We start from the raw sequence: 56,978 nt of genomic DNA on the forward strand, positions 1-56,978 counted from the left end.
GGGCCAGCCCCGCAAACTCTGCCTTCTTGCTCGCGTTGCTGGGGTAGTGCTCGATGGCTTCCAGGAAGCTCCGCACATCATCGGCTTTGTAGTCTTCAACAGGCTTGTCACCGACCAACGCGACGAACAGCCCCAAGCTGTATTCGGTGTCAAAGATGTTGGTCGCACTTCGGCCGACCCGTTTCATCTCACGAACATGGATGGCTGCGCGTTCAGAAAACAACGACCCGGCCTTCTTCCTCACTTCGGTGGAAGAGGGCAGCGGGAGATTTTTCAACGCTTCGAGCAGCCGAGTATGGTCTTCGGCTCCGTCAGCAGACAGTTCCATCCCACCCACCTTGATGGTGTAGGGCTGAGCTTCGTTGCCTTGCAATGCGGCCAAAGCCTGGCTCAGCAAATCGTCCTTCATGCTGCTTGCCCCCCGCCGCATCCGATCGAATGCTTCCGAGAGTGCCACAGCAGTTCGAGCTACGGCCAGTCGGGCAGCATCACCCAGGGACAAGCGAACGGGACGGACAAGGTAGCGCGAGCCAATGATGGCTTGCAGGTCGGTCGGGACGAAGAAGCGCACGTAGAGCCCAGCAGGGCGGCGCAGAAAATAAGGCCTCGGCACGGGGTGTGATACCTCGTTTGATACCTAACGCAGGCTCAAACTGAACATCAAACCCCGGGCCGAACCTTCGCAGAATCAAGCACTTACTGCTCTCTTCCGCGTTCAGATGGTGGAGGTGGGCGGAATCGAACCGCCGTCCGGAAGCACTCCATCCCCAGCACTACATGCTTATCCCTCCGTTAGATCTCGTTCCCAGGCAGCACGGCGGGCAAAGCGCACCTGAAAACCAGCCTGCTTGATCTAACCGATAGCTGACAGGCAGCCACTACCGGCGGTTCCGTGATAATGACCCTACATCTACGAGCACGGGCACAAGTAGTTTCGGGGGTTCGCCTTAGGCGGCTGTAGAACTACAACTAAAGCCAATTAAGCGGCGATAGCGAAGTCCGAACCGTAGTTGTCGTCGTTGGCAACTAAAAGTTTGCTGCTGGATTAACGAGGAAAGCTGCCCCCTCGGCATGCGCCAAGCGACTTCGCGACCCCCGTCGAAACCAGTGCACCCCCGGGGAAAGCATCAAAACGCTGACGTGACCAGTGTAGGGATCGGCGCGCCCGGTCACAAGTAGTGAGATAGGCAGCGCTTACAGTGGCTTCAGTTGCACAGGCCGGAACTATCCGGAACTGAAGGAGCTACTGGATGAGCACAGGCAAGCGCCCCACCGGCCCGCGCACGACGCGCGCCGCAACCAAGAAGGCCGCCAAGACCGCCCCGCCGGCCAAGCGCCGTTCGGGGCGTCAGGCCGCCGCCAAGGCGGAAACGCAAGAGGAAAACGGCCATCGCACGCGGGTGCAGGGCAAGGCCCGCACCGTCATCTACATCCATGGCATCGGCAACAAGCCACCGGCCGAGGTGTTGCGCTGCCAGTGGGACAAGGCCTTGTTCGGCCGCCCGATGGGTGAGCGCACGCGGCTGGCGTACTGGGTCAACCGCGAGCGCTACCCGGTGCCGGAGCCCGGCAGTTGCGATGGCCGCGATGTGGGGCCGGCGTTGAACCAGAGCGTGCAGCGGGCGTTGAGCACGCTGGGGTTGGTGCCGGGCGAGCAGGACCTGCATGCGCTGGCCGATGCGCTGGCACAGAGCGAGCAGGAGCGTGCTGATCTGCACCAGATGCTGGACGAGCTGCAGGCCGCGCCGCTTGCCGGCGGCGTGCAGGCGAAGGGGCCGATCGATGCGATCAACCGCGTGCTGCTGCGGCTGATTTCTGCGGCGCTGCTGCAGGATGTGCACGATCTGTTCTTTGTCCCGGAGCGGGCCGCGCAGATGCGCGAAAGCCTGGCGCAACGGTTGCGCGCCGGTGGCGGGCCGTTCGTGGTGGTGGCGCACAGCCAGGGCTCGATGATTGCCTACGACGTGCTGCGGCAGTTGCAGGCCGATGGCTGCGAGGTGGCGCTGTTTCTGACCCTGGGCTCGCCGCTGGGCCTGCCGCAGGTGCGCAGCATGTTCAAGCGCTGGACCGGGACGCGCAAACTGCCGTTCCCCGACTGCGTACGGCGCTGGGTCAACGTGGCCGAAACGCGCGATCCGATCGCGCTGGATCCAGACCTGACTGACGACATCGCCAATGCCAAGGGGCGGTTCGAAAACATCGCCGCCGCGCGGCTCAACCCGGACTGGGAGCACAACCCGCATTCGGGCTCGGGATATTTGGCAATTCCGCAGGTGCGTGCAGCGGTGCGGCAGGCGGTGGGTGTGGGCTTCGATCAACCGGTCTCCAATGCGGTGCTGATCAAGGACCTCAGTGAGCAGCTCGAAGCGCACGGCGCAGACTACCGGCATGAGGTGTTGATCGAACTGGACCGTCGCGTCCTGGGTGCGGACCCGGCCGGCGTGCGTGCGCACTTGCTCACCCACATGCGCCAGATTGCCGGGCATAGCACCGGCCTGGACGGCGATGCATTGGATGAGGCGATCGAACTCGAAGACAGCCTGCAGCGCTTCATTTCGGCGCGGCTGACGCGGTTCGAGATCGAAACGCTGCAAAGCCGCTACCGCGCACTGGGTTTCCGGCGCGTCTGGCGCGATGCCGGCAAGCGGGCGCTGATCCACGTCTCGGGCAACGTGCTGCATGTGAATGCAGCACGCACGGCGTATCGCGCACGTGGGCAGCAGATCGGCTGGGCGGTCCTGGATACCGGCATTGCGGCCGGGCATTCGCATTTCTTCGTGCCGGGCGAGCGCGACAATGTGGTGGCGCAGTGGGATTGCACGCGGCGCGGCGCGCCCAAGCGGCTGACGCGGGCCGATGGCAAACGGTTCACCGCACTCGACGGGCACGGCCATGGCACGCACATCGCCGGCATCATCGCCGGCTGTTGCCGGGCGACGGTGCCCGATGCCAGTGGCAAGCCGGGCGAACTGCTGGAATTTGCCGGCATGGCGCCAGAGACGCAGCTCTATGGCTTCAAGGTGCTGGACGACGCCGGCAACGGGCGCGATTCGTGGATGATCAAGGCGGTGCAGCACGTGGCCGACCTCAACGAGCGTGCCGGCGAGCTGGTGATCCACGGGGTCAATCTCAGCCTGGGCGGGTGCTTTGACCCGGAAAGCTACGGCTGTGGCTTCACGCCGTTATGCAACGAGTTGCGGCGGTTGTGGCGGCAGGGCGTGCTGGTAGTGGTGGCGGCCGGCAACGAAGGCCTGGCCTGGCTGATGCAGAACGACGGCGGCACCTATCCGGCGAACATGGATCTGTCGATCAGCGATCCGGGCAATCTGGAGGACGCGATCGTGGTGGGATCGGTGCACAAGAGCAGCCCACACAACTACGGCGTGTCGTATTTTTCATCCCGCGGGCCGACCGCCGATGGCCGCTCCAAACCCGATGTGGTCGCCCCCGGCGAAAAGATCCTGTCCGCGTACTACGGCTTCGACCCGCGCGACCCGTCCAGCCTGATGGTCGAGATGAGCGGCACCAGCATGGCCGCACCGCATGTGTCCGGCGTGCTGGCCGGGTTTTTATCCGCACGCCGCGAGTTCATCGGCTTTCCGGACCGGGTCAAGCAACTGCTGCTGGACACCTGCACCGACCTGCAGCGCGATCGCTACGTGCAGGGCAGGGGGGTGCCGAATTTGATGCGGATGCTTGGAGAGACGTGATGGCGCGGGAGTTGGGAGTAGGGAATCGGGAATCGCAAAAGCGAAGGTTGGTCGATGAGAGCCGGTACCACGCAGCGTGATGAGCTCGAGTTCGGCTAGCGACGCGTTGCGCCGCGAGAACGGGCAGGAGTCCTCGTCAGCGCACTGCCCGGATGTCCGCCACCTAGCTGGCGATGCCAGCCATCATCAAGCTCAGGCGATGCCGCCTTTACGATTCCCGATTCCCCAATCCCGATTCCCGGCTTACTCACGCATCCCGATTATGCCGCCGCATCACGCGCTGCTTGTCGCGCTGCCAGTCGCGTTCCTTGGCGGCATCGCGCTTGTCGTGCGACTGCTTGCCCTTGGCCAATGCGATCTCCAGCTTGACCTTGTTGCTGCTCCAGTACAGCGCGGTGGGCACCAATGTGTAGCCTTCGCGCTCCACGCGGGTCAGCACCTTGTCGATCTCGGCCCGGTGCAGCAGCAGCTTGCGGTCGCGGCGTTCCACCGGGATCACGTGGGTGGAAGCCTGGATCAACGGGGTGATCTGCGCGCCGATCAGGTAAATCTCGCCCGACCGCACGTAGGCGTAGCCGTCGACGATGTTCGCGCGCCCGGCGCGGATGGCCTTGACCTCCCAGCCCTGCAGGGCCAGACCGGCTTCATAGCGCTCCTCGAGGTGGTACTCGTGGCGTGCACGTTTGTTCAGGGCGATGGTTTTCGTGGCCGTCGCGCTCTTTGCTTTATCCTTGGCAGGTTTCTTGCTCATGCCGCTATTGTCGCCGATTCGGCGTCGCCAAACGATCGCCCGTCTTTCACAAGTCAGAGAATGCCTACCATCCGTCGCAGCGCCCTTGTCGAACACAGCGCCACCCGCATGTTCGATCTGGTCAATGATGTCGCCGCCTATCCGCGCCGCTTCGGCTGGTGCGACGCTGCGCATGTGCTTGAAGAGGACGACGCCCACATCGTGGCGCGGCTGGACCTGGGGCTGGGGTCGTTCCGCACCTGGTTCACCACCGAAAACATCCTGGAGCGGCCCGAACGCATCGTGATGCATCTGCGCGACGGGCCGTTCAAGCGCCTGGAAGGCCTGTGGGAATTTCAATCGCTGGGTGACAACGCGTGCAAGGTGAGCCTGACCCTTGAAGTGGAAACCAGCTCGCGGCTGCTGGGCCCGGCGCTGGCGCTGGGCTTCCAGGGCCTGGCCGACCGCATGGTCAACGATTTCGTGCGGGTCGCCGATCGCGGCGACGTCTAGTCATGCGGGTGGAGGTGATCGTCGCCTGGCCGGACCGCTACTGCGCGGTCCAGCTGGAACTTGCCGAGGGCGCCACCGTGGCCGAGGCCGTTGCCGCCTCCGGGTTTGCCGGTCACCAGGCGCTGGTCGCCCAGGCGGTGCATGGCGTGATTGCCACGCCGGCCCAGGTGTTGCACGACGGCGACCGCGTCGAATTGCTCAGGCCGCTGCTACTGGACCCGAAGGAGGCGCGCCGGCGTCGTGCCGCGCCCGCCAAACAGGCGCCGGGCACGCGAAAGAAGCGCAATGCTTCGCCGTAAGATGCGTTTGATGCGCGTGGAGAGATGAGTTGCCATCGGCCCCAGGCACGGGGCGGGCTTCAAAAGAGCAGGGCGCTAAGAGGCAGCGCCTCGGAGCACGTGCATGGCAGCAACAGGCGCAGCATCCTGTGGGGGCATCGAGACAAGCAGGGCTGGCCGTTGACCAGCGATACCCCGATCAAGCAGCAGCGAGCGGTGATCCACTCGCCGCGCTAGCGTCCTCAGCGGCCGCGCTGCTTCTTCTTGTCGCGGGCCAGGTTGCGGCCGAACTGCTTGGGCGCCGACTTGGCCAGCTGCTCGTCCTGGGCCGGGAAATAATCGCCTTCCCAACGCACGACCTGCTCATTTTCGAAGAATACGGTGAAGTTCTTGACGTCGGTCCGCGCCAGACGATCGACACGCTGCGTGGACGTGTAGTCCCAACGCTGGGCATGGAACGGATCGGGGATGGACGGTGTTCCCAGCAACGCGCTGACCTGCTGCTTGCTCTGGCCTACCTGCAGTTGCTCCACGGCGGTCTGTTTGATCAGATTGCCCTGGTAGATCGGCTGCTTGTAGATGATGCCGCAGCCAGCGGTGGAGAGTGCAACGGCGGCGACCAGCAGGAGATTGCGCATCGGGGATTAAGTGCTGAGGAAATCACGCCGATGATACACTCCCGGCGGTCGCCGCGACCCGTCTCAGGCAGCTGGCGCTAAATCGCCAATGAACGGAGAACGTATGGAAACCCACGACCTGCGCAAAGTCGGGCTCAAGGTGACCCATCCGCGTATGCGGATCCTGGAACTGCTCGAACAGAAGAGCAACCAGCACCACCTCAGCGCAGAAGACATCTATCGCCAGCTGCTGGACCATGGCGACGAAATCGGCCTGGCCACGGTTTACCGCGTGCTGACCCAATTCGAGGCTGCTGGCCTGGTGTTGAAGCACAATTTCGAAGGCGGCCAGGCCGTGTACGAGCTGGACCGCGGCGGCCATCACGACCACATGGTCGATGTGGACACCGGCCACGTGATCGAGTTCGAGAGCGAAGAAATCGAAGCGCTGCAGCGCCAGATCGCGGCGCAGCATGGCTACGAGCTCGAAGAACATTCGCTGGTGCTGTACGTGCGCAAGAAGCGCCCGCGCTGACGCCACGTTGCTGTAGGCAACACTGACAAGGCGGCTTCGGCCGCCTTGTGCATGTTTGGGAGAAGCGCATTGCTATCTGCTGCGCGCGACGTGCTATCCGTTTTGGCGTTAGATGAAACAGCGGTCAGCGTTCTGGCGCGTAAGTGCGTTTTGGTGCGCCGCACAGCGCGTGCCCGCCGCTGCGCCTGCACGCGACGATTGAGTACTGCCATCCCACTACTCAACTGCCGATGCAGGAGGTCTGCAGTGATGCGTGGATTGCGCATGTCACGTGTGGCTAGGGCGTTGTGCAGTGCGCGTGCGCAGCAATTGCAGCGCGCGCCGCAATCGAGACGTCCGTGGTCAAGCGCGATGTACGCCTGCCGTTCGGCGGGAGCAAGCGCCCCAGCTTCAGTCTGGAATTGGTCTCAGGTAAGACACTGGCGCCGCATTGTCGCGATGCGCCGTAAATACTGCATCGGGTGCCGGCTTACCGAATCACCAGGCCTGCGCTATCGAACAGGCCAATCGCACTGAGAGTCGGAGCTCAACAGGCATGCCGATCTACCGATCGCAGCAATATCCAGCCCCGCAAGCGCGGAGGGAAAGTCAGTGCGAACTCGGGCGGGCACATCGCGCTGCGAGCCCGCAGCACGATGTGCCCGCCCTGCAACTCAGGCGCTCTGCAGCAGCTTGCGCGCCGCCGCGCGGGCTTCCTTGCTGACTTCCACGCCGCCGAGCATGCGCGCCAGTTCTTCCTGGCGTGCCTGCGGGCCGAGCAGTTCCACCGCGCTCTGGGTCATGCCATCCACCGGCGCCTTGCTCACGCGGTAATGCGCGTGGCCCTTGGCGGCGACCTGTGGCAAGTGGGTGACGCACAGCACCTGGCGTTCTTCGCCCAGGGCACGCAGCTTCTGGCCGACGATGTCGGCCACCGCGCCGCCGATGCCGGAATCGACCTCGTCGAACACCATGGTCGGCACGCTGTCCAGGCCGAGCGCCGCCACTTCGATCGCCAGCGAGATACGCGACAGTTCGCCGCCGGAGGCCACCTTGCGCAGGGCCCGCGGCGGCTGCCCGGCGTTGGCGGCAACCAGGAATTCCACCCGCTCGGCGCCATTGGGATCCGGGCGCAGGGTCTCTTGCGGCTGCAACTGGATCAAAAATTGCCCGCCGCCCATGCCCAGTTCACCGATCAGCGTGGTGGTGGCAGCGGACAACGCTTGCGCAGCGCTCTGGCGGCTGGCGCTGAGGACGCTGGCGGCGCCTTGCCAGACGCTGATGGCCGCCTCGATGTGCTTGTCCAGCTGCTGCAGGCGTTCGTCGGCGCCGCGCAGGTTCTCAACCTCTGCGGTGAGATGGTCACGATGCGCGGCCAGCTCGTCAGGCGAAACGCGGTGCTTGCGGGCCAGGTCATGCAGGCGGCCGAGACGGCGCTCCATGGCTTCGAACTGGGTGGGGTCGGCATCCAGGTCGTCGCGCACGCGGTCGAGCAGGGCGAGCGCTTCTTCGATCTGGATCGCGGCGCTGTCCAGCAGCGCATCCACTTCGCCCAGCCGCGGCTCGTGCTCGGCCACCCGGGCCAGGTCGTGCCGGCTGTCCTGCAGCAGGCCCAGCGCCGAAGGGCCCTCGTCGCCATTGAGCTGCTGGACCACGCTCTCGCAGGCGCCGATCAAGGCAGTGGCGTGTGCCTGGCGGCGATGGTTGGTGTCCAGCGCGGCGATGGCCGCCGGGTCCAGGTCCTCGCGCTCCAATTCGGCCAGTTGGTGCTCCAGAAAGCCGATGCGGTCGGAGACATCGCCTTGCGCAGACAGGGCATCGCGCTCGTCCAGCAGCGCCTGCCAGCGCTGGCTGGCCTGGCGCACCTGCTCACGCTGGGCGCTGTTGCGGGCGTAGGCATCGAGCAGGGCCAGCTGGCTGTTGCGGGCCATCAGCGCCTGGTGCTCGTGCTGGCCGTGGATTTCCACCAGCCGCGCGGCCAGGTCGGACAGCTGCGAGGAGGTCACCGGGCGGCCATTGATCCAGGCGCGGGAGCCGCCGTCGGCGCGAATGATCCGGCGCAGCTGGCATTGGGCATCGTCATCGAGCTCGTTGTCGGCCAGCCAGGTCAGGCCGGGGTGCTCGGCCGGCAGCTGGAATTCGGCCGACAGCTCGGCGCGGTCGGCCCCGTGGCGGACCACGCCGCTGTCGGCGCGCAGGCCGGACAAAAAGCCCAGCGCATCCACCATCAGCGACTTGCCGGCGCCGGTTTCGCCCGAGACCACGGTCATGCCCGGCCCGAATTCAAGTTCGGTGGCGCGGACAACGGCGAAATCCTTGATTGAGAGGTGTCTGAGCATGGGATCGAGTGTGAACGCTTTGGGGAAGCTTAGGGCCGATGGGGACGCTGGGGGAATGGGATGCTTGCCAACCCCGGAGCCAGACATTATCTATGCCCAGTCTCACCGGATGATCCCATGCGCGCGTCCCAGTCCCCAATGCTCGACCCCCGCGCACGCCACCTGCTGCGCACGCTGATCGCACGTTACATCCGCGATGGCGAACCGGTGGGCTCCAAGACGCTGGCCCAGCATGCCGGCCTGGATGTCAGCCCGGCGACGATCCGGAATATTTTGGCCGACCTGGAAGACATCGGGCTGCTCAGTTCTCCGCACACCTCGGCCGGGCGGGTGCCCACCGCGCACGGCTACCGGGTGTTCGTCGACAGCCTGGTGCAGATGCAGCCGCCCGGCGAAGAGGAGGTGCGCCGGCTGCGCGCCGAGTTGGCCAGCAGCAACGGGACGCAGTCGCTGCTGGGTAGCGCTTCGCAGATGCTGTCGGCGATGAGCCACTTCGTGGGCGTGGTGAGCGCGCCGCGCCGCGAGCAGTTTGCGTTCCGGCATATCGATTTCGTGCCGCTGGACGCGCGCCGGGTGCTGGCGATCCTGGTATTTGCCGACAACGAGGTGCAGAACCGGGTGATCGAGCCGCGCCGCGCCTACGAGCCGGCCGAGCTGGAACGGGTGGCCAACTACCTCAACGCGCAGTTCGCCGGGCGCGCGCTGTCGGACATCCGCGCCTCGCTGCTGCGCGAACTGCGGCTGGCCAAGAATGAGATGGAGCAGTTGCTGGCGCACAGCGTGGACCTGGCCAGCGAAGCGCTGGTGCCGGCCGACGCCGACGACATGGTGATGGCCGGGCAGACCCGCCTGATGGGCGTGCAGGACCTGTCGGACCTGGACCGGCTGCGCGAGCTGTTCGAGGCCTTCGCCAGCAAGCGCGAGATCCTGCAGCTGCTCGAACGCACCATCCAGGCGCCGGGCGTGCGCATCTTCATCGGCGAGGAAACCGGCATGGTGTCGCTGGACGACGTCTCGCTGGTCACCGCTCCGTATACCGCCGGCGGCCAGGTGCTGGGCGTGTTGGGGGTGATCGGGCCCAAACGCATGGCCTACGACCGGGTGATTCCGCTGGTGCAGACCGCCGCGCAGATGCTGGGCGCGGCCATGGAGCCGCCCGGCACGCGATAACCGCGCTCGATCGGAGCGATGGAATTTGCTTGAAACGCGCGCGAGCGCCCACATACGGGGTGACGTTGGGGCGGGCGTTCCGCTTGCCCGGGAACTGCACATGAACCAAGACCACCCCGAATTCGACTCCGAAGACCTGTCCCAGAACCCGCCCGAGACCGATCCGCTCAAGGCCGAGATCGAGTCCTTGCGCAGCGAGATCGCCCTGGTCAAGGCCGACGCCCTGCGCGAGCGCGCCGACCTGGAGAACCAGCGCAAGCGCATCGCCCGCGATGTGGAGAACGCGCGCAAGTTCGCCAACGAGAAGCTGCTCGGCGAACTGCTGCCGGTGTTCGACAGCCTGGACGCGGGCCTCGCCGCCGCCGGCACCGAACCCAGCCCGCTGCGCGATGGCCTGGATCTGACCTACAAGCAGCTGCTCAAGGTCGCTGCAGACAACGGCCTGACCCTGCTCGACCCGGTCGGCCAGCCGTTCAATCCCGACCAGCACCAGGCGATCAGCCAGGGCGAGGCCGAGGGCATCGCGCCGGGCCATGTCGTGCAGGTGTTCCAGAAGGGTTACCTGCTCAACGAGCGCCTGCTGCGCCCGGCCCTGGTGGTCGTGGCCAAGCACGACTGAGCACTGCTGCCGGCTGAACCGGCCGGCGCAGACGCGGAACGCAGATTCGTACAGGTGGCTTGAACACCTGCGCACCACCCCCACATCTCAGCCAGACCCGGCGTCGCCGGACACAGCTAAAGACTCATCAGGAGCGTATCCATGGGCAAGATCATTGGTATTGACCTCGGCACCACGAACTCGTGCGTGGCGATCATGGACGGCGGCAAGGCCCGCGTCATCGAAAATTCCGAGGGCGATCGCACCACGCCCTCGATCGTCGCCTACACCAAGGACGGCGAAGTGCTGGTCGGTGCCTCGGCCAAGCGCCAGGCGGTGACCAACCCGAAGAACACCTTCTACGCGGTGAAGCGCCTGATCGGCCGCAAGTTCACTGACGGCGAAGTGCAGAAGGACATCTCCCACGTGCCGTACGGCATTCTGGCGCACGACAACGGCGATGCCTGGGTGCAGACCAGCGATTCCAAGCGCATGGCGCCGCAGGAAATTTCCGCACGCGTGCTGGAAAAGATGAAGAAGACCGCCGAGGACTTCCTGGGCGAAAAGGTCACCGAAGCGGTGATCACGGTGCCGGCGTACTTCAACGACAGCCAGCGCCAGGCCACCAAGGACGCGGGCCGCATCGCCGGTCTGGACGTCAAGCGCATCATCAACGAGCCGACGGCTGCTGCCCTGGCCTATGGCCTGGACAAGAACGGCGGTGACCGCAAGATTGCCGTGTACGACCTGGGCGGCGGCACCTTCGACGTGTCGATCATCGAAATCGCCGAAGTCGATGGCGAGAAGCAGTTCGAAGTGCTGGCCACCAACGGTGACACCTTCCTGGGCGGCGAAGACTTCGACAACCGCGTCATCGAGTATCTGGTCGACGAATTCAACAAGGATCAGGGCATCGATCTGCGCAAGGATCCGTTGGCGCTGCAGCGCCTCAAGGACGCCGCAGAGCGCGCCAAGATCGAGCTGTCGACCTCGCAGCAGACCGAAGTGAACCTGCCGTACGTCACCGCCGATGCCTCGGGCCCGAAGCACCTCAACATCAAGTTGACCCGTGCCAAGCTCGAAGCGCTGGTGGAAGACCTGGTCAAGAAGTCGATCGAGCCGTGCCGCACCGCGTTGAACGACGCCGGCCTGCGCGCCAGCGACATCAACGAAGTGATCCTGGTCGGCGGTCAGACCCGCATGCCGAAGGTGCAGCAGGCGGTTGCCGATTTCTTCGGCAAGGAACCGCGCAAGGACGTCAACCCGGACGAAGCCGTGGCCGTGGGCGCCGCGATCCAGGGCGGCGTGCTGGCCGGCGACGTCAAGGACGTGCTGCTGCTGGACGTGACCCCGCTGTCGCTGGGTATCGAAACCATGGGCGGCGTGTTCACCAAGATCATCGAAAAGAACACCACCATCCCGACCAAGGCCTCGCAGACCTTCTCCACTGCCGAAGACAACCAGTCGGCCGTGACCGTGCACGTGCTGCAGGGTGAGCGCGAGCAGGCCCGCTTCAACAAGTCGCTGGCCAAGTTCGACCTCTCCGGCATCGAGCCGGCGCCGCGTGGCATGCCGCAGGTGGAAGTGTCCTTCGACATCGACGCCAACGGCATCCTGCACGTGTCGGCCAAGGACAAGAAGACCAACAAGGAACAGAAGGTCGAGATCAAGGCCGGTTCGGGCCTGTCGGATGAAGAGATCCAGCGCATGGTCGCCGACGCGGAAGCCAACCGCGAAGAAGACAAGAAGTTCCAGGAGCTGGTGCAGACCCGCAACCAGGCCGATGGCTTGATCCACGCCACCCGCACCGCGATCACCGAGCATGGCAGCAAGGTGGGTGGCGATGTGATCGGCAAGGTGGAAGCGGCCCTGGCCGACCTGGAAACCGCCATGAAGGGCGACGACAAGGCGCAGATCGAAGCGCGCAGCAAGACCCTGGAAGAAGCCGGCCAGTCGCTGTACGCCGCGGCCGCCGCGGCAGAGCAGGGCGGCAACGCCGATGCGGCCAGCGGCAATGCGCAGGCTTCCAAGGCCGCCGATGACGTGGTGGACGCCGAGTTCACCGAGGTCAAGGACGACAAGAAGGCGTGAGTCGGGAATAGGGAATAGAGAATCGGAGGAGCGGTGCTACGGCATCGCTCCTTCGCTGTTCTGACCCTTCCGGATGCCTACTGATGTGAGGATGTACGCTTTGAACGATTCCCTTCTCCCGATTCCCGATTCCCTGTCATGAGCAAACGCGATTACTACGAAGTTCTGGGCGTGGCCCGTGGCGCCAGCGACGAGGAGCTGAAGAAGGCTTATCGGCGTTGTGCCATGAAGTACCACCCGGACCGCAATCCTGGCGACGCTGCTGCAGAGGCAACGTTCAAGGAATGCAAGGAAGCCTATGAAGTGCTGTCGGACGGCAACAAGCGCCGTGCCTACGACGCACACGGCCATGCGGCGTTCGAGCACGGCATGGGCGGCGGCGGTGGTGGGCCTGGTGGTCCGGACATGGGAGATATCTTTGGCGATATCTTCGGCAATATTTTTGGCGGTGGCGCCGCCGGTCCGCGCGCTGCGCGACGTGGTGCCGACGTTGGCTACGTGTTGGAACTGGATCTGGAAGAAGCCGTCGCCGGTATCGAGCGGCGCATCGAGATCCCCACGCTGATCGAGTGCGACCCCTGCCACGGCAGCGGCTCGGAAGACGGCAAGGTGGAAGTCTGCGCAACTTGCCATGGGCGCGGTCAGGTCCGCATCCAGCGCGGCATCTTCGCCATGCAGCAGAGCTGCCCGCATTGCGACGGCCGCGGCACGCTGATCCAGAACCCGTGCAAGACCTGCCACGGCGCTGGTCGCGTGGAAGAGGACAAAGTGCTGTCGATCAAGGTGCCGGCAGGCGTGGACACCGGCGACCGTATCCGCTTGGCAGGCGAGGGCGAAGCCGGCCCGGCCGGTACGCCACCGGGCGATCTGTATGTGGAAGTGCGCGTGCGCGAGCATGCGATCTTCCAGCGCGATGGCGACGACCTGCATTGCGAGGTGCCGATCCGCATTTCGCAGGCCGCGCTCGGCGACACCGTGCGGGTGGCCACGCTGGGCGGCGAGGCGGAAATCCGCATCCCGGCCGAAACGCAGACCGGCAAGCTGTTCCGGCTGCGCGGCAAGGGCGTGCGCTCGGTGCGCAGCCGCAGCGAGGGCGATCTGTACTGCCGCGTGGTGGTGGAAACGCCGGTCAATCTCACCGCCGATCAGCGCGAATTGCTCAAGCAGTTCGAGGCCACGTTCACCGGTGAGGACGCGCGCAAGCATTCGCCCAAGTCGGCGACCTTCATCGATGGGGTGAAGGGTTTCTGGGATCGGATGACGTCCTGATCCAGGGACGCCGATCCAGGTGATGTGATCCAGCAACGTCCGGCGTGCAGCGATGCACGCCGGATTTTTTTATGGAATCGCCTGCGCGGATTGCCTGCCCAACTCGGCATAACCAAGCAGTCACCAGGCGCAGCGTTGTCTGCGCGGGTGTGCCATCCCTGCTGTTTCGACAGCACGCTTGCTGGCTTGCGCGGATAATGGGACATCTCTTTCGAAGATGGTGCCTGCATGAGCGACGCAACCGACAGCCACCTCGTCCACGGCCGCCGTCAGCGCCCGGATGGTCCTGTACCGGTCGATGTGATCTCGGTGCAATCGCAATTGGTCTACGGGCATGCCGGCAACAGCGCGGCGGTGCCGCCGTTGCGCGCGCTGGGCTTGCGCGTGGTGGAAGTGCCCACCACCTTGCTGAGCAATGCGCCGTTCTATGCCACCTTGCGCGGGCGCATCCTGCCGGCCGACTGGCTGGCGGATCTGTTGCTGGGCGCGACCGAGCGCAGCCTGCCGCAGCGTGCACGCATGCTGGTCTCCGGTTACTTCGGCAGTCTGGCCAATGGCGAGGCCTTTGCGGACTGGCTGGAGCAGACCCTGCCGCAGGCGCCACAGTTGCGCTATTGCCTGGACCCGGTGATTGGCGACACCCACACCGGCCCTTACGTGGAGCCCGGGTTGGAGCGCGTGTTTGCCGAGCGGCTGTTGCCGCATGCCTGGTTGGTGACGCCCAATGCCTTCGAGCTTGGTCGCCTGACCGGGCTGCCGAGTCTGGAACAGGACGATGCCATCGTCGCCGCGCGCGCCTTGCTTGCGCGTGGCCCGCAATGGGTGCTTGCACATAGCGTGGCCGGCGGCACCGGCGAGCTGGTGACCCTGGCCGTGAGCGCTGAGGTAGTCTATCGCTGGGCCAGCCCGCACCTGCCGGTGGACGTGGCCGGCACCGGTGATGTGCTGATGGCGTTGCTGATCGGCCTGCTGCTGCGCGATGTGCCATTCGAGCAAGCGGTGGGACATGCACTGACCGGCGTGCATGCGGCGCTGGAGGCCACCCTGGCTGCCGGCTTTGAGGAATTCGATGTGCTGGCTGCCGCGCCGGCCGCGCTTGGCACCGCGCCGCGCTTTGCGGTTGAGCGACTGGCGTGATCGCGCATCCGGTCGTTGGCATCGTCGGGATCGCCGGCGCCTACGGGCGCTGGCTGGCGCAGTTCCTGCGCACACGCATGGGGCTGGAGGTGATCGGCGTGGATCCGGCGTTACCGGACGGGCTGGACGACGCCACGCTGGTGGCGCGCGCCGATGTGCTGATTTTTTCGGCACCAATCCGCCACACCGCTGCGCTGATCGAACGTTATGCCGCTCTTGCCGGCGCGCGTGCGGCGGAGCAACTGTGGCTGGATGTCACCTCGATCAAGCAGGCGCCAGTCGCGGCGATGCTGGCGTCGCAGGCCGAGGTGGTGGGCCTGCACCCGATGACCGCACCGCCCAAGTCGCCCACCTTGAAGGGGCGGGTGATGGTGGTCTGCCGCGCACGTGTGCAGCGCTGGTCCGGCTGGGTGGATGCGCTGTGCAGCGCGTTGCAGGCCGAGTGCGTCTACGCCACGCCCGAACACCACGACCGCGTGATGGCGCTCGTGCAGGCCATGGTGCATGCCACCCATCTGGCGCAGGCCGGCACCTTGCGCGACTACGCCCCCTTGCTCGGCGAGTTGCGCACCTTGATGCCATACCGCTCGGCCTCGTTCGAACTGGATACCGCGGTGATCGCGCGCATTCTCTCGCTCAACCCGTCGATCTACGAAGACATCCAGTTCGGCAATCCTTACGTTGCCGAAATGCTCGACCGCTTGCTCGCGCAGCTGCAAGAACTGCGCAGCCTGGTGGTGCAGGGCGATGATGCGGCGCGCCTGCGATTTCGGCAGGCCTTTCTCGACGCCAACGCGCAGGCCCTGCAAGGCGACTCATTGGCGGCCGGCAACTACACGTATGAACGGGTGGGCTACCTGCTGGCCGACCTCACCGAGCCGCTGACCTTGAGCGTGTATTTGCCCGAAGACCAGCCGGGCTCGTTACGCGTGTTGCTGCATGTATTCGAGCAGCACGGCGTCAACCTGTCCTCGATCCACTCCTCGCGCACGCCCGGCGGTGAGCTGCACTTCCGGATGGGGTTCGAGCCGGAGAGCGATCGCGCTGCACTGGGCCGCGCCGCAGCGCAGATCGATGCCGACCGGATCGGGCGGGTGCTGGAGCGCGTTGATCGGGAGCGTTGAGTTTTTCGAGTCATCGTCATGCACCGGAGTATGCAAGACCTGACTCATCAGCGGCAGCGATGTAGTCGTGTATCTGACGCGTGCCCACGCCTGTTCCGCATCGCGAGTAGGCAGGCTTTAAGGCGCTTTGCTTCTGTCAATCGAGTGGCCTTTGGACGCAACACATCTGCGACAGCAACGCAGTGGCAAGTCGAAGCGGACTCGCCCGCTGCGCGCAATTCGAACTACGGGTGAAAGCGGCCCCGAGCACTGGCGCTGACGCATGGCAGATTCATCCACACAGGGTGTGGATGAATCCTGGACAAGCATGTGGATAACTCGCATCAGCCCTTGCCGCGCAGCGGCCGGGTTTGCCATGGTCAAAAAATGACCAGCTGGCGTTATGCCGCTTGCAGGCTCAGTTCGCCGCCGCTGGTGACGAAGCGTTGGCCCTGCCGCAGCAGATGGCGACCGTCGGGGAGCTCATAGCGTGGTGTCGCGTGTGTCTGCGCGTGCCCCTGCGGCTGGTCGTCGCGGAACTCGATGATCACGTAGGGCTCGCCGTCTGCACCGACGGCCGGAAATTGCCGAAAAGACATCTCGCACCTCCTCAGTTTCAAGGTTGCAATGCGACCGTCAACGATCGCGCGACCGGTCTCGTGGCCGTTGTCGCGAGCATGCGCAGCGCCGTGTTACCGATGCGTCGTCAAGCGATGAAGCGCGAAATGACGGCGCCGGTTGTGGCTGCTTTTTAGCTTCTCGCGCTACGAGCGCGACACTTCGAGGGCTAGGCAGTGTTGCATTGCACACTGCCCAGCGGCGGGCTTGTTGTGCTGGATGCACGAACAAATCCGGCCAGCGCCAGCGTGCGCTACTGGCGCAGCATCAAAGCATCACGGTCCGCAGTGGCCGCAGCCAGCTCGGCACGTGCGGAGGCGATCCGCGCCTGTGCATCGATCAGCCGTACGCGGGCATCGTTGGCAGTTTCTTCGCGTTGATTGACGAGAAAAAAGTCGCCCGAGCCCAGTTCAAAACGGCGCCGCTCCGCCGCAGCGAGCCGGTCTGCCAGGCTGCGCTCCTCATCTGCGATGCCGGCCAGTCGCTGGGCGGCATTGAGCGAGATGACGATGGATTCCACTTCCACCGAAATCTGGTCGCGCAGGAAGCGACTGCGTTGATCCAGCGCCTCGATCTCCGCGCGTGCCTCGGCCACGCGGCCCTTGGCGGAACGATTTTCCAGCGGCACGCTGAAACGGAAGCCGATGATCGCATCGGTCGGCGAACGGTTTGGGCCACCCACGCCGGGCGCGCCCAGATCCTTGCTGACCTCGAAACTTACGTCCAGGCGCGGCTTCAGATCGTTCTGCGCCAGCATCAGACGGGCGGTGGCCTGATCGATGCGGGTCAGCACGGCGCGGTAATCGGGGCGTTCCACCGGCGCGGTGATCTTGCTGGCGCCGGCCAGACCTTCGAGCGCGGAGGTGTCGGCGGGCAGCCGCTCGGCGGACACGATCAGCGGCATGCCGGCGTCGTCGCGCAGATACAAGGACAACGCATTGGCCGCATTGGCGAAGTCCTGTTCCGAGCGCACCACAAGCGCACGGCGGCGCACCAGGTTCTGGTCGTTTTCGGTCAACAGAATGGTTGGCCGTGCGCCGAGCGTCACCTGCCGGGAAATGGCGTTGCGGCGGCGTTCGGCCAGCTCCAGCAGGTCCTTGTAGGCCCGCAGCTTCAGCCCGGCCGCGACCCAGCTCTGGTAGGCATCCACCGCGCGGCGCTGCACGCCAATCGCCACCATCTCCGCTTCGTACTGCGCCACGTCGATGTCGCCGCTGGCCACGCTGCGACGGGTGCGGCGCTCATCCACCACGCGGTCGCGCAGCAGCGCATACAGCGCACCGACTTTCACTTCGCCGCCGCGGTCGGTGTAGGACTTCTCTTCGTAGACCGGAAACGACCCGCGCGAGGACCGGTACCCGCCGTAGTAGTAGCCGCCGTTTTCCTCGAAGGGCCGCTTGACCGTGCTCTCGATCGAACTGCCGTCGTAATAGCCGGCCTCGCGCGAGCGGCCATCGATATCGAACACCGTATCGAACGCGCCATTGGCCGATAGCCCCTTGCCTTCGGCCTGGCGCACCTTGGCCAGCGATTCGACGATTTGCGGCGCCGAGCGGGCAGAGGACTGCAACACCTCGTCCAGGGTCAGGGCAGCGGTCTGGGCGAATGCCGCTCCGGGGCAGAGTGCGATCAACAGGGCAACAAAACGGTGCATTATTTCTTGCCCGTCGCGTCGTCTTCGGCCTTGTACGCCGCCGGCTTGGCCTTGCCGTCATCCTGCTGCGTGGCCGTCGGGCGGCGGTCGAATTCCAGCGGGAAGTTGTTGAGTTGGCGCCACAGTTCGTAGCCGACCCGCACGGTTTCGCCCTGCACCCAGCCGCGCACCTTGCCGCCCTGGCGCGCGAATTCCTGCGCCGGCCACGCCGGCTTGCCCGGCATGGGTTCGACCAGGATGCGGAACAGTCCGTCGGGCGCGGCGTTGGGGTCGATGGCACGCACGCGGCCATCGAACATGCCGTGCGCCACTGACGGCCAGCCGCTGAACTGGATTGCCGGCCAGCCTTCGAACTCCAGCCGCACCGGCCGTCCGGGGCGGATCAATGGCACGTCGCGGCCGTCGATATACAGCTCGACCGCACGCTCCACGCGTTCGGGCGCGATCACCGCGAGCACCGTGCCCGGCGACACCATCGCGCTGCCGCTGGCGGCGTTGAGCTGTTGCACGCGGCCGTCGCGCGGCGCACGCACCAACTGCGCAGACTGGCGATTCAACTGGATGTCGATCCGGGTCAACTTGGCGCGCGACTCGGCCAGCTTGGCATCTGCTTCGGCCACCTTGATCTGGGTCAGCTCGTAGTCACGGCGCCCGGCCAGGCCTTCGGCCAGCAATTGCCGGCTGCGCTCCACATCGATGCCGGCCACCGCGCGTGATTGCTGGATGGCGGCGATCTCGGCCTGCACCTGCGCCCGTTCGCTGGCCAGGCGGGTCAGCAGGTCCGGGTCCAGATCGCCGACGCGCGCGATCGGGTCGCCACGCGAGACATGCTGGCCGTCGTGCACGTACCACGTCTCGACACGGCCGGGAACGAAGGCGGTGACCTGCTGCTGGCGATCGCCCGGGTCCAGCGAGACCACCTGTCCCTTGCCGCTGGCGGTCTGCACCCACGGTGCCAGCGCCAGGATCGCCGCGGCAATGGCCACGCCGATCAGCAGCATCCAGGCCAGTGCCTTGGCGATGCTGGGCGGCCGCATCGCCGCCAGGGTGGGGAAGTGCGCGTTGCGATCAGCGGCCTGGCGCATCGTCTGCCTCCTGCATGGATGCGATCAGGGCATCGCGCGTGGCGTAGCGCTGCTGCTGTTCGGGTTGCAGGCGGAACCAGCCGTCCAGGGTGATGTCCTCCGGCCGGCCGGTGCACAACAAGGCGGTGGTGCCGGTGGCTTTCAAACGACGCAGGATCTTGGTCAGGCGTTCGGCCGGAATCAGGTCGTACAGCTGCGACAGCATCAGCACACGCGGTTGCACCAGCAGCGCGTTGGCCAGCTTCAGCGCCATCACCTCGCCGATCCACAACGGGTAGCCGGAGGCAGCCAGGCGCGTGTCCAGCCCCTTGGGAAGCGAGGCAATGCGGCTGCGCAAGCCCACCGCGTCGATGGCTTCCAGCATCGCTTCGGAGCTCACATTACTGGAGGCCAACGCCAGGTATTCGCGAATGGTGACCTCCACGATGGTGGGGCGGTCGAGCACGGTGACTTCCGAACGCAGCAGGTACATGTCGAAGGTGGCCATGTCGGCACCGCCCACCATCACCAGCCCGCGGTCGGGCACCACGTGCCGTTTCAACACCATGGCCAGCAGCCGCTCGGCACCGCCATCGGCCAGCGTCACCAGCTGTTCGCCGGCGGCCAGCGAAAAGTCGAACCGCGCGCCATCGATCACCACCCCATCCAGGCGGACCGCGCTGTTGCCCGGGGTCTTGCCCGGCGCCACCACGGCGCGTTCCTGCGGAATCGCGAACAGCAACGAAAGTTCCTCGGAGCTGGCGACCAGGTCGTAGAGCGCATCCAGGTAGGTGCCTAGCTGGGAGATACCGTAGAACACCGCGCTCAGGATCAGCTCGGCCGCCACCAGCTGGCCGATCGACAACTCACCGCGCAGGATCAGGTTGCCGCCCAGTGCCAGCAACGCGGCGCTGGCCACCGCGTAGACCAGCAGGAAGGAGGCGGTTTGGGTGAAGCTGTAGCTGAAGTGGCGCCGATGCCGATCGATATACGCGGCCGTAACCGCCTCGGAGCGATCCATCGCGAAATCGAGATGGCGGCTGGACTTGTAGAACCCGTTGGAGCCGCCGACGCTTTCCAGCCAGCGTGCGGCCTCGTGCTTGGCATGGCTCAGATCCACCGCGGTGCGGATCGACCCGCGCGACCAGAGCATCCAGATGCTGAAGATCACCAGCAGCAGCAAGGCGTTGAAGCCAAGGAAAAACGGGTGGTAGAAGCTGGTGACGATCAGCCCCACTGCCGACTGCAGCACGATGGTGAACGCACCGATGGACAGACTCGGCACGGCCTTCTGCACCACCACCAGATCGAAGTAGCGGTTGAACATGTCGCCGCGGTTCTGGTCGGCGAAGAACGGGTTTTGCGCATGCACGGCGCGCACCGTGATCTCGGCCACCACGCGTGCGAACAGGCGGCGTTCGAACAGCGCCATGACCCACACCCGCATCGCGCTCAGGCCGGCGACCAGCAGCAACAGGCCGAGCAACAATCCCGACAGGGTCCATAGCGGCGTGGGCAGCGCGGTGTTGGCCACGCTGTTGATCAGCAACTGCACCGAGATTGGCGTGGCCAGCGACAACAGACTGATCGCCACGCCGTAGACGATGGCCAGACGCACATAGGGCATGTCCGGCCCGACGATCTCCGCCAGCCAGCTTGCCGCTTCCCGCCATCCGATCTGTTTGCCCGCCGCCATTGCACTTCCGCTGATGAGTTCAGTGCAGCATTGACGAGTTCGTGCTTACGAACAAGGCCGGCGAGCTTATTTGCCGCATAGGATTTTCCTATGCGGCGGCGGCACGCAGCAATTCGGCGATAAGCCCGAACGCCGGCGCACGGCCGGCACCTTGTCGCCAGAGCAGGCCGATGTCGCGGTAATAGCGCCCACCCTTGACCGGCCGTACCACCACATCGTCGCCCTCGCGGATCTCCTGGCGCACGTACAGATCCGGCAGCAGCGCCAGGCCCATGCCCATGCCGGCCATCTGCCGGATCGCATCCAGACTGGTCCCTTCGTAATCGCGCAGCACGTTGGCGCCGACTTCCGCCGCAATCGCGGCCACCTGCTCGGCCAGGCGATATTCCGGCATCAGCGTCAGCAAGCTGGTGCCGCGCAAATCGGCGGGGGTGATGCAGGCCTTGGTCCGCAGCGGATGGTCGGCGGCCATGGTCACGTGCAACGGTTCGCGGAACAGGCGTTCGCTGTGCAGGCCGCGCCCGGCCACCGGCAACTGCGCCAGGATCACGTCGTGCACGCCAGTGGCCAGGTCGCTGGCCAGCACTGTTGGCAATCCTTCGCGCACATGCACGCGCAGCGCCGGATGCTCCCGGTGCAGCCGCGCCACCAGGCTGGGCATCAGGTACGCGCCCAGCGTGGGCGACACGCCGAGCCGGATGGTGCCGATCAGCGAATCTGCCGAGGTGGCGCGCACGTCTTCCAGGTCGGCCAGATCGAGCAGGATGCTGCGTGCACGCGCCAGCAGTTCGCGCCCCAATGGGGTAAGGATCGCCGGCCCGCCGCGTTCGAACAACGGCGCGCCGATGATGGTTTCCAGTCCCCGGATCTGCTGCGACAGCGAGGGTTGCGAAACACCCATCTGCTCGGCGGCACGGGTGAAGCTGCCGGTGTCTGCCAGCGCGACGAAATAACTGAGTTGGCGGATGGTGGTCCTGGGGCGGGGCATGGGTCAGCTCCTGGCCTCAGCGCGCTTAGGCGTGCATGCCGAGGTGGCCGTACGCGCGTGCCGCGTGATTGCAGCGATCAGCGAGCATGTGGCGGTCACTGATCGATGAACTGCAGCTTCGCCAACTCCGCGTACAGCCCGCCTTCGGCCAGCAGTTGCGCATGCGTGCCCTGCGCCACGATGCGGCCGGCGTCCATCACCACGATACGGTCGGCCTTGAGCACGGTTGCCAGGCGATGTGCGATGACCAGCGTGGTGCGGCCCTGCATCAAGCGGTCCAGCGCCTGCTGCACCGCGCGCTCGCTTTGTGCATCCAGCGCGCTGGTGGCCTCGTCCAGCAACAGGATCGGGGCGTCCTTGAGCAGCGCCCGTGCAATCGCCACGCGCTGCTGCTGGCCACCGGACAGGCGCGTGCCGCGCTCGCCCAGTTCGCTGGCATAGCCCTGCGGCAATGCGCGCAAGAAGATGTCGGCCTCGGCAGCCGTGGCGGCGGCTTCCACCTGCGCGTCGCTGGCATCCAGGCGGCCATACCGGATGTTGTCGGCGGCACTGGCGGCGAACAAGGTCGGCTGCTGCGGCACCAGTGCGATCTGCTCGCGCAGCAGCACTGGATCGGTCTGGCGCAGATCTACGTCATCGATCCGCACACTGCCGCTCAGCGGGTCGTGGAAACGCAACAGCATCGCCAGCACCGTGCTCTTGCCGGCGCCGGAGGGGCCGACCAGCGCCACGGTTTCGCCCGGCTGCACATGCAGGTCGAAGCCATCCAGCGCCGGCATGTCCGGGCGCTGCGGGTAGTGGAAGACCACCTGGTCGAAATGGATCGCGCCACGCACCGGCACGGGCAACGGCTGCGGGGTCGCGGGCGCGACAATTGCCGACTGCTCGTCGAGCAACTCGCCGATCCGCCCCATGCCACCGGCAGCGCGTTGCAGCTCGTTCCACACTTCGGCCAGCGCGCCCACCGAGCCACCGCCAATCAGTGCATACAGCACGAACTGGCCCAGCGTGCCCGGCGTCATCTGCCCGGCGATGACATCGTGCGCGCCCAACCACAGCACCGCGACGATGGCCCCGAAGATCAGCATGATCGCCACTGCGGTGACGGTGGCCTGGGTGCGGATGCGTACGCGCGCGGTCCCGATGGCTGCCTGCAAGGCCTGGCTGAAGCGGTTGCTCTCGTAGCCCTCGCGCGCATGTGCCTGCACCGTGCGCACCGCCCCTAGCGTTTCGGCGGCAAGCGTGTTGGCGTCGGCCACGCGGTCCTGGCTGGCCCGCGAGATCTTCTGCAGGCGTCGCGCGCCGAGCACGATCGGCAGCACCGCCAGCGGAATGCCGATCAAGGTGAAGCCGGCCAGCCGCGGGCTGGTGACGAACAGCATCACCAGGCTGCCGATCACCGTGACCGAACTGCGCAAGGCCACCGACATGGTGGTGCCGACCACGCCGCGCAGCAGTTCGCTGTCGGCCGATAGGCGCGACACCAGCTCGCCACTGCGGCTGCGATCGTGGAAGCCGGCATCCAGGCCAATCAGATGGGCATACAGGCGGCCGCGCAGATCGGCGACCACTTTTTCGCCCAGCAGCGCCACGAAATAAAAGCGCGCCGCCGTGGCCAGCGCCAGCACCACCGCCACCGCGAATAGAAGCGCGAAGGCCTGGTTGATCTGCGTTCCGCCGGAGAAGCCGTGGTCGATCATGCGCTTGACCGCAGCCGGCAGGCTCAGCGTGGCCGCCGAGGAGACCGCCAATGCGACCAGCCAGGCCGCGAACAGGCCGCGCTGGCGCTGCACGAAGGGCCACAGGGTGCGCAGGTTGCCAAGCTTGCGGAGTGGGGCAGGCTTGGCGGGGGGCTGGCTCATGCGGCTTCCGGTGTTGAGAGATGGACCCTGTTGCGAGTGGCGTCGCACAGGCGGGTTTTCAAGCCGGCGAGCTGATCCGCGGCCACTTGCACGCGCAATGCGGCGCCCTCGGTGTCGAATTGCTCGTCCAGCTTGTCGGCGTGGAAGGTCGATAGCGCGGCATGGACCACGCCCAGGTCGTCGAACGGGCAGCGCAGGGCCAGCAGCGACATCGCCACCAGTGGCCGGCGCATGGCCAGCCGCAGGCATTCGGCGGCCGTACCGCCATAGGCGCGCACCAGGCCGCCGGCGCCGAGCTTGATGCCGCCATACCAGCGCGTCACCACCACCACGACGCGGTCGTAGCCCTGGCCATCGATCGCAGCCAGGATCGGCCGGCCAGCGGTGCCGCTGGGTTCGCCGTCGTCGCTAGAGCGGTATTCCTGCCCATAGCGGTAGGCCCAGCAATTGTGCGTGGCATCCACGACCGCAAAGCGCCGCACCTGCTCCAGTGCCTGCTCGGGCGATGCCAGCGCGCAGGCCTGTGCGACGAAGCGACTGTGCTTGATCTCCAGGCTGTGGTGCGCGTCGGCGGCGAGGGTGTCTGGCATCGCGTGCATTCTATGCGAGCTGGTCGCGCGCGGCCGGGCGTGCGTCTCTGTGCGGACAGACGGGGGGCGTGGATAGATTGTGGCTCGGATGTGCGGCGCGCTATCCGCATGATCACTGACCAGCGTGGTGCTAGATCACTACAGCATCTGCGCGGGGTTCGCGCCGTACTCCTAGCCGCTGCGCTGGTCCGCAGCGACTGTTGCTGCCGCCGTGACGATCACACCAGGGTGGAGCGGCGCTTCTCGTCGATCCACTTCGATGCCTGTGCCGGCGTGTAGTGCTGCATCCACTCCAGCATCTGCTCGATGTCGGCGCCGTACCACAGGTCGCTGCGCTGATCCGGATGCAGGAAGCGTTCCTCGACCATGCGATCGATCATGCCGATCAGCGGCGCGTAGAAGCCTTCGATGTCCAGGAACGCGCAGGGCTTGTTGCCGATGCCCAGCTGCCGCCAGGTCAGCATCTCGAAGATCTCTTCCATAGTGCCGAAGCCACCGGGCAGGGCGACGAACGCATCCGACAGCTCGAACATGCGCATCTTGCGCTCATGCATGGAGCCGACGATTTCCAGTGTGGTCAGCCCGCGATGCGCCACTTCCCAATCGGCGAGCTGCTGCGGAATCACGCCGGTCACTTCGCCACCTGCGGCCAGCACCGCGTTGGCCACCGTGCCCATCAGCCCGACATTGCCACCGCCATACACCAGGCGCAGCCCCTGTTTGGCGATGAGGTCACCCAGGGCGATAGCGCGCTCGGCATAGGCAGGCTTGTTGCCGGCATTGGAACCACAGTAGACGCAGATGCTTTTCATGGGATGAGAATCGGGAGTAGGGAATTGGGAATGGGTAAAAGCAGAAACAAAAGCCGGAACGCATGACGCCGGACATAGGTCCGGCGTCAGCATGAAGAGCGAAGTGATGGGAACGCTCTTGCGATTCCCAATTCCCCACTCCCGATTCCCGGCTTAATTCGCCTTGTGAATGGCGCGCTTGCTCACCGCCATGGCGGCGTCGTGGATTGCTTCGGACAGGGTCGGGTGCGCATGGCAGATGCGTGCCAGATCGTCCGCCGAGCCGCTGAACTCCATCGTCAGCACACCTTCGTGCACCAGCTCCGAGACACCCACGCCCACCAGGTGCATCCCCAGCACGCGGTCGGTTTCGGCATCGGCGATCACCTTGACGAAGCCGGCCGGCTCGCCCATGGCCACCGCACGGCCGATCGCCGCAAACGGGAAGCTGCCGGCCTTGTAGGCAACGCCTTCGGCCTTGAGCTGCTGCTCGGTCTTGCCGACCCAGGCAATTTCCGGCTCGGTGTAGATGACCCACGGAATGGTGTCGAAGTTGACGTGCCCGGGCAGGCCGGCGATCAGCTCGGCCACTGCGATGCCTTCCTCGAAGCCCTTGTGCGCCAGCATCGGGCCGCGCACGCAGTCGCCGATCGCCCACACGCCGTCGACGCCGGTGTGGCAATGGCCATCGACCTCGATCTGGCCACGCTCGGTCACCTTGACGCCGGTGCCATCGGCCAGCAGGTTCTTGGTCGCAGCCTTGCGGCCCACGGCGACCAGCAACTTGTCCACGGTCAGGGTCTGCTCGCCGGCAGCGTCGGTGTAGCTGAGCACCACCTGCTTGGCGTCGCCGCTGCCGGTGATCTCGGTCTTGCTGACCTTGGCGCCCAGCTTGATGTCCAGGCCCTGCTTCTTGAATTCCTTCAGCGCGGTCTTGGCCACTTCGGCATCGGCCAGCGCCAGGAAATCCGGCAGCGCTTCGAGGATGGTGACCTCGGCGCCCAGACGCTTCCACACGCTGCCCAGCTCCAGGCCGATGACGCCGGCACCGATCACCGCCATGCGCTTGGGCACTGCGGTGAAGTCCAGGCCGCCGACGTTATCGACGATGGTGTCGCCGTCGAACTTGGCGAACGGCAGTTCGATCGATTCCGAACCGGCCGCCAGGATCACGTTGGTGCCCTTCAGCTCGATCTCGCCACCTTCGTGCTGAGTCACCTTGACGATGTTGCCCGGCTGCAACTGGCCGAAGCCGTAGTACGGGGTGATCTTGTTGGCCTTGAACAGCATCGCGATGCCGCCGGTGAACTGCTTCACGATCTTGTCCTTGCGGCCGATCATGGTGGGCACGTCCATCTTGGCGTCGTTGAAGCTGATGCCGTGGTCGCCGAACAGGTGGCCCATGTTCCAGAACTGGCGCGAGGAATCCAGCAGCGCCTTGGACGGGATGCAGCCCACGCGCAGGCAGGTGCCGCCCAGGGCGGGCTTGCCGTCCTTGCCGATGGCTGCGTCGATGCAGGCGACCTTCATGCCGAGCTGCGCTGCACGAATCGCAGCGTGATAACCGGCCGGGCCGGCACCGATGACGACGACGTCGAATTGTTCGCTCATTTCATTTGCTCACGGGAATGGGGAGTAGGGAATGGGGAATCGCAACAGCGCACGCGCCTGTCGCGTCCCATCCAGGTCCAGGCGGGAATGGAGCGGTCGATGGGCGCTTGTCCCATTCCCGAATCTCCATTCCCGATTCCCGGCTCTTAGAGGCCAAACAGCATCCGGCCCGGGTTTTCCAGCTGATTCTTGATGTCGACCAGGAACTGCACCGAATCCTTGCCGTCGATGATGCGGTGGTCGTAGGACAGCGCCAGGTACATCATCGGCGCGATCACGACCTGGCCGTTCTCGGCGATCGGACGTTCCTTGATCGCGTGCATGCCCAGGATGGCGCTCTGCGGCGGGTTGATGATCGGGGTCGACAACAGCGAGCCGAAGGTGCCGCCATTGGTGATGGTGAAGGTGCCACCCTGCAGGTCGTCCAGGCCCAGCTTGCCGGCGCGCGCCTTGGCGGCGTAGTCGGCGATGCCCTGTTCGACTTCGGCAAACGACTGGCGCTCGACGTTACGCAGCACCGGCGTCACCAGGCCCTTCTCGGTGGAGACGGCGATCGAGATGTCGCTGTAGCCGTGATAGATGATGTCGTCGCCGTCGATCGAGGCGTTGACCAGTGGGAAGCGCTGCAGTGCGTTGGCCGCGGCCTTGACGAAGAAGCTCATGAAACCGAGCTTGATGCCGTGCGCCTTCTGGAATTCGTCCTGCAGTTCCTTGCGCGCGGCCGACACCTTGGCGAGGTTGACCTCGTTGAAGGTGGTCAGCATCGCGGTGGAGTTCTTGGACTCCATCAGGCGCTTGGCGATCGTCTTGCGCACGCGGGTCATCGCCACGCGCTCTTCCGGACGGGCGCCAGACGCCTTGCCCACGCCGCCGGCCTTGGCGAAGTTGACGATATCTTCCTTGGTCACCGCGCCACGACGGCCGGTGCCGTCGACCTGCGACGGATCCACGCCCTGGGTGATGGCGGAAAAACGCGCACCCGGCGGCAGGCTGTCAGCAGACGACTTCGATGCAACCGGCGCGGCAGCGGCAGCGGCAGCCGGTGCCGGCGCAGCAGCAGGCGCAGCGGCCGCCGCCGGGGCATCGGCCTTCTTCTCTTCGGCCGGTGCGGCCGCGGCCACGGCGCCTTCTTCGATGATCGCCAGGATCTGGTTGCTGGTGACGGTGCTGCCGGCTTCGAACTTGATTTCCTTCAGTACGCCGTCGACCGGCGAAGGAACTTCCAACACGACCTTGTCGGTTTCCAGATCGACCAGATTCTCGTCGCGCTTGACCGCTTCACCGGCCTTCTTGTGCCAGCTGGCGATGGTGGCGTCGGAAACGGATTCGGGCAGTACCGGAACTTTGACTTCGGTGGCCATTCGGGGAGCGTCCTAGGGTTTTCGTTCTTTGGGGAAGAGGAGTTATTCAGCGACTTGGTCGTTGAACGGATTGAGCAGCGCATCGGCGACCAGCTTCTGCTGTTCGGCGATGTGGTCGGCCATGTGGCCGGCAGCAGGCGAGGGCGAACGGGCACGGCCGGCGTAGTGCAGGCTCTGACCGCTGGCCAGGCAGAAATTCAGGTGATGGCGAATCTGATACCACGCACCCTGGTTCTGCGGCTCTTCCTGACACCACACCACGTCGGCGGCATTGCCGAAGCGCTTGAGTTCTGCAGCCAGTTGCGCACGCGGGAACGGGTACAGCTGCTCCACACGCAGGATGGCAACGTCGTCCTGGCCACGCTTGGTCTGGTCTTCGAGCAGGTCGTAATAGACCTTGCCCGAGCACAGCACCACGCGCTTGACCTTGCTCGCGTCGGCCTTGGCATCGGGGATCAGATGCTGGAACTGCCCATCGGCCAGTTCTTCCAGCGTCGACACAGCCAGCTTGTGGCGCAGCAACGACTTCGGCGTCATCACCACCAGCGGCTTGCGGGTGGTCATGCGCATCTGGCGACGGATCATGTGGAAGCACTGCGCCGGGGTCGTCGGCACGCACACCAGCATGTTCTCCAGCGCGCACAGCTGCAGGAAGCGCTCCAGACGCGCGGAGCTGTGCTCCGGGCCCTGGCCTTCGTAGCCGTGCGGAAGGAACAGCGACAGGCCCGCGATGCGGCCCCACTTGGCTTCGCCGGCAGCGATGAACTGGTCGATCACCACCTGCGCGCCGTTGGCGAAGTCGCCGAACTGCGCTTCCCACACGCACAGCGCGTTCGGGTCGGTGGTGGAGTAGCCGTACTCGAAGCCCATCACCGCTTCTTCGCTCAGCAGCGAGTCGATGATGGTGGCGTCTTCGGGGTTTTCCACCAGCTGGCGCAGCGGCAGGTAATAGCTGTCGGTCTTCTGGTCATGCAGGATCGCGTGACGGTGGAAGAACGTACCGCGGCCCGCATCCTGGCCGACCAGGCGCAGCTTGTGGCCTTCGGCCAGCAAGGTGGCGTAGGCCAGATTCTCGGCAAAGCCCCAGTCACCGGCCTGATTGCCGGCGGCCATCTTGACGCGGTCTTCGTAGATCTTCGCCACGCGGGCGTGCAGTTCCACACCGGCCGGGATGGTGGTGATCAGCTTGGCCAGACGGTCCAGCTCATTGCGCTTGACGCGCGTATCGACCGGATCGGCCGCAGTGCCGACCAGATACTTGGACCAGTCGATGGCGAATTCGTCCGGCTTGCGCTTGGCCAATTCGGTGGTGTATTCGCCCGAATCCAGCTTGTTGCGGTAGCCATCCACCAGCGCCTTGGCCTCGTCGGCGCTCAGCACGCCATCGCTTTCCAGCTTGGTGGCGTAGAGCTCGCGGGTGGTCTTGTGCTTGCGGATGGTCTGGTACATCACCGGCTGGGTGGCGGCCGGCTCGTCGGCCTCGTTATGGCCCCAACGGCGGTAGCAGACCAGGTCGATGACCACGTCCTTCTTGAACTGCTGGCGGAACTCATAGGCCAGCTTGGACACGAACATCACCGCGTCCGGGTCGTCGCCGTTCACGTGGAAGACCGGCGCGCCGATCATCTTGGCCACGTCGGTGCAGTACAGCGTGGAACGGGCATCGTCGCGTGCGCTGGTGGTGAAGCCGATCTGGTTGTTCACCACAATATGCACGGTGCCGCCGACCGCGAAACCGCGCGCCTGCGACATCTGGAACAGCTCCATCACCACGCCCTGGCCGGCGAATGCGGCGTCGCCATGGATCAGGATCGGCAGCACGGTCTTGCGATCCGCATCACCGAAACGCTCCTGCCGCGACCGCACGCTGCCGACCACGACCGGGTCGACGATTTCCAGGTGCGAGGGGTTGAACGCCAGCGCCAGGTGGACCTGCTTGTCGTCGCCGACCGCGATGTCCGCCGAGAAGCCCATGTGGTACTTGACGTCGCCGGTGTGCGCGCGATCGTCGTGGGCGTGCTCGAACTTGCCCTCGAACTCGTCGAACAGCTTGCGCGGGTTCTTGCCCAGCGTATTGACCAGCACGTTGAGACGACCGCGGTGGGCCATGCCGATCACGATGTCCTTGACCTGGTCATTGCCGGACTGGCGAATGATGGTGTCCATCATCGGGATCAGTGCGTCACCGCCTTCCAGCGAGAAGCGCTTCTGGCCGACGTACTTGGTGTGCAGGTAGCGCTCCAGACCTTCGGCGGCGGTGAGCCGCTCCAGCGTGCGCTTGCGGCTGGCCGCATCGGCAGCGATCTTGCCGCCGGCATCTTCCAGGCGCTTGTAGATCCACTGGCGCTGGTCGAATTCGGGGATATGCATGAATTCGGCGCCGATCGTGCTGGCGTAGGTCGCCTTCAGGCGCTCCAGCAGATCCTTCAGCTTCATCCGCGGCTGGCCGCCGACGCCGCCGGTGCTGAACTCGCTGTCCAGGTCAGCCTGCGAGAGGCTGTGGAACGGCAGGTCCAGGTCGGGCGGGTTGACCGGCGGGGTCAGGCCCAGCGGGTCGAGCTGCGCGCCGAGATGACCGCGCGAACGGTAGGCGGTGATCAGACGACCGACATTGCGCTCGCGCTCGTCGCTGGCGCCCACGCCGGTACCGGCATTGGCAGCCTGTTTGGAGGCGCTGAGAATGTGGGCAATTGCCGCCGAGTGCGGCACATCACCGGCATCGCGACCGTTGAAGCCGTCGAAATACGCCTTCCACTTCGGATCGACACTGTCGGGGGCGACGAGGTACTGCTCGTACAGATCCTCGATATAGGCGGCATTGCCGCCGGCGAGCTGCGATGACTGCGCGAACTGCTTTAGGAGATTATCCACGATGGTAAGTCGGGTCTGCTGTGGGGATGATTGTGCGGAAGCGGCAGGGCGAGTTGCCCTATCGGTCGATCTCAAATCTCGAAAAATTATACCCCCTTGCGCTTGTGAGGGGGCATCTGCGAGCTGACCGGCGGGGTAGACCAATTGGCCAGACGCCTACGCGCAAGGGGCGCTGCGGCGTCAGATGCCAAGCGCGCGCGGCTCGTTCCAAAGTGCGCTGCGCTCCCATATCTGCGCGAATTCGCGCTCCAGCTGCCGGCTGCGTGCCGCGCCGGTCAGCCAGGTTTCGCCGTCGTCGAAGCGGTGCCCTGTTGGACGAAAGTAGTAGGCGTCGTCGCCGATCACGTAGGCCGATGCATAGCTGGTATCGACCGGATCGCTGATCGCACGGAACCGGAACACGCTGGGCAGGCGTTGCGCCAGCCGCAGCAGTGAGCTGCCGCTGGCGCCGGCCGCGGCGGGCTCCTGCACCAGCACGTGCACGCGCTTGTCGTGGCGAGCGGTGGCAAAGCGACGCAGCGCCTCGAGCACGGCCGGGGCATCGAACAACGCCACGTCCAGGGCGCGCGTGTAGATCAACACCTGCCGGCGCGCGGTGCCGAGCAGGGCGGTGGTGGCGGTGTGTGCCGCTGCCAGGGTTTCGACCGCCATCGGGCCGTCCAGGCGGCGATACAGCGCCTGGCCTGCAGGCGCCTCCTCCGCGGTTGTCGAGAGCGCAGTGGGGGCACAGGCAGGAAACCGAGCCGGCCGAACAGGGCGGCGGCTTCTGCGCTGACATGCGTGCTCACGGTGGGCCAGCCGCGCTGGCGGGCGCTGTCCACGGCGGCGGCAAGCAGGCGAGCGGCCAGGCCACGCCGGCGCCAGGCCGGCAGGACGCCCAGGCGGTCGATGCGCCGATCCGGCGTGAGCCGGACGGCGGCGACCAGCTTGCCCTCCGCATCGCGTGCGGCCAGATGCAGACTGAGCGGGTCGAGGGCATCCCAGGAGTCCTCGGTAGCGCTGGCCGCCCAGCCCGCACGCAGCGCACGCAAGGTCCCGGCCTGCGTGGCCGGGTCCAGGGTGACGATCTGCGCCGGGCCGGCGGGGGTCATGAGCGCTGCGGATCCTCGTCGTCGTGCAACGCGTCGTCGTCGGCCGGGTTGGCGTCGTCGTCTTCCTGCGTGGCAGAGGCGTCGCTTGCCGTGCCGGTGTCGGCGGCCGCGTCGGCGGTGTTGTCCTCGTCTTGCGCTTCCTCGAGCGCATCCGGCTGGTCAGCCTCGTCTGCGACTGCTTCCACATCGGCGTCCGCATCGATCTGCGTGGCGTCGGTGTCGGCATCCAGATCAGCGTCTTCGTCGTTGTCGAGGTGGTCGGCCGACAGGCTCAGGGTATGCGCATCGTCGTCGTCGAGGTCTTCGTACTGATCCTCATGCGCGCGCTGGTAATGGCCCTGCGCCAGCAGTTCCAGCACCACCTCGCGGCCACGCACGGACAACTGCCCGTACAGCGCGCCGTCGATCTCCTCGGCGGCGGCCAGGCGGCTGGCGTCCTTGACCGACAGCGCAAATTCCAGGCCGCTGCAGAACAGGGTGGCGCCGCGCTTGGCACGCCGCCAGGCCAGCCGCGACCACGGGTGGCGATGCAGCAGCACGCCTTCGTCCAGAGCCTGCTCCACGGCCTCGCGCGGGATCGGTTCCGGTGCCGGCACCACGTCGCCGGAGGCGCGGTAGGTGGTCATGAAGCGGCCAAACCAGTCGCCCAGGCGGTCCGGGTCGTTCATGCGCAGGGCGTTGAGTGCGGCGACCACGCGGTTCATCGCGGTGACATCGATCTCGTATGGATCAGCCGGCACCTTGAGGTCTTCGTCGTGATAGCGCACGGCCTCGTCGGCATCGGCGATCAAGGTGTCCAGGTAGTCACCGATCAGCTCGGCCGAGGAGGGCGCGCGGGTGCCGATGGAGAAGGTCAGGCAAGCGTCCTGGGCCACGCCGTGGTGCGGCACCAGCGGCGGCAGGTACAGCATGTCGCCCGGGCCCAGCACCCAGTCGTGGGTGGGCTTGAATTCGCGCAGCAGCTTGATGTCCACATCGTCGCGGAACGCCATCGGCGTGGGCTTGCGGCCCTGCGAGGTGCGTGCGTCGACCTGCCAGCGGCGATGGCCCAGGCCCTGCAGCAGGAACACGTCGTAATGGTCGACATGCGCGCCCACCGAGCCGCCGGTGGCGGCGAAGCTGATCATGATGTCGTCGATGCGCCAGCGCGGCAGGAAGCGGAACTGTTCCAGCAGCGCACGTACGTCGGCGTCCCACTTGTCCACGTCCTGCACCAGCAGGGTCCAGTCGTGGTCGGGCAGGCCGGGGAAGTCGGTTTCCTGGAACGGTCCAGTGCGCACGGTCCAGTCGTCGGTGGCGCGGTCGTGGCTGATCAGCCGCGCCAGCACGCCGTCTTCGCAGGCCAGGCCGGCCAGGTCTTCGGGCTGCAGCGGCGACTGGAAATCCGGAAAGGCGTTGCGGATCAGCAGCGGATGCTTGTGCCAGTAGGTGCGCAGGAAGCGCTCGACCGGCATGCCCAACGGCTGATCGCGGGTGGCATGGATCTCGAAGGGCAGCGGGGCGCCCTTTCTGGCAACGGTCTTTTTTGCGGCGGTCTTTTTCATGGTGTGACGGGTCCGACTGGGAAAAGCCGGCGCTGCGCGGCCGGCGAAGTGGCCTATTGTCGCCCAGCCCGCTGCGCGATGCCTTGCCGGCCTGTGTTGCAGTCAGGTTTCAGTGCAAGGCTTGCCCATGGAGGCGCTGGTCGCGCCGGATGCTGGCCGGCGCGGGCGCCGGCGGGTCAGCGGGTCGTGATCTGGTTGTCGCTGCCGTAGTCATCGACCCTCGCAGTCCCGGACTGCTGGCTGATGCGGTTGCCGCGACCGTGCAGCGTGGCCTCACCGATCGTCTGCACCTGCACGTGATTGTCGTCGCCGGGCACCAGCAGGGTGTCGACGCGACCGGCCTTGAGCGTGGACTTGCGGCCGAACAGTTCGACGCTTTTGGCATCGCCGGCCAGGGTGACCTGAGCAGCGTCGCCAACGATACGGACCGATTCGGCGCGCTCGATCTGCACGATTGCCTGCTCGCCCAGCACGGAGATGGCGCCGCAATCGCCCTTGAAAAGCAGATTGGCGTGGTCGCCGGTCAGATCGACGTTATGCCCGTCGCAACTGACCGTGCCGCTGGTCGAGGTGACCAGCAACGTCGGCCGCTCGCCAGTGTCGGCCTTCGGTGCGGCGTCGGTGCTTGCTGGCGACAGGGCCGGCTGCGCCGGCTGGGGAGCGGATTGAGCTGGCGCCACCGATGCTGCGGATGCGCTTGGAGGCGTCGGGGAGATGGCAGCAGCAGGATCAGCAGCGGGCTGCTCGCCGCAGGCCGCCAATGCGAGCAGTGAGAGGGGCAGCAGTGAGCGCAATGCCATGTCAATCTCCTGAAAACGGGAACAACACAACGCAGCGATGGGCTTGGTCCACGCGCCGCTGGCGCACGAGGTGGTCGAGTCTGTGAGTCACGGATCCACCAGCGGCACGGCAGACAGGTCGATGGCGATCGCGCCGCCGTTACATCAGCTTGTTGCCGCTGCCACGGTCGTCCAGCGTGGGTTTGCTGGAGGGATTGACGGTGTTGTCGTTACCGGAAAAACGCACCTGTTTCACCTCGCGGACCAGGACCAGATTCTGGTTGCCCTGGATGTCTGCGCTGCCGAGGTTGGTCAGGTTGAGCGTGTTGTTGTTGCCGATGATGCTCAACTCGCCGACCTGTCGGTTGAGGACAGTGAAACTGCTGCCCTCCACGCGGATGGCACGTGCCTTTTCGACGTTCAGCGCGCCATGCGAGGCGGTGATCGTTACTGCGCCGCATTCGCCATTGACGATCGTGTCGGCGTTGTCCTTGGTAATGCGCAGATCCCTGCCGCCGCAGTCGGCACCGCTGGCTGGGTCGGTCAAGGTGGACGACACCGCCGACAGCGCCTGCGCGGCGGGGCCATCGGCGCCGCATCCGCTCAGCGCCAGCACGCTGGCGAGGGTCAACAGGGACACTGCTGTCTGAGTCACACGCATTGACGATCTCCTGAAGGGCGAGGCCGGCACGATAGCAGTCCGGCTCGGTGGTCCATGTGCAGGACCATGGGCCCTGTCCGGGCCCGGGAAACAGTTGGCGTGCATGACGCGAGGCGGATCGAGGCACAGCCTTTAACGAGCGCAGACGGCACGCCATTGGCAGGAAGCGCGACCGATGGACGCTGCCTGAGGTCTGGGCAGGCTGAGCAGATACGGCCCGTACGGCGGGCCGGTACTGGCCTTGCCAGCAGATCAGATGGCGCGCGCCAATTGCTCGGCCAGACCGGTATAAGCACCGGGCGTCAACGCACGCAAGCGCTGCTTGTCCTCTTCGGGCAGTTGCAGGCTTTCCACAAACGCCTGCATCGAGGCGGCGGTGATGCCCTGGCCGCGGGTCAGTGCCTTGAGTTGCTCGTAGGGATTGGGCAGGCCATGGCGGCGCATCACCGTCTGCACGGCCTCGGCCAGCACTTCCCAGGCGGCATCCAGATCGGCATCCAGGCGCTCGGGATTGACGGTCAGCTTGCCCAGGCCCTTGGCCAGCGAGTCGAGCGCCACTTGGGTATGGCCGAACGCGGTGCCGAGGGCGCGCAGCACGGTGGAGTCGGTGAGGTCGCGCTGCCAGCGGCTGATCGGCAACTTGGCGCTGAAATGCTCGAACAGCGCATTGGCGACGCCGAAATTGCCTTCGGCGTTCTCGAAGTCGATCGGGTTGACCTTGTGCGGCATGGTCGAGGAACCGACTTCGCCTTCTTTCAATTTTTGCTTGAAATAGCCGAGCGAAATGTAGCCCCAGATGTCACGTGCCAGGTCGATGAGGATGGTGTTGGCGCGGCGGGTGGCATCGCCGATTTCGGCCACGTTGTCGTGCGGCTCGATCTGCGTGGTGTAGGGATTGAAGACCAGCCCCAAGCCTTCGACAAAGCGTTGCGCGAACTGCGGCCAGTCAACCGACGGGTAGGACGCCACGTGTGCGTTGTAGTTGCCCACCGCGCCATTGATCTTGCCGGTCAGCTCGACCGCGGCGATCTGCTTGCGCTGGCGCTCCAGCCGCGCCACCACGTTGGCGATCTCCTTGCCGAGCGTGGTGGGCGAGGCGGTCTGGCCATGCGTGCGCGAGAGCATCGGCTGCGCGGCCTGAGCGTGCGCAAGCGTGCGCAGCGAGGCGGCGACGCTGTCCAGGGTGGGCAGCAGCACCTCGCGGCGCGCCTGCTCCAGCATCAGGCCGTAGCTGAGGTTGTTGATGTCTTCGCTGGTGCAAGCGAAATGCACGAATTCCAGCGCCGGGCCCAGCTCGGCATCGTCCTTGAGCTGTTCCTTGATGAAGTACTCCACCGCCTTGACGTCATGGTTGGTGGTGCGCTCGATCTCCTTGACGCGTGCGGCGTGCGTCACGCTGAACTGCTCGGCCAGGGCGCGCAAGCGCTGCGTGGCGGCGGCCGAGAAGGCCGGCAGTTCGGCGATGCCCGGCTCGGCGGCCAGTGCCAGCAGCCACTCGATCTCCACTTTCACGCGTGCCTTGATCAGGCCGTATTCGGAAAAGATCGGGCGCAGCGCGTCCACCTTGGAGGCGTAGCGGCCATCGAGCGGGGACAGGGCGAGCAGGGCGGAATCCGACATGGGCAGGGCACTGGGAAGCAGGCGGGGCGGCTATTCTACGCCGCCCCGGCGCCGGCTTCGCCGACCGGGCGCACCGTCACCGCCTGGATGCGGTGGCCGACCATGCGCCGGACCGTGAGCAGGTGCCCGTCCAGTTCCAGGGTCTCGCCTTCTTCCGGCAGCCGCTGCAGCTGGTGCACGATCAGGCCGCCAACCGAATTGACCTGGTCGGGCGCGCTGAGATCCCGGCCCAGCAGGCGTTCCAGGCGAAAGATCGAGGTGCTGCCGGCCACCAGCAGCGAGCCGTCCGGGCCGCGCACCGGCGCGTCGCGCACCACGTGGCGGTGCTCGTCCTCGATCTCGCCCACCACCACCTCCAGCAGGTCCTCCAAGGTGAAGAACCCCAGGATGCGGCCGTGCTCGTCCACACACAGCGCCAGATGGGTGGCGCCGCTGCGGAACTGCTCCAGCGCCCGCGGGATCGGGCTTTCCAGCGCCAGCACCGTGGCCGGGCGCAGTAGGGGGCGCAGCGCATCCAGGGTCTGGCCGCGCGCCATCGCCACCAGGATGTCCTTGGTGTGCAGGATGCCGAGTATCTGCTCGCCCTCGGCGTCGAACCAGGGGTAACGGCTGTAACGCGAGGTGCTGAATTCCGCCAGCACCGTCTGTAGCGTCATGCCTTCCCGCAGGCTGCGCAGGTGTTCGCGCGGGCGCATCAGGTCGCCAGCCACCAGGTCGGGCAGCTCCAGCACGTGGCTCATCAGTGCCATGCCGTGGTCGGGCGCGACCGCGTTGGGATCCTGGCGGCCCACGATCAGCTTGAGTTCCTCGCGCGAATAGCGGTGCGATTGATGCTCCACCTCGCCCCAGCCCAGCACGCGTAGCAGCCGGTTGGCGCTGGTGTTGAGCACCCAGATCGCCGGATACATGACCCAGTAGAACGCGTACAGCGGTGCGGCCGTCCACAGCGACATGCGTTCCGGGCGGCGAATGGCCATCGATTTGGGCGCCAGTTCGCCGAGCACGATGTGCAGAAACGAGATCAGGCTGAAGGCGATCGCCAGCGCGGTGAACTGTGCGGCTTCCGGCGATAGACCCAGCGTGTCGAACACCGGCTGCAGCAGGTGCGCGAAGGCCGGCTCGCCGACCCAGCCCAGGCCAAGCGAGGCCAGCGTGATACCGAGCTGGCAGGCCGATAAATACGCGTCCAGGTGTGCATGCACGCCCAGCAGCAGGCGCCCGCGCCAGCCGTGGTGTTCGGCCAGGCCCACCGCCTGGGTGTGCCGCAATTTGACCAATGCAAATTCGGCGGCGACAAAGAAACCGTTCAACAGCACTAGCAACAGCGCGATCAGCAACAGCCCGACATTAGCCCACATGGCGTACTTCACGCGGTGCGGTCGCCGGAATGCGCTGCGCGACGTGTGCGGGGCTGGGGCGGCGGTGTGGCGTGGCGAAACACGCGATCAACAGTTGGGTTCTACAGTCAGGCGCGTCGCCCATGGCAGCGAAAGATCTCCAGCAAACACAGGCAACAGTCTAGCCGCAGTGCTGCGATGACATCGCGGCAACGGCGTGGGCGCGTATCGTATGGCGTCGCCAGCCCGGGTGCGCCCCGCTGCCAGCCTTCCTTCACCACCAATCAACGATGTGCGGAGAGTGCAGATGAGCGAGAGTTTCAGGATCGAACACGACAGCATGGGCGAATTGCAGGTGCCTGCCGATGCGTTGTGGGGTGCGCAGACCCAGCGCGCCGTGCAGAACTTCCCGATTTCCGGCCAGCCGATGCCGCGCGGTTTCATTCGCGCGCTGGGGTTGATCAAGGCTGCGGCCGCAGGCGTCAACGCCGATCTCGGGCTGCTGTCCAAATCGGTGGCCAAGGTGGTGCAGGAAGCCGCCTTGCAGGTGGCGCAGGGCGCGCACGATGCGCATTTCCCGATCGATGTGTATCAGACCGGCTCTGGTACGTCGTCGAACATGAATGCCAACGAGGTGATTGCCACGTTGGCCACGCGCGCCGGTAAGGATGCGGTGCATCCCAATGACCACGTCAATCTCGGGCAGAGTTCCAACGATGTGGTGCCCACCGCGATTCGCGTCTCGGCATTGCTGGCGGTGCAGGAGCAGCTGCAGCCGGCGCTCAAGCATCTGCGCAAGACCATCGACAAGCGCGCCAAGAGTCTGGACAAGATCGTCAAGACCGGCCGCACGCATCTGATGGATGCGATGCCGCTGACCTTTGGCCAGGAGTTCGGCGCATGGTCTGCACAGCTCAGTTCCGCGCAGGAGCGCATCGACGACAGCCTGAAGCGGCTGCGCCGGTTGCCGCTGGGCGGCACTGCGATTGGCACCGGCATCAACGCCGATCCGCGCTTCGGCGGCAAGGTGGCCAAGGCCTTGTCCACGTTGAGCGGCGTCAAGTTCGAAAGTGCCGAGAACAAGTTCGAAGGCCTGGCGGCGCAGGATGATGCGGTGGAATTGTCGGGCCAGCTCAATGCGCTGGCGGTGGCCTTGATCAAGATCGCCAACGACCTGCGCTGGATGAATGCCGGGCCGCTGGCAGGGCTGGGCGAGATCGAATTGCCGGCGTTGCAGCCAGGCAGTTCGATCATGCCGGGCAAGGTGAATCCGGTGATTCCCGAGGCGACCGTGATGGTGTGCGCGCAGGTCATCGGGCACCACACCGCGATCACGGTGGCCGGGCAGACCGGCAATTTTCAGTTGAACGTGGCGTTGCCGCTGATCGCCGCGAACCTGCTGGATTCGATCAACCTGCTCAGCAACGTCTCGCGCCTGCTCGCCGATACCGCCATTGCCGGATTGAAGGTGCGCCAGGAGCGCGTGCGCGAGGCCCTGGACCGCAACCCGATCCTGGTGACTGCGCTCAACCCGATCATCGGCTACGAAAAGGCTGCCGCGATCGCCAAGCGCGCCTACAAGGAACAGCGCCCGGTGCTGGATGTGGCCAAGGAAGACAGCGGTCTGAGCGAGGCAGAGCTGCGCCGTTTGCTGGATCCGGCGGCGTTGACGCGCGGTGGCATCCAGGCGGGTGGCGGTGGTGGCGGCTGACCTTGGTCAGCTGTTGTAGGAGCACAGCTGGTGCGCGATGGGCTTTATCGATAACGCCTCATCGCGCGCAAGCGCGCTCCTACGGGTTCGCGGTAACGCCCAGCATTACGTACGTTCGATGTTTCGGCGGCATGCTGCCGAAGCTTCGCAGTACGGCTACAGCGACAACACAGCTTTGCGCAGTTGGCGTAGGCGCTGATTGCACTCAGCTGTCGTAGGAGCGCACTCGTGCGCGATGGCGGTATCGATAACGCGCCATCGCGCGCAAGCGCGCTCCTACGGATTGCCGCGATTATGCAGACTCAATGCCGCTCGGCCTGCACATTGCCGAAGCTTTCGCGATACGGCTGCAGCGGCGGGATGTCGTTGAGCAATTCGCCACTCAGGCGCTGGATGTCCGGCGTTGCGGTGAGCTTGATCGACTTGTACCCGGGGTCCGGGCCCGCATCGGCGATGGCCTGCTGGCGCAACATCTGCAGGTGACCGAACAGCAGCTGCAACTTGAGCCGGGTCGGCTCGGCCTGCGGCAGGGCGATATCGTCGATCTTCAGCGTGCCGTCCGGGGTGATCTCCGCATTGGCTGCGGGTGGGCGGCGAATCATCACCGACTGGGTGGTCACCGCGACGCGTGGCTTGCCACGTTCGGCGCGGCGGGACGATTGGTCACCGCAGGCGGCTAGAGTGCACAGCAGTAGCGCCATGCAGAGGATCACGAGCTTGTTCATGGGGTCGGAGGGTCGTGGGAAGACCACTAGTGTAATCCCGCGTCCGTCAACGCCGCCCCGATCAATCGACCGGGGCGGCGCATGCCGGCACAGTGGCGTTACTTGCGGCAGTCCTCGACGTCGTGCTGGGTGAGGCTGGCGTAGGGCGCAAAGGCCGGAATCAGGCTGGCGGCCGCATCCTGCGCCGTGCGCAGACCAACCAGGCGGTCGCAGATCTGCAGTGCGTGTTGCTTGAAGGTGTCGGCCTCGGCTTCGATCTTCCCGCCGATCTGGTCGGGGTTGCCGCTCAGCACGCCCTTGAGCGCTTCGCCCGCCGCTTGCGCACCGAACGCCGCGCCCTTGGTGCCGATCTCGATGCCTTGCTTGGCCACGGCCTGCAACTGCGCGTAATAGCCGCGCATGGCCTGCTGCTGCGCAGCGTTCAGCGCCACCGGCTTGCCAGCGATGCGCAAGCTGCCGTCTGCACCAATCCTGGCCGCCGGCAAGCCGCTACGGTTGAGCGTGACGCTGTTGTTGTCGAACGTCACACCGCTGCCGTTGACCTGCGCCGAGCCGCTGGTCGTGCTCTCCGAGTGCCCGCCGCACCCCACCAGCAACGCCCCCATCAGTAATGCCGAAGCAAGCACTTTCATCTGCAGTCTCCCCATGTTGGACGTTGATCAGTGGTCGGCCGGCACACGCGTGGTGCCGGAGATATCGCTGGCGTTGATATCGCCGCTGCCCTTGTGCGCCAACGTCAGATCCCCTTGCACCTTGCGCACCTCCGCGGCACCGGAGCCGATCGATTCGATGTTGACGCTGCCTTGTACATCGCGGACTTCAAGATCGCCCGAGCCAATGCTGCCAACCTGCACGTTGCCGGCGACGCCATGCAGCTTCACGTCGCCCGAGCCGATCTTGCCGACCTCTGCCGCGCCACGGATCTGGCGCGCCTTGATATCGCCAGAGCCCACGGCCAGCACCTGCAAGGCGCCCGCGTCCTCCAGTTCGATATCGCCCGAACCCACCTTGGCGGTCACGCGGCCCTTGGTGCGGCGAACGGTCATGTCGCCGGAGCCCACGTCGGCGCTGACGGCTGCAGCGCCGCTGATCTCGGCATCGCCGGAACCGATATCAAACTGCACCAGCAGCGTATTCGGCACGCTGCCGCGCAGGTCCAGATACGCGTAGCTCTCGCCAATGGAAATGCGCAGCGGGCGGTCGTCTTCCAGCGTGACTACCAGTTTGGTGCCCATCCGTTTCTGGGTGACGGTGAGGTTGCGCAACAACTCGGGCCGGGCAGCGCAGGCACGCCCGCTCACGCGCCCGCTGGTGCCCGGGATCGCCTCCAGGCGCAGGTCATTGGAGGCGATTTCGAACAACACCGTCTTGATCCCGGACAACTGCAACTCCAGGCTGCGCGGGTCGGAAAACTTGCACTGCTCTTCGGCCACGGCAGCGCCGGGCAGACCAAGCAGCAGGAGCAGACTCAGTGGCAGGCGCATGGCGCGACCTCAGGCTTCGGAGCGCCGGCGGCGCAGGTAGATGGAGGCAGCGATCAGGGCAACGCCGATGGCCGCACCGATCCAGATGTCCGGGTTGCCGTAGACGCGTGCGCTGTCAGTGTGTTGCAGCACCCATTGCACCAGGTCGCTGGGATTCTGCATCGCACTGCTGTCCAGGGTGCCGCTGACCGCGCGCGGCGACCAGGTGCCGGGCAGGGCGCTCAGCAGGCCGCGGTAGCCGACGATGTACCAGACCCAGCCGATCGGCAGCGACACACCGGGCATGGCCGAGAGAATGCTCAGCATCACGCAGGCCAGCAGCGGGAACAGCACCGCCCACAGGAACGGCTTGGAAGTGGCCCAGGCCGAGCAGAACATCAGCCAGCCCACGGTCGGCAGCGACCACAACAGGCTCATCGGCACGGTCATCAACAGCCGTCCAACCAGGGCGAACGGATGCGAATGCGTGGCCATGGCCCATGGGCTGGGGACGCCGGCGATCAACGCACCACCGATGGCGATCAACCACAGGGCAAGGCCGACCACCAGACCGATCGCAATCGCGATCAGCGGCGCCAGCAACAACGCCCATGCGGCCTTGGACAGCACTGTCTGCGTGTCCGACACCGGCAAGGATTTCCAGAACAGCACGCTGCGATCGCGGCGGTCGTCGTAGAGGCTGCCCAGCGCATAGAAGAACACCACAAAGGCCAGTACGACCGAGGCGATGCCGATGCCGCCCAGCAGCAGGCCGTCGCCCACCTGGCCCAGGGTGCGGGTGTATTCGGCCAGGTCGTCCATCCTCATGCTGTCGCCGGACATGTTGCCGCGCGCGCTGACTGCGCCGATCACCGCGCCCAGCAGCGCGAAGAACACCGCGATGCCGCCGGTGATCACCTGCGACCAGACGAAACCGCCACGGTGCTCCCAGTACTCGCGTTTGAGCAGCCAGGTGAACGTGCGTGCGGGAGATGCTTGGTGGGTCATTGCATTCATGCGTAGGTCCCCTTCATGACAGCAACAAACAGATCGGCCAGGCCGGGATTGCGGGTTTCACCGAAGCGGGCGAGTTGCTCCTTGGGCGCACCGTCGAACAGCATCACGGTCTTGCCGAACGGCAGGCTGCGCTCGTCGATGGGGCCCAGTGCGCGCGCGCTGTCCAGGTGCTCGGCGTTGACCAGTACTTCGGTGTAGCGCTCGGCGACGTGTTCCATATCGGCCGTGAGCACGATGCGGCCGTCGCGGATGAACATCACATCGGTGAGGATGTGCTCGATCTCTTCCACCTGGTGGGTGGTGACGATGATGGTCTTCTGCTCGTCGAAGTAGTCTTCCAGCAGGCGCTGGTAGAACTGCTTGCGGTACAGGATGTCCAGGCCCAGCGTGGGCTCGTCCAGCACCAGGATGCGCGCATCGATGGCCATCACCAGGGCCAGGTGCAGCTGCACGATCATGCCCTTGGAGAGTTCGCGCACCCGCGATTTGCGATTGAGCTGGGTGTTGGCCAGAAAGCGCTCGCACTTGGCACGGTCAAAGCGCGGGTGGACGCCGGCGACGAAGTCGATGGCCTCGCCGACACGCAGCCAGCGCGGCAGCACCGCTACATCGGCAATGAAGCAGACCTCGTTCATCAGCGCATTGCGTTGCGTGCGCGGGTCCATGCCCAGCACCTGCAGCTCGCCGTCGAAATCGGTCAGGCCCAGCACGGCCTTCAGCGCGGTGGTCTTGCCGGCGCCGTTGGGGCCGATCAGCCCGATGATGCGGCCGGCGGCGATGGTGAAGCTGGTGTTGTCCAGCGCAAGTCGATGCTTGTAGGCCTTGCGCAGGCCACGAGCGTCGACCACGTGGTCGGTGGAGACGGCGGTCATGGTGTTTTCCCCTGTGGCAGCAGATCGTCGATGGTCAGTCCCAGGCGCTGGATGCGTTCCAGCACCGCAGGCCATTCTTCATTGAGGAAGCGCTCGCGTTCGCTTCCGCGCAATTTCTGTGCGGCTTCCGGGGTCATGAACATGCCCAGGCCGCGGCGCTTCTCCACCAGGTTCTCGTCGGCCAGTTCCTGATAGGCGCGCGAAACGGTGATGGGGTTCAATTGATAGTCGGCCGCCACTTGCCGCACCGAGGGCAGGGCGTCGCCAGGCTTGAGGATTCCATCGAGCATCATGGCAATCACACGTTCCTTGAGTTGGCGATAGATGGGAGCGCCGTCGCTCCACTGGATGTCAGTCATGATCAGCTCCGTGGGCGCAGGACTTGCGCGAAGGAGAAATAGGGCATCGACAGCGAGGCGCGCAGGTGCCGGCTGGGCCGGGTGCGTGTCTCGGGGGGAGTTGTCGCGTTTTCCGTAACCGCCTCCGACGCGCCATAATCGGCGCCGGTATCCGTGACCTGACTGGAAGCGGCTCCCAGGCAACCAATGGCGAACAGGGTGCTGCCGAACAGCAGCAGCGGAACTGGTCGCGTAAAGCGTGTGCTGTTCATGCTTTCCCCTGCGTTGGATGACTGGTGTTGTATTCAACTATAACACCGACACGCAGGCAGTCAACTGCCTGTCATACCCAACTGATGGCACCCCGCCGCTGGCGCGCGTGTCCTCACCACCTAGGGCACCGCTCATGTCGCTCAATCGTCTGTTGGTCCTTGTATTTGCTGGACTTTTTTCCACTGCTGCGGTGGCGGCCGGTACCTCGGTGCTGGATCTGGACTACCGCCCGCTGGCCGGCAAGGCCCCAATCAACCTGAACCGTAGTTACGGCGGCAAGGTGGTGATGGTGGTCAACACCGCCAGCAAGTGCGGCTTCACCCCGCAGTACGAAGGCCTGGAGGCGCTCAATCAGCGCTTCGGCAGCCGCGGGTTCACGGTGCTCGGCTTCCCGTCCAACGATTTCCAGGGACAGGAACCCGGATCTGAGAAACAGATCCAGGAATTCTGCACGCTGACCTATGGCGTCAAGTTCCCGATGTTTGAGAAGGTGCATGTGCTGGGCGCGCAGGCGACCCCGCTGTATCAGCGACTGACGCGCGAGACCGGCGTGGCGCCGGGTTGGAACTTCCACAAGTATTTGATCGGTCGCAATGGACAGGTGGTGGCGCAGTTCCCGAGCAAGGTCAAGCCGGACGATCCGCAGGTGCTGGCGGCGATCGAGCGCGAGCTCAAGGCGCCGGCACGCTGAGCGCGGAGCGCGCAACGTCGCGTGCACATGCGACAATGCGCATTCAGCGCCGGCGTCGGCGTGATCTTTTCACTTTCGGGAAGTGCATCGAATGAAGATGGGAAAGCGCGGCGCGGCGGCGTCGCTACTGATGGTGGCAATGTCGGCAACGATGCCTGCGATGTCGCAACAACCGGCCGCAGCGGCCACCAAGGAGAAGCCGGCTTTGAATGCATCGTCTGAAAAGAGCAACGTGAGTTACGCCATCGGTATGGACGTGGCACGTTCGTTCGAGCCGATCGCGCAGGACATCGATGTGAGCGCCATGCAGCGCGCCATCGAGAACGCCTTCAAGGGCGGCAAGCCGCTGTTGTCCGACGAGCAGACCCAGGCCACCGACACCGCACTGCGCACCGCGCTGGCTGCACGCAACGGCCAGCAGATGCCGGGCATGGCACCGGGCAGCGCCCCGGCGGCGCCGTCCAAGGAAAATGTCGGCCTGATGCTGGGTGACCGCGCGGTTGGCCCGTCGCTGGCCGGCATCAAGGACGAGATCGATCTGTCGATCCTGATGGAAGCCGTCCGCACCGTGTTCGCCAAGGGCACCACGCGGTTGACCCAGCAGGAAGCGGCCGCAACGATGCAGGCGTTCGCCACTGCCAAGCAGGGCGCAGCCGGTGCCAAGAATCGCGAAGAAGGCAATGCGTTCCTGGCCAAGAACAAGACCGAAAAAGGCGTGATCACCACGGCCTCGGGTCTGCAGTACATGGTGCTGCGCCAGGGCAGCGGCGAGCGCCCGATGCCCACCAACACGGTGCGCGTCAACTACGAAGGCAAGCTGCTCGACGGGAAGGTCTTCGACAGCTCTTACCAGCGCGGCCAGCCGGCCGAGTTCGGTCTGAATCAAGTGATTGCTGGATGGACCGAGGGTGTCGCCTTGATGCCGGTCGGTTCGAAATATCGTTTCTGGATTCCATCCAACTTGGCCTATGGCCCGAACGGCACGCAGGGGGGGCCGATCGGACCGGACGCAACGTTGACGTTCGATGTCGAACTGATGGGTATCCTTCCCTGATCCCCCACAGGAGTACCCCCACCCATGCGAGTTGCGATCTTTGGTACCGGCTATGTTGGTCTTGTCACCGGTACCTGTCTGGCGGAAGTAGGTCATCACGTTATCTGCGTGGATATCGACCAGGCGAAAGTTGATGGTCTCAATCGTGGGGTGATTCCCATCTATGAACCCGGCCTGGAGCCGATGGTGAAAGCCAACCACGCCTCTGGCCGGTTGCGCTTCACCACCGACGCGGCCGAGGCGATTGCGCACGGCGAAATCACCTTCATCGCCGTGGGCACGCCGCCTGACGAGGACGGCAGCGCCGACCTGCAGTACGTGCTGGCGGTTGCGCGCACCGTGGGCCGTCATATCGACGGGCCGTCGGTGATCGTCAACAAGTCCACGGTGCCGGTCGGTACCGCCGACAAGGTGCGCGCGGCCATCCAGGAAGAACTGGATGCACGCGGCGTGGACCATGAGTTCGACGTGGTTTCCAACCCTGAGTTCCTCAAGGAAGGCGACGCGGTGGCTGACTGCATGCGCCCGGACCGGATCGTGATCGGTGCCAAGAAGCCGGCAGCGATTGCGCGCATGCGCCGTCTGTATGCCCCGTTCAACCGCAACCGCGATCGCATCGTGGAAATGGATGTGCGCTCGGCCGAGCTGACCAAGTACGCGGCCAACGCGATGCTGGCGACCAAGATCAGTTTCATGAACGAGATCGCCAACATTGCCGAACGCGTCGGTGCGGACGTCGAGCATGTGCGTAACGGCATCGGTTCGGATCCGCGCATTGGTTGGCACTTCATCTACCCCGGTGCCGGCTACGGCGGCTCGTGCTTCCCGAAGGATGTGCAGGCGCTCGCCAAGACCGCGCAGCAGTACGGCATGCAGCCGACCCTGCTCAACGCGGTGGAAAGCGTCAACAATGCGCAGAAGGGGCATCTGTTCGAACTGGTGCAGCGTCACTATGCCGATGGCAACGGCAGCATCGCCGGCAAGACCTTTGCGGTGTGGGGCCTGGCGTTCAAGCCCAATACCGACGACATGCGTGCAGCTTCCAGCCGTCGCCTGATGGCGCAGTTGTGGGAAGCCGGTGCCAAGGTGCGCGCGTATGACCCTGAAGCCACGCACGAAGCCAAGCGCATCTTCGGCGAGCGCGACGACCTGACGTTCTGCGACGACGCCTTCGCCGCACTGGAAGGCGCCGACGCGCTGGTCGTGGTCACCGAGTGGAAGCAGTTCCGTAGCCCGGATTTCGGCAAGATCAAGCAGGCTCTGAAGGACGACGTCGTGTTCGACGGCCGCAACCTGTACGACCCGCAGGAGATCGAAGCCGCAGGTCTAGCGTACTACGCCATCGGACGAGGCCGTTCGCTGCATGCATGAGCAACTCTCGCCGCGCGACCAGGAACTGGAAGCGCGGTTGGTGGAACTGGAAACGCGCCTCTCCTTTCAGGAGCAGGCGCTGACCGAACTGAGTGAAGCGCTTGCGGACGCCCGTTTGACGGGCGCCCGCAATGCCGAATTGATCCGCCACCTGCTTGAGGATCTGGGCAAGGTGCGCTCCACGTTGTTTGCGGATGCGGCGGACGAACCGCCACCGCCGCACTATTGATTGCAGATTGCCACCGCCATGAGCGATACCCTACGTGACCAGTTGCTTGGGTTGGGCTTCAAGCCCACCCCCAAGCCCGCCCCCAAGCCCGAACGCAAACCCGACGCACGGCCTGCCGCGCGTCCGCATGGCAAGAGTGGCAAGCCTGCGCCCGGCAAGCCGGGACAGGGCAGGGGACCGCAGCGGCCGCATGCCGCTGCGGCACCCGACGGCAAGCCCGCGCCCTCCGCCAGGCCGCATCCGAACGCAGACCGTCGTGGGCCCCGGCCTGCGCGCACGCGCGAGGACATCGACCTGGCCAAGGCCTACGCGATCCGCGCGCAACGCGAGAAGGACGAGCGCATCGAAGCCGAGCGCGTGAAGCAGGAAGAAGCACGCCTGCGGCGCGAAGCCAAGGCCAAGCTCGAAGAACTGCTCAAGGACAAGAGCCTCAATCACGCTGAAGCGGACATCGCCCGCCATTTTCCGTATGGCGGCAAGATCAAGCGCATCTACGTCACCGCCGATCAGCTCAAGGCACTCAATGCCGGCGAGTTGGGCGTGCTGCAACTCAATGGCCGCTATCTGCTGGTGACAGCACAGGTGCTTGCCGAAGCCGAAGCCGTGTTTGCACCATCGGTGGCGTTGAAGGTAGACCCCAATGCACCGGCCGGTGACGACCCGTACGCCGACCCGAAGTACCAGGTGCCGGACGACCTGGTCTGGTGAGGCGGGGCGTGTTTTTCCGGCACATTGAACGCAACAACTCAGGCACCTGAGCGGTGCCTTTTTGTTTGCCCGTCGCTGTCTTTATTGGCCCGCAGGCCTAACGAATGCCCGGCTTCTAGCGCTTCGTTTCTGTTGCGCCGCGATACACAGGCTAATCACGGCCAGCACCCCACCATCGCAGCGCTCGCGTATGGCGGCTTTCGCAGATGATGACGCGACTGATGCGCCGCCGCTTCTTCATTGGAAGGCCTTGCCATGCCCACACTGTCACGTTTTCGTCCTACTTCTTCCTCTGCGGCTGAAGCAACGTATTGCGCGCAATCACGTCAACGATCATTTGCACGCCGTCTCGGTACATCCGCCGCAGTGCTGCTCGCACTGGGTCTGCTCAGCCAGTGCGCTTTCGCGCAGGCCGACGATGCGCTGGCGTTCGATCGCCCGGGGATCCCGTTCGCGGCCGAGACGCTGCGCCCCGGCGCGTTTGCCTGGGAGCAGGGGCTTCCCGATGCCAGCACCGACCGTAGCGGCGGGCAGCGCACCACGCTGTACACGGCCGATACCGTGCTGCGCCTGGGCCTGTTTGAGAACGTCGAGCTGCAGCTGGGCAGTGACAGCTACAACTGGCAGCACGGCGGTGGTGAACGTGTGCGGGGTGGTGGCGACAGCCACGTTGCGCTCAAGGTGGCGCTACCGTCGCGCGTGGAGAGCTTTCATTGGGCCGTGCTCGGCAGCTACAGCGTGCCGACCGGCAGTGCGGCCTTCAGCGACGGCTATTCGCGCGAACTGGGCGTCACCGCCTCGTGGGACCTACCGCAGGAGCGCGCATTGGCGTTGTACGTCAACTACGCCCGCGATAGCGATGGCCACCAATGGACCTTCGCACCAAACTACACCTTCTTTTCCGGCGAGCACTTCAGCAGCTATGTGGAAGCCGGTATCGACTCGGGGGGTGACCATGCACGGGTGGCGGGCGCGGGCGGTGCCTGGCAGCTGCCGCATGCGATGCAGTTGGATGTCTCGGTGTTGCGTGGGCTGACCTCCGAGAGCCCGGACTGGCAGGGCGGGCTAGGGCTGTCGATCGCCTTCCAGTGACGGTGAGCTGCGGATACGCTGGGGCCAGCACACAGGCGCTGGATTTGGAGCCAAGGCGCTTGCTCTGGTCGTCGTGGGGCAAGGGACACTCGTCAGTACCATTGGACTGACCAACGCACGCTCCAGCCCGTTCCCACAGAAATGCTGCACTGCCGCATGCATTGAATGCAGGGAAAAGGCCTAATTGGATCGATCCAATCAGCGTCGAGTGCATGCCTCTTCCTTACCACTCCAGGTCTGCTGCGTGACAGGCGCCACGCCGGCGCCTCCGTCGCCTGAGGACGACGCAGCGGGCCGTACCCGCCGTGGCGCGGTGACCTTGCGCGATATCGCCAACGCCATTGGTGTCTCGCGCGCGACCGTGTCGCTGGTGCTGCGCGGCAGCCCGCTGGTGCATGCGAGCACGCGCGCACGGGTCGAGGCCGAGCTGGATCGCCAACACTATGTCTATAACCGTGCCGCAGCCAATCTGCGCCGCCGCACGTCATCCAGCATCGCGCTGGTGATCAACGATCTGTCCAATCCGTTCTTTGCCGAATTCGCCGCAGGCGTGGACGAAGCCCTGGGCGCAGCCGGGTACGTGACCTTGCTCGGTAGCACCGGCGAATCCACGCAACGCCAGCAGGCGGTGCTGAGCTCACTGATGGAGCACACGCCCGCCGGCATCATCCTCTCGCCGGCCGAAGGCAGCCAGGCGCAGGCACTGACCCAGGCGTTGGGACGGCAGCGCAACGTGCTGCTATTCAATCGCGAGGTCGCCGATGCCGAGTGGGATCTGCTGGCGCTGGACAACGAGCAGGGCGCCTTCGAGGCCTGCTCGCATCTCATCGCGCAAGGCCATCGGCACATCGTCTTTTTCGGTGGACATGCCGCGTCCAGTTCGTGCCGGCAACGGCGCGCCGGTTACGCGCGCGCAATGGCGGCCGCCGGTCTGGCAGTGCAGTGGGTGGAGTCGGCACCCAACCGCCAGGATGCCGCGGTGTGTGCGACCCAGATGCTTGCGCACCCCGACCGCACTGCCAGTGCCGCGGTTTGCTACAACGACAGCGTTGCACTCGGATTGATGGCCGCGTTGGCCATGCGCGGCATTGTGCCCGGCCGCGACTTTGCAGTGACCGGCTTTGACGATATCGCCGAAGCCAGCTTGTTCACCCCCGCACTCACCACCTTGGCGGCCGACCCACGCGCGCGTGGCCAGCAGGCCGCACGGCTGATGCTGCAGCGCATTGAACACCCCGACCATGCGCCGCAGCGGCTTACCGCTGCGGTGGCATTGAAGATTCGCGCGAGCAGCGCATGTGCACCGTCCCCCGCAGTGTCCACCAATCCCCCCACCAAGGCCCCAGGCCGCTGACCAGGCAACTCCTATGGTTTCCCTTTCCACGCAATCCACTGTGCCAAGCGGCAACAAGGCGCCCGTCAACAACGGCGTCGCATTGTCGGTGGCTACCACGATCTTTTTCATGTGGGGCTTTCTCACCTGCCTCAACGACATCCTGATCCCGCATCTGAAGGCGGTGTTCGAGCTCAACTTCGCGCAGGCGATGCTGGTGCAGTTCACCTTCTTCGGCGCGTATTTCCTGATGTCGCTGCCGGCCGGCTGGCTGGTGGCGCGGTTGGGCTACAAGCAGGGCATCGTGGCCGGCCTGGCGGTGGCGGCGGTCGGCGCGCTGGGCTTCTGGCCGGCGGCGGAACTGCGCGTGTATGGCGCCTTCCTCGGTGCATTGTTCGTGCTGGCCACCGGCATCACCATCCTGCAGGTGGCGGCCAATCCGTACGTGGCGCTGCTCGGTCCCGAGCGCAGCGCATCCAGCCGGCTCACCCTGGCACAGGCGCTCAATTCGCTTGGTACCGCGATCGCACCGCTGTTCGGTGGCTGGCTGATCCTGTCCAACACCGTGATGACGGGCGACCAGCTCAAGGTGCTGCCGGACGCCGAGCAGTTGGCCTATCGCGTGCAGGAAGCGCAGGCAGTGCAGGGGCCGTATATCGGCCTGGCGGTGGTGTTGTTCCTGCTGGCGATCTTCGTGTTCCTGTTCCGCCTGCCGGCGCTCACCGATGCGAGTGCGCAGAAGGACGAAAGCGCGCATTCGCTGCTGGATGCATTGCGCCACCCGCATGTGCGGTTCGGCGTGCTGGCGATCTTCTTCTATGTGGGGGCGGAAGTCGCCATCGGCAGTCTGATGGTCAACTACTTCTCACTGCCGCAGATCGGCGGCTTCACCGAGCGTCAGGCGACCAACTACGTCTCTGCGTACTGGACGCTGGCGATGATCGGGCGCTTCATTGGCTCGGCGCTGCTGGCCAAGTTGTCGCCGCGCGTGTTGTTGTCGGTATTCGCAGGTATCAATGCGCTGCTGCTGGGCCTGACCATGGCCAGTGGCGGGATGCTGGCGGTGTATGCGCTGGTGGCGATCGGCCTGTTCAACTCGATTATGTTCCCGACCATTTTCACCTTGGGCATCGAGCGTCTTGGCCCGCTGACCGGGCGTGCGTCGAGCCTGCTGATCATGGCCATTGTGGGTGGCGCGATCGTGCCGTACCTGCAGGGCCTGCTGGCAGACCGCATCGGCTTGCATGAGTCGTTCGTGTTGCCGCTGCTGTGCTACCTGTACATCGTGTTTTACGGCATCTGGGGCTCGCGTCTGCGCGGCGCACTGGCGGAGGCACGCGCATGAGTGCTGCCAAGAACCAGGTGGTGTGTTTCGGCGAAGCGCTGATCGACATGCTGGCGCTGCCCCCGGCCGGCCCCAACGAGGCTCGCACCTTCGCCCAGTATGCGGGTGGCGCTCCGGCCAACGTGGCTGTTGCGGTGGCACGCCTGGGCGGCGCGGCGCATTTTGTAGGCATGCTCGGGCGCGACATGTTTGGCGATTTCCTGCTGGAGAGCCTGCAGCAGGCCGGCGTCGTGACCGATGGCATCGTGCGCACCGATGAGGCCAAGACGGCGCTGGCATTCGTCGCGCTGGATGCGGCCGGCGAACGCAGTTTCAGTTTCTATCGCCCGCCGGCGGCGGACCTGTTGTTCCGTGCCGAACATTTCGCCGCCGATGGCTTTGCGCAGGCAGCCGTGTTGCACGTGTGCTCCAACAGCATGACCGAGCCGGCCATCGCGCAGTGCACGCTGGACGGCATGCGCCGCGCGCGTGCCGATGGCACCATCGTCAGCCTGGATCTCAATCTGCGCCCGATGCTGTGGCCGCAGGATGTCGACCCGGCACCGCTGTTGTGGGAAGCGCTCGCGCTTGCCGATGTGGTGAAACTGTCGCGCGAAGAGCTCGACTATCTCGCCGGCACGCTCGACAGCGATGCCAGCGCTGTGACGCAGAAGCTGTGGCAAGGCCACGCCCGTTGGTTGCTTGTCACCGATGGCGGCGGGCCGGTGCATTGGCAGACGCGTGTGGATTCCGGGCAGGTGCCCGCGTTCCATGTGCAGGTGCGCGACAGCACGGCGGCCGGCGATGCCTTCGTGGGCGGCCTGTTGTTCCAGCTGGCAGCGCGCGCGAGCACGCTTGAGCAGCTGTGTGCCGACCCGGCGGCCATTGCCGAGGTGATTCGCTTCGCCGCCGCCGTTGGTGCGTTGGCAGTGACACGCAAGGGCGCGTTCGCCGCGATGCCCAGCGTTGACGAGGTCCATTCTTTGATCCAGGAACAATCATGAGCCCATTGCCCGCGACCCCCGCACCGGATTTCCGTTCGGCCGATGTCCTGCGCCAGCACATCGCCGACACCATGGCCTTCTACCACCCGCGCGCGATCGACCCAGCCGGTGGCTTCTTCCAGTATTTCCGCGACGACGGCTCGATCTACGACGCCGGGCACCGGCATCTGGTGAGCAGCACGCGCTTTGTCTTCAACTATGCGATGGCCTACCGCGAATTCGGCAATGCCGACTATCTTGACGCGGTGCGGCATGGTCTGGCCTATTTGCGTAACGTGCACCGCAATGCCGCCACCGGCGGTTATGCATGGACGCTGCGCGATGGCGTGGTGGAAGACGACATGAACCACTGCTACGGCGTGGCCTTCGTGTTGCTGGCGTATTCGTGCGGCTTGAAGGCCGGCGTGGACGAAGCACGCGCGTGGATGGACGAGACCTGGCAGCTCCTGGAGAAACATTTCTGGGAGCCGGGTTTTGGTTTGTACCGTGACGAGGCCGATGCGCAGTTCAACTTCACCACGTATCGCGGCCAGAACGCCAACATGCACATGTGCGAGGCGATGATCGCCGCCTACGAGGCCAGCGGTGAGCAACGCTATCTCGACCGCGCGCTACTGCTTGCTGACAACATGACCCGGCGCCAGGCCGCCAAGGCCGATGGTCTGGTGTGGGAGCACTACGATCTGCAGTGGAATATCGATTGGGACTACAACCGCGACAATCCCAAGCACCTGTTCCGCCCGTGGGGATTCCAGCCCGGGCACCAGACCGAATGGGCCAAGTTGCTGATGTTGCTCGATCGCTATGCGCCGGCCGACTGGTTGCTGCCGACCGCGCAGCACCTGTTCGATGTGGCGGTGGAGCGGTCGTGGGACGCGCAGCGCGGCGGGCTGTATTACGGCTTCGACCCCGACGGCAAGGTCTGCGACGACGACAAGTATTTCTGGGTGCAGGCCGAGTCGCTGGCTGCCGCTGCGTTGCTGGCGCAGCGCAGCGGTGAGGCGCGCTACTGGCAGTGGTACGACAAGCTCTGGGACTACTCCTGGACGCACATGATCGATCACCGCTACGGCGCGTGGTACCGCATCCTGGATGCGGACAATCGCAAGTACAGCGACGAGAAGAGCCCGGCCGGCAAGACCGATTACCACACCATGGGTGCGTGCTACGAAGTGTTGAACGTGTTGCGGCCGGCTGCGTGATGCGACACGGTCAGCGAGGTGTGCCGACCTTTCAATGACTTCAAGACGCCGAGATATCGACTCGTAGCGGCGTTTAGATGCAGTCAGACGTTGATGTCAGAAGCCTAGTCGGTCGAGGGCGCGATGCCCTCACCGCTCGCGGGACACGCCGTGAACCCATCCCTGGGGGCTCGGTGGCGGCATCCATGCCGCCACACGGTCCCGCAAGCGGTGAGGACACCACGCCAGAGTTTTCTGGTTGCTTTGTTGAAAACTACGCACACCGCCCATCGCGACTGGTCCTTGTCTGCCCACCATCGCGGGACCTTACGCGGCATGGATGCCGCGTAAGCGCTTACAAGGACGTACTTGCAGCGTGTCCCGTGATGGGGGGGCGGGCAGGGGCCCTGCAGCCAGGCGGCAGATCAGCTGCCCTTACTCCGGGTCGTAATCCAGATTCGATGCCAACCAGCGTTCGGCCAACGCCAGCGTGATGCCCTTGCGCTTGGCGTAGTCGGCAACCTGTTCCTTGCCCAGGCGCCCCACCACGAAATACTGGCTCTTGGGGTGGCTGAAGTAGTAGCCCGACACGGCCGCGGTGGGCAGCATGGCGAAGCTTTCGGTCAGCGACATCGCCGCGTTGTGCTCGGCATGCAACAGATGGAACAAGGTGCGTTTTTCGCTGTGCTCCGGGCAGGCCGGATAACCGGGCGCCGGGCGGATACCTTGATAGCGCTCTGCAATCAGCGCCTCGTTGTCCAGCGTCTCATCGGCGATATAGCCCCAGAATTCGGTGCGCACGCGCTGATGCAGCCGTTCGGCCAAGGCCTCGGCCAGGCGATCGGCCAACGCCTTGAGCAGAATGGAGTTGTAGTCGTCGTGGGCCGCTTCGAAACGTGCCACATGCGGGTCGATGCCGATCCCGGCGGTGACCGCGAACGCACCAATCCAGTCCTGCTTGCCGCTGCTCTTGGGCGCGACGAAGTCGGCCAGACAGAAGTCCGGGCGGTCGACGGGTTTGTCGACTTGCTGGCGCAAAAAATGCAGGGAATGGGGAATGGAGAATCGGGAATGGTCGAGCGCTTCCGAGGCGCTGTGCGATTCGCCATGGGGGTTTGCCGAGTCCGCCGGCTCAGTGAGGACAACAATATCGTCGCCCACACTGTTCGCCGGCCACAGGCCGAAGACGGCTTTGGCGGTCAGCCATTTCTCTTCGACGATGCGCTTGAGCATGCGCCGGGCATCGCGATACAGCTCGCTGGCCTGGGGGCCGACGATCTCGTCGCTGAGGATGGCCGGGAACTTGCCGGCCAGTTCCCAGGCCTGGAAGAACGGGGTCCAGTCGATCAGCTCGATCAGCTCGTCCAGCGGGTAGTCGTCGAACACGTGCAGGCCGGGCTGGCGCGGCGCGGGGGGCGTGTAGCTGTCCCAGCCGCCATCGAACTTTTGCGCGCGTGCCTTTTCCAGCGACACCAGCCGCTTGGCATCGCCACGGTTGCGATGACGCGCGCGGATCTCGGCATAATCGGCATCGTTGGCGGCGACGAAGGCCTGGCGCAGATCGCGCGAGATCAGCGATTGCGCCACACCCACCGCGCGCGAGGCATCCTTCACCCACACGGTCGGCGCGGTGTAATGCGGGTCGATCTTCAGCGCCGTGTGCGCACGCGAAGTGGTGGCGCCACCGATCAAGAGCGGAATCTCGAAGCCCTGCCGTTGCATCTCGCGCGCCACGTGCGACATCTCTTCCAGCGAGGGCGTGATCAGGCCCGATAGCCCGATCAGGTCTGCGTTTTCTTCGCGCGCACGATCCAGGATGACCTGCGCGCTGACCATCACGCCCAGGTCGACCACATCGAAGTTGTTGCACGCCAGCACCACGCCGACGATGTTCTTACCGATGTCATGCACGTCACCCTTGACCGTGGCCATGATGATCTTGCCGTTGGACTTGCCGACATCGCCGGTGCGCAGTTTTTCCGCCTCGATGAAGGGCAGCAGATAGGCCACGGCCTTTTTCATGACACGTGCGGATTTGACCACCTGCGGCAGGAACATCTTGCCGGCGCCGAACAGATCGCCGACCACGTTCATGCCATCCATTAACGGCCCTTCGATCACGTCCAGCGGGCGCGTGGAGAGTTGCCGGGCTTCTTCGGTGTCGGTTTCCACAAACGCATCGATGCCGTGCACCAGCGCATGCGCCAGGCGTGCACGCACGGGTTTTTCGCGCCAGGCCAGATCCTCGGTCCTGGCGGCGCCCTTGGTGCCTTTGTAGCGCTCGGCGATTTCCAGCAGCCGCTCGGTGCCGTCCTTGCGGCGGTTGAGGATCACATCCTCCACGCGCTCGCGCAGCTCCGGGTCGAGCTCGTCGTAGATCGGCAT

49 protein-coding genes, 1 other RNA gene and 2 pseudogenes (1 of these 52 running past the window's edge) are annotated in these 56,978 nt (G+C 65.4%); 22 read left to right on the plus strand and 30 right to left on the minus strand.

Translation table 11 applies throughout. The annotated features are described in order from the left end of the window. A pseudogene (locus tag ACD584_RS06640) lies at positions 1-613 on the minus strand (integrase); the annotation flags it as partial. A gap of 107 nt (positions 614-720) precedes the next feature. Next, positions 721-1,117: a transfer-messenger RNA gene (gene ssrA, locus ACD584_RS06645) on the minus strand. Between the two features lie 133 nt (positions 1,118-1,250). Between ssrA and ACD584_RS06650 the strand changes: the two genes are divergently transcribed. Continuing rightward, entirely contained in the window at positions 1,251-3,710 is a 2,460-nt protein-coding gene (locus ACD584_RS06650) for a S8 family serine peptidase (protein WP_076036026.1), read from the plus strand. Positions 3,711-3,957: 247 nt separating this feature from the next. Here the strand turns inward: ACD584_RS06650 and smpB are convergent, their stop codons facing one another. After that, complete coding sequence (gene smpB / locus ACD584_RS06655; protein WP_011036652.1) at positions 3,958-4,461, minus strand: SsrA-binding protein SmpB; 504 nt, start codon at positions 4,459-4,461, stop codon at positions 3,958-3,960. A gap of 60 nt (positions 4,462-4,521) precedes the next feature. Here smpB and ACD584_RS06660 point away from each other — a divergent pair, with 60 nt between their 5' ends. Together ACD584_RS06660 and ACD584_RS06665 are read left to right on the plus strand one after the other, a co-directional pair. Next, positions 4,522-4,953 carry a type II toxin-antitoxin system RatA family toxin gene (locus ACD584_RS06660; protein WP_011036653.1) on the plus strand — a complete coding sequence of 144 codons (432 nt, stop codon included), beginning with the start codon at positions 4,522-4,524 and terminating at the stop codon, positions 4,951-4,953. 2 nt (positions 4,954-4,955) lie between these two features. Beyond that, positions 4,956-5,252, plus strand: a complete 297-nt coding sequence (locus ACD584_RS06665; RefSeq protein ID WP_076036025.1) for an RnfH family protein — start codon at positions 4,956-4,958, stop codon at positions 5,250-5,252. 221 nt (positions 5,253-5,473) lie between these two features. Here ACD584_RS06665 and ACD584_RS06670 read toward each other — a convergent pair whose 3' ends face one another. Then, a complete protein-coding gene (locus ACD584_RS06670) occupies positions 5,474-5,869 on the minus strand; it encodes an outer membrane protein assembly factor BamE (RefSeq protein WP_011036655.1) in 396 nt (131 codons plus the stop codon). A gap of 103 nt (positions 5,870-5,972) precedes the next feature. On the opposite strand from ACD584_RS06670, the gene fur reads away from it, so the two are divergent. Next, entirely contained in the window at positions 5,973-6,383 is a 411-nt protein-coding gene (fur, locus tag ACD584_RS06675; RefSeq protein WP_016901564.1) for a ferric iron uptake transcriptional regulator, read from the plus strand. 653 nt (positions 6,384-7,036) lie between these two features. On the opposite strand, the gene recN is transcribed toward fur, so the two are convergent. Beyond that, on the minus strand, positions 7,037-8,701 hold the full coding sequence (gene recN, locus ACD584_RS06680) for a DNA repair protein RecN (RefSeq protein ID WP_076036023.1): 1,665 nt from the start codon (positions 8,699-8,701) through the stop codon (positions 7,037-7,039). 138 nt (positions 8,702-8,839) lie between these two features. Between recN and hrcA the strand changes: the two genes are divergently transcribed. From hrcA to ACD584_RS06710, 6 genes are all read left to right on the plus strand, one after another. Continuing rightward, a complete protein-coding gene (gene hrcA, locus ACD584_RS06685; RefSeq protein ID WP_029628994.1) occupies positions 8,840-9,871 on the plus strand; it encodes a heat-inducible transcriptional repressor HrcA in 1,032 nt (343 codons plus the stop codon). Between the two features lie 100 nt (positions 9,872-9,971). Continuing rightward, positions 9,972-10,490 (plus strand): nucleotide exchange factor GrpE, encoded by a 519-nt coding sequence (gene grpE / locus ACD584_RS06690; RefSeq protein ID WP_175611518.1) that lies wholly within the window; start codon positions 9,972-9,974, stop codon positions 10,488-10,490. 141 nt (positions 10,491-10,631) lie between these two features. Beyond that, the gene (dnaK, locus tag ACD584_RS06695) at positions 10,632-12,560 is read left to right on the plus strand and encodes a molecular chaperone DnaK (RefSeq protein ID WP_011036660.1); all 1,929 of its coding nucleotides are present in this window, start codon (positions 10,632-10,634) and stop codon (positions 12,558-12,560) included. 138 nt (positions 12,561-12,698) lie between these two features. Further along, positions 12,699-13,829, plus strand: a complete 1,131-nt coding sequence (dnaJ, locus tag ACD584_RS06700) for a molecular chaperone DnaJ (RefSeq protein WP_014507316.1) — start codon at positions 12,699-12,701, stop codon at positions 13,827-13,829. Between the two features lie 228 nt (positions 13,830-14,057). Then, positions 14,058-14,966 (plus strand): pyridoxal kinase, encoded by a 909-nt coding sequence (gene pdxY, locus ACD584_RS06705; protein ID WP_076036021.1) that lies wholly within the window; start codon positions 14,058-14,060, stop codon positions 14,964-14,966. After that, entirely contained in the window at positions 14,963-16,090 is a 1,128-nt protein-coding gene (locus ACD584_RS06710; RefSeq protein WP_076036020.1) for a prephenate dehydrogenase, read from the plus strand. The genes pdxY and ACD584_RS06710 overlap by 4 nt, the downstream gene beginning before the upstream one ends. A 380-nt stretch (positions 16,091-16,470) precedes the next feature. Here ACD584_RS06710 and ACD584_RS06715 read toward each other — a convergent pair whose 3' ends face one another. The 17 genes and pseudogenes from ACD584_RS06715 to ACD584_RS06795 all read right to left on the minus strand — a co-directional run bounded on the left by ACD584_RS06715 (position 16,471) and on the right by ACD584_RS06795 (position 38,228). After that, positions 16,471-16,668: a hypothetical protein gene (locus ACD584_RS06715; RefSeq protein WP_014507319.1), complete on the minus strand. Its 198-nt coding sequence runs from the start codon at positions 16,666-16,668 to the stop codon at positions 16,471-16,473. A 272-nt stretch (positions 16,669-16,940) separates the two neighbouring features. Beyond that, a complete protein-coding gene (locus ACD584_RS06720) occupies positions 16,941-18,341 on the minus strand; it encodes a TolC family protein (protein WP_267130904.1) in 1,401 nt (466 codons plus the stop codon). Continuing rightward, positions 18,341-19,426, minus strand: coding sequence for an efflux RND transporter periplasmic adaptor subunit (locus ACD584_RS06725; protein ID WP_011036665.1), 1,086 nt, complete (start codon positions 19,424-19,426; stop codon positions 18,341-18,343). The genes ACD584_RS06720 and ACD584_RS06725 overlap by 1 nt, the downstream gene beginning before the upstream one ends. Further along, on the minus strand, positions 19,410-21,101 hold the full coding sequence (locus tag ACD584_RS06730) for an ABC transporter ATP-binding protein (protein WP_076036018.1): 1,692 nt from the start codon (positions 21,099-21,101) through the stop codon (positions 19,410-19,412). Before ACD584_RS06730 ends, ACD584_RS06725 begins: the two co-directional genes overlap by 17 nt. Positions 21,102-21,189: 88 nt before the next feature. Then, complete coding sequence (locus ACD584_RS06735) at positions 21,190-22,089, minus strand: hydrogen peroxide-inducible genes activator (RefSeq protein ID WP_011036667.1); 900 nt, start codon at positions 22,087-22,089, stop codon at positions 21,190-21,192. Between the two features lie 95 nt (positions 22,090-22,184). Further along, positions 22,185-23,951 carry an ABC transporter transmembrane domain-containing protein gene (locus ACD584_RS06740; protein ID WP_076036017.1) on the minus strand — a complete coding sequence of 589 codons (1,767 nt, stop codon included), beginning with the start codon at positions 23,949-23,951 and terminating at the stop codon, positions 22,185-22,187. Beyond that, positions 23,948-24,550: a YigZ family protein gene (locus tag ACD584_RS06745; RefSeq protein ID WP_070692810.1), complete on the minus strand. Its 603-nt coding sequence runs from the start codon at positions 24,548-24,550 to the stop codon at positions 23,948-23,950. The genes ACD584_RS06740 and ACD584_RS06745 overlap by 4 nt, the downstream gene beginning before the upstream one ends. A 209-nt stretch (positions 24,551-24,759) precedes the next feature. Then, complete coding sequence (locus tag ACD584_RS06750) at positions 24,760-25,353, minus strand: TIGR00730 family Rossman fold protein (RefSeq protein WP_175611517.1); 594 nt, start codon at positions 25,351-25,353, stop codon at positions 24,760-24,762. Positions 25,354-25,506: 153 nt separating this feature from the next. Then, entirely contained in the window at positions 25,507-26,943 is a 1,437-nt protein-coding gene (gene lpdA / locus ACD584_RS06755) for a dihydrolipoyl dehydrogenase (RefSeq protein WP_070692813.1), read from the minus strand. Positions 26,944-27,089: 146 nt separating this feature from the next. Beyond that, entirely contained in the window at positions 27,090-28,304 is a 1,215-nt protein-coding gene (sucB, locus tag ACD584_RS06760; protein ID WP_070692816.1) for a dihydrolipoyllysine-residue succinyltransferase, read from the minus strand. A 42-nt stretch (positions 28,305-28,346) separates the two neighbouring features. Continuing rightward, complete coding sequence (locus ACD584_RS06765) at positions 28,347-31,250, minus strand: 2-oxoglutarate dehydrogenase E1 component (RefSeq protein ID WP_175611516.1); 2,904 nt, start codon at positions 31,248-31,250, stop codon at positions 28,347-28,349. Positions 31,251-31,355: 105 nt separating this feature from the next. Beyond that, a pseudogene (locus ACD584_RS06770) lies at positions 31,356-32,266 on the minus strand (GNAT family N-acetyltransferase). Then, the gene (locus tag ACD584_RS06775; protein ID WP_076036013.1) at positions 32,263-33,810 is read right to left on the minus strand and encodes a cupin domain-containing protein; all 1,548 of its coding nucleotides are present in this window, start codon (positions 33,808-33,810) and stop codon (positions 32,263-32,265) included. Before ACD584_RS06775 ends, ACD584_RS06770 begins: the two are co-directional and overlap by 4 nt. Before the next feature lie 176 nt (positions 33,811-33,986). After that, a complete protein-coding gene (locus ACD584_RS06780) occupies positions 33,987-34,610 on the minus strand; it encodes a DUF3060 domain-containing protein (RefSeq protein WP_070692826.1) in 624 nt (207 codons plus the stop codon). Positions 34,611-34,749: 139 nt separating this feature from the next. Further along, positions 34,750-35,250, minus strand: a complete 501-nt coding sequence (locus ACD584_RS06785; protein WP_016944496.1) for a DUF3060 domain-containing protein — start codon at positions 35,248-35,250, stop codon at positions 34,750-34,752. 252 nt (positions 35,251-35,502) lie between these two features. Continuing rightward, the gene (gene purB, locus ACD584_RS06790; protein ID WP_076036011.1) at positions 35,503-36,870 is read right to left on the minus strand and encodes an adenylosuccinate lyase; all 1,368 of its coding nucleotides are present in this window, start codon (positions 36,868-36,870) and stop codon (positions 35,503-35,505) included. Positions 36,871-36,905: 35 nt separating this feature from the next. Beyond that, entirely contained in the window at positions 36,906-38,228 is a 1,323-nt protein-coding gene (locus ACD584_RS06795) for a hemolysin family protein (protein WP_076036010.1), read from the minus strand. A gap of 286 nt (positions 38,229-38,514) precedes the next feature. Between ACD584_RS06795 and ACD584_RS06800 the strand changes: the two genes are divergently transcribed. Next, on the plus strand, positions 38,515-39,918 hold the full coding sequence (locus ACD584_RS06800) for an aspartate ammonia-lyase (protein WP_076036009.1): 1,404 nt from the start codon (positions 38,515-38,517) through the stop codon (positions 39,916-39,918). A 302-nt stretch (positions 39,919-40,220) separates the two neighbouring features. Here the strand turns inward: ACD584_RS06800 and ACD584_RS06805 are convergent, their stop codons facing one another. The 7 genes from ACD584_RS06805 to ACD584_RS06835 all read right to left on the minus strand — a co-directional run bounded on the left by ACD584_RS06805 (position 40,221) and on the right by ACD584_RS06835 (position 44,605). Beyond that, on the minus strand, positions 40,221-40,643 hold the full coding sequence (locus ACD584_RS06805) for a hypothetical protein (RefSeq protein ID WP_016944498.1): 423 nt from the start codon (positions 40,641-40,643) through the stop codon (positions 40,221-40,223). Positions 40,644-40,741: 98 nt separating this feature from the next. Beyond that, on the minus strand, positions 40,742-41,275 hold the full coding sequence (locus ACD584_RS06810; RefSeq protein ID WP_076036008.1) for a DUF2884 family protein: 534 nt from the start codon (positions 41,273-41,275) through the stop codon (positions 40,742-40,744). 27 nt (positions 41,276-41,302) lie between these two features. Next, entirely contained in the window at positions 41,303-42,127 is an 825-nt protein-coding gene (locus ACD584_RS06815; RefSeq protein WP_076036007.1) for a GIN domain-containing protein, read from the minus strand. Positions 42,128-42,136: 9 nt separating this feature from the next. Beyond that, on the minus strand, positions 42,137-43,123 hold the full coding sequence (locus ACD584_RS06820; RefSeq protein WP_011036684.1) for an ABC transporter permease: 987 nt from the start codon (positions 43,121-43,123) through the stop codon (positions 42,137-42,139). Then, positions 43,120-43,995 (minus strand): ABC transporter ATP-binding protein, encoded by an 876-nt coding sequence (locus ACD584_RS06825; protein WP_011036685.1) that lies wholly within the window; start codon positions 43,993-43,995, stop codon positions 43,120-43,122. Before ACD584_RS06825 ends, ACD584_RS06820 begins: the two co-directional genes overlap by 4 nt. Continuing rightward, entirely contained in the window at positions 43,992-44,354 is a 363-nt protein-coding gene (locus tag ACD584_RS06830; protein WP_011036686.1) for a GntR family transcriptional regulator, read from the minus strand. Before ACD584_RS06830 ends, ACD584_RS06825 begins: the two co-directional genes overlap by 4 nt. Positions 44,355-44,356: 2 nt before the next feature. Then, positions 44,357-44,605: a hypothetical protein gene (locus tag ACD584_RS06835; RefSeq protein WP_012438718.1), complete on the minus strand. Its 249-nt coding sequence runs from the start codon at positions 44,603-44,605 to the stop codon at positions 44,357-44,359. Positions 44,606-44,739: 134 nt separating this feature from the next. On the opposite strand from ACD584_RS06835, the gene ACD584_RS06840 reads away from it, so the two are divergent. The 11 genes from ACD584_RS06840 to ACD584_RS06890 all read left to right on the plus strand — a co-directional run bounded on the left by ACD584_RS06840 (position 44,740) and on the right by ACD584_RS06890 (position 54,614). Next, on the plus strand, positions 44,740-45,297 hold the full coding sequence (locus tag ACD584_RS06840) for a glutathione peroxidase (RefSeq protein WP_012438717.1): 558 nt from the start codon (positions 44,740-44,742) through the stop codon (positions 45,295-45,297). Between the two features lie 60 nt (positions 45,298-45,357). Next, positions 45,358-45,519 (plus strand): hypothetical protein, encoded by a 162-nt coding sequence (locus ACD584_RS06845; RefSeq protein WP_223648265.1) that lies wholly within the window; start codon positions 45,358-45,360, stop codon positions 45,517-45,519. After that, positions 45,449-46,351 (plus strand): FKBP-type peptidyl-prolyl cis-trans isomerase, encoded by a 903-nt coding sequence (locus ACD584_RS06850; RefSeq protein WP_225041547.1) that lies wholly within the window; start codon positions 45,449-45,451, stop codon positions 46,349-46,351. The genes ACD584_RS06845 and ACD584_RS06850 overlap by 71 nt, the downstream gene beginning before the upstream one ends. Before the next feature lie 24 nt (positions 46,352-46,375). Further along, a complete protein-coding gene (locus tag ACD584_RS06855) occupies positions 46,376-47,722 on the plus strand; it encodes a UDP-glucose/GDP-mannose dehydrogenase family protein (protein WP_014507346.1) in 1,347 nt (448 codons plus the stop codon). Next, on the plus strand, positions 47,715-47,951 hold the full coding sequence (locus ACD584_RS06860; RefSeq protein ID WP_011036690.1) for a SlyX family protein: 237 nt from the start codon (positions 47,715-47,717) through the stop codon (positions 47,949-47,951). Before ACD584_RS06855 ends, ACD584_RS06860 begins: the two co-directional genes overlap by 8 nt. An 18-nt stretch (positions 47,952-47,969) precedes the next feature. Further along, complete coding sequence (locus ACD584_RS06865; protein WP_323370230.1) at positions 47,970-48,659, plus strand: DUF2058 family protein; 690 nt, start codon at positions 47,970-47,972, stop codon at positions 48,657-48,659. Between the two features lie 255 nt (positions 48,660-48,914). Next, on the plus strand, positions 48,915-49,751 hold the full coding sequence (locus tag ACD584_RS06870; RefSeq protein ID WP_076036005.1) for a transporter: 837 nt from the start codon (positions 48,915-48,917) through the stop codon (positions 49,749-49,751). Between the two features lie 244 nt (positions 49,752-49,995). Beyond that, complete coding sequence (locus ACD584_RS06875) at positions 49,996-51,105, plus strand: LacI family DNA-binding transcriptional regulator (protein WP_175611513.1); 1,110 nt, start codon at positions 49,996-49,998, stop codon at positions 51,103-51,105. A 13-nt stretch (positions 51,106-51,118) separates the two neighbouring features. Then, positions 51,119-52,429 carry an L-fucose:H+ symporter permease gene (gene fucP, locus ACD584_RS06880; RefSeq protein WP_012438711.1) on the plus strand — a complete coding sequence of 437 codons (1,311 nt, stop codon included), beginning with the start codon at positions 51,119-51,121 and terminating at the stop codon, positions 52,427-52,429. Continuing rightward, the gene (locus ACD584_RS06885) at positions 52,426-53,412 is read left to right on the plus strand and encodes a carbohydrate kinase (RefSeq protein WP_175611512.1); all 987 of its coding nucleotides are present in this window, start codon (positions 52,426-52,428) and stop codon (positions 53,410-53,412) included. The genes fucP and ACD584_RS06885 overlap by 4 nt, the downstream gene beginning before the upstream one ends. Then, the gene (locus ACD584_RS06890) at positions 53,409-54,614 is read left to right on the plus strand and encodes an AGE family epimerase/isomerase (protein ID WP_076036002.1); all 1,206 of its coding nucleotides are present in this window, start codon (positions 53,409-53,411) and stop codon (positions 54,612-54,614) included. The genes ACD584_RS06885 and ACD584_RS06890 overlap by 4 nt, the downstream gene beginning before the upstream one ends. A 414-nt stretch (positions 54,615-55,028) precedes the next feature. Here ACD584_RS06890 and metH read toward each other — a convergent pair whose 3' ends face one another. Next, positions 55,029-56,978: the 3' portion of a methionine synthase gene (gene metH / locus ACD584_RS06895; protein ID WP_076036001.1), read on the minus strand. It continues 807 nt past the right edge of the window; 1,950 of the gene's 2,757 nt are visible here — the last part of the coding sequence; its start codon lies off the right edge, out of view; the stop codon is at positions 55,029-55,031.

This window comes from Xanthomonas sp. NCPPB 2922 (assembly GCF_041520885.1).
Taxonomy (GTDB): domain Bacteria; phylum Pseudomonadota; class Gammaproteobacteria; order Xanthomonadales; family Xanthomonadaceae; genus Xanthomonas; species Xanthomonas campestris.

What these genes read in the sequence shown, in the direction of transcription:
- ACD584_RS06660 (WP_011036653.1), top strand. Translation starts at nt 4,522, where the DNA reads ATGCCTACCATCCGTCGCAGCGCCCTTGTCGAACACAGCGCCACCCGC.
- dnaK (WP_011036660.1), top strand. Translation starts at nt 10,632, where the DNA reads ATGGGCAAGATCATTGGTATTGACCTCGGCACCACGAACTCGTGCGTG.
- ACD584_RS06890 (WP_076036002.1), top strand. Translation starts at nt 53,409, where the DNA reads ATGAGCCCATTGCCCGCGACCCCCGCACCGGATTTCCGTTCGGCCGAT.
- dnaJ (WP_014507316.1), top strand. Translation starts at nt 12,699, where the DNA reads ATGAGCAAACGCGATTACTACGAAGTTCTGGGCGTGGCCCGTGGCGCC.
- ACD584_RS06865 (WP_323370230.1), top strand. Translation starts at nt 47,970, where the DNA reads ATGAGCGATACCCTACGTGACCAGTTGCTTGGGTTGGGCTTCAAGCCC.
- ACD584_RS06840 (WP_012438717.1), top strand. Translation starts at nt 44,740, where the DNA reads ATGTCGCTCAATCGTCTGTTGGTCCTTGTATTTGCTGGACTTTTTTCC.
- ACD584_RS06855 (WP_014507346.1), top strand. Translation starts at nt 46,376, where the DNA reads ATGCGAGTTGCGATCTTTGGTACCGGCTATGTTGGTCTTGTCACCGGT.
- ACD584_RS06870 (WP_076036005.1), top strand. Translation starts at nt 48,915, where the DNA reads ATGCCCACACTGTCACGTTTTCGTCCTACTTCTTCCTCTGCGGCTGAA.
- fur (WP_016901564.1), top strand. Translation starts at nt 5,973, where the DNA reads ATGGAAACCCACGACCTGCGCAAAGTCGGGCTCAAGGTGACCCATCCG.
- ACD584_RS06725 (WP_011036665.1), bottom strand. Translation starts at nt 19,426, where the DNA reads ATGCGCCAGGCCGCTGATCGCAACGCGCACTTCCCCACCCTGGCGGCG.
- ACD584_RS06825 (WP_011036685.1), bottom strand. Translation starts at nt 43,995, where the DNA reads ATGACCGCCGTCTCCACCGACCACGTGGTCGACGCTCGTGGCCTGCGC.
- smpB (WP_011036652.1), bottom strand. Translation starts at nt 4,461, where the DNA reads ATGAGCAAGAAACCTGCCAAGGATAAAGCAAAGAGCGCGACGGCCACG.
- sucB (WP_070692816.1), bottom strand. Translation starts at nt 28,304, where the DNA reads ATGGCCACCGAAGTCAAAGTTCCGGTACTGCCCGAATCCGTTTCCGAC.
- ACD584_RS06750 (WP_175611517.1), bottom strand. Translation starts at nt 25,353, where the DNA reads ATGAAAAGCATCTGCGTCTACTGTGGTTCCAATGCCGGCAACAAGCCT.
- ACD584_RS06740 (WP_076036017.1), bottom strand. Translation starts at nt 23,951, where the DNA reads ATGAGCCAGCCCCCCGCCAAGCCTGCCCCACTCCGCAAGCTTGGCAAC.
- ACD584_RS06775 (WP_076036013.1), bottom strand. Translation starts at nt 33,810, where the DNA reads ATGAAAAAGACCGCCGCAAAAAAGACCGTTGCCAGAAAGGGCGCCCCG.
- pdxY (WP_076036021.1), top strand. Translation starts at nt 14,058, where the DNA reads ATGAGCGACGCAACCGACAGCCACCTCGTCCACGGCCGCCGTCAGCGC.
- grpE (WP_175611518.1), top strand. Translation starts at nt 9,972, where the DNA reads ATGAACCAAGACCACCCCGAATTCGACTCCGAAGACCTGTCCCAGAAC.
- lpdA (WP_070692813.1), bottom strand. Translation starts at nt 26,943, where the DNA reads ATGAGCGAACAATTCGACGTCGTCGTCATCGGTGCCGGCCCGGCCGGT.
- ACD584_RS06805 (WP_016944498.1), bottom strand. Translation starts at nt 40,643, where the DNA reads ATGAACAAGCTCGTGATCCTCTGCATGGCGCTACTGCTGTGCACTCTA.
- ACD584_RS06815 (WP_076036007.1), bottom strand. Translation starts at nt 42,127, where the DNA reads ATGCGCCTGCCACTGAGTCTGCTCCTGCTGCTTGGTCTGCCCGGCGCT.
- ACD584_RS06715 (WP_014507319.1), bottom strand. Translation starts at nt 16,668, where the DNA reads ATGTCTTTTCGGCAATTTCCGGCCGTCGGTGCAGACGGCGAGCCCTAC.
- ACD584_RS06780 (WP_070692826.1), bottom strand. Translation starts at nt 34,610, where the DNA reads ATGGCATTGCGCTCACTGCTGCCCCTCTCACTGCTCGCATTGGCGGCC.
- ACD584_RS06785 (WP_016944496.1), bottom strand. Translation starts at nt 35,250, where the DNA reads ATGCGTGTGACTCAGACAGCAGTGTCCCTGTTGACCCTCGCCAGCGTG.
- purB (WP_076036011.1), bottom strand. Translation starts at nt 36,870, where the DNA reads ATGTCGGATTCCGCCCTGCTCGCCCTGTCCCCGCTCGATGGCCGCTAC.
- ACD584_RS06850 (WP_225041547.1), top strand. Translation starts at nt 45,449, where the DNA reads ATGCCTGCGATGTCGCAACAACCGGCCGCAGCGGCCACCAAGGAGAAG.
- recN (WP_076036023.1), bottom strand. Translation starts at nt 8,701, where the DNA reads ATGCTCAGACACCTCTCAATCAAGGATTTCGCCGTTGTCCGCGCCACC.
- ACD584_RS06730 (WP_076036018.1), bottom strand. Translation starts at nt 21,101, where the DNA reads ATGGCGGCGGGCAAACAGATCGGATGGCGGGAAGCGGCAAGCTGGCTG.
- fucP (WP_012438711.1), top strand. Translation starts at nt 51,119, where the DNA reads ATGGTTTCCCTTTCCACGCAATCCACTGTGCCAAGCGGCAACAAGGCG.
- ACD584_RS06720 (WP_267130904.1), bottom strand. Translation starts at nt 18,341, where the DNA reads ATGCACCGTTTTGTTGCCCTGTTGATCGCACTCTGCCCCGGAGCGGCA.
- ACD584_RS06670 (WP_011036655.1), bottom strand. Translation starts at nt 5,869, where the DNA reads ATGCGCAATCTCCTGCTGGTCGCCGCCGTTGCACTCTCCACCGCTGGC.
- ACD584_RS06885 (WP_175611512.1), top strand. Translation starts at nt 52,426, where the DNA reads ATGAGTGCTGCCAAGAACCAGGTGGTGTGTTTCGGCGAAGCGCTGATC.
- ACD584_RS06835 (WP_012438718.1), bottom strand. Translation starts at nt 44,605, where the DNA reads ATGAACAGCACACGCTTTACGCGACCAGTTCCGCTGCTGCTGTTCGGC.
- ACD584_RS06745 (WP_070692810.1), bottom strand. Translation starts at nt 24,550, where the DNA reads ATGCACGCGATGCCAGACACCCTCGCCGCCGACGCGCACCACAGCCTG.
- ACD584_RS06795 (WP_076036010.1), bottom strand. Translation starts at nt 38,228, where the DNA reads ATGTGGGCTAATGTCGGGCTGTTGCTGATCGCGCTGTTGCTAGTGCTG.
- ACD584_RS06735 (WP_011036667.1), bottom strand. Translation starts at nt 22,089, where the DNA reads ATGCCCCGCCCCAGGACCACCATCCGCCAACTCAGTTATTTCGTCGCG.
- hrcA (WP_029628994.1), top strand. Translation starts at nt 8,840, where the DNA reads ATGCTCGACCCCCGCGCACGCCACCTGCTGCGCACGCTGATCGCACGT.
- ACD584_RS06810 (WP_076036008.1), bottom strand. Translation starts at nt 41,275, where the DNA reads ATGAAAGTGCTTGCTTCGGCATTACTGATGGGGGCGTTGCTGGTGGGG.
- ACD584_RS06860 (WP_011036690.1), top strand. Translation starts at nt 47,715, where the DNA reads ATGCATGAGCAACTCTCGCCGCGCGACCAGGAACTGGAAGCGCGGTTG.
- ACD584_RS06830 (WP_011036686.1), bottom strand. Translation starts at nt 44,354, where the DNA reads ATGACTGACATCCAGTGGAGCGACGGCGCTCCCATCTATCGCCAACTC.
- ACD584_RS06820 (WP_011036684.1), bottom strand. Translation starts at nt 43,123, where the DNA reads ATGAATGCAATGACCCACCAAGCATCTCCCGCACGCACGTTCACCTGG.
- ACD584_RS06650 (WP_076036026.1), top strand. Translation starts at nt 1,251, where the DNA reads ATGAGCACAGGCAAGCGCCCCACCGGCCCGCGCACGACGCGCGCCGCA.
- ACD584_RS06665 (WP_076036025.1), top strand. Translation starts at nt 4,956, where the DNA reads ATGCGGGTGGAGGTGATCGTCGCCTGGCCGGACCGCTACTGCGCGGTC.
- ACD584_RS06800 (WP_076036009.1), top strand. Translation starts at nt 38,515, where the DNA reads ATGAGCGAGAGTTTCAGGATCGAACACGACAGCATGGGCGAATTGCAG.